General features: G+C 62.4%; 52 protein-coding genes (2 of these 52 only partly in view). 29 read left to right on the top strand and 23 right to left on the bottom strand.

Features of this window, described 5'->3' with window-relative positions; genetic code table 11:
* The 8 genes from SJI03_RS17135 to SJI03_RS17100 all read left to right on the top strand — a co-directional run.
* Positions 1–794, top strand: the 3' portion of a protein-coding gene (locus tag SJI03_RS17135; protein WP_369812242.1) for an ABC transporter permease. Its footprint begins 16 nt before the window's first position; the window shows 794 of its 810 coding nt (coding positions 17–810); its start codon lies off the left edge, out of view; the stop codon is at positions 792–794.
* A gap of 11 nt (positions 795–805) precedes the next feature.
* Positions 806–1597, top strand: a complete 792-nt coding sequence (locus SJI03_RS17130; protein WP_034786306.1) for an ABC transporter ATP-binding protein — start codon at positions 806–808, stop codon at positions 1595–1597.
* Between the two features lie 242 nt (positions 1598–1839).
* Positions 1840–3747, top strand: coding sequence for a sensor histidine kinase (locus tag SJI03_RS17125; RefSeq protein ID WP_099380441.1), 1908 nt, complete (start codon positions 1840–1842; stop codon positions 3745–3747).
* A complete protein-coding gene (locus SJI03_RS17120) occupies positions 3734–5080 on the top strand; it encodes a sigma-54-dependent transcriptional regulator (protein WP_070278602.1) in 1347 nt (448 codons plus the stop codon). Before SJI03_RS17125 ends, SJI03_RS17120 begins: the two co-directional genes overlap by 14 nt.
* A gap of 105 nt (positions 5081–5185) precedes the next feature.
* Entirely contained in the window at positions 5186–5476 is a 291-nt protein-coding gene (locus tag SJI03_RS17115; RefSeq protein WP_322427998.1) for a hypothetical protein, read from the top strand.
* Positions 5477–5545: 69 nt separating this feature from the next.
* Complete coding sequence (locus SJI03_RS17110) at positions 5546–6226, top strand: hypothetical protein (protein ID WP_322427997.1); 681 nt, start codon at positions 5546–5548, stop codon at positions 6224–6226.
* Positions 6227–6318: 92 nt separating this feature from the next.
* A complete protein-coding gene (locus tag SJI03_RS17105) occupies positions 6319–8634 on the top strand; it encodes an effector protein Tle3 domain-containing protein (protein ID WP_322427996.1) in 2316 nt (771 codons plus the stop codon).
* A gap of 113 nt (positions 8635–8747) precedes the next feature.
* Positions 8748–10370 carry a type VI lipase adapter Tla3 domain-containing protein gene (locus SJI03_RS17100; RefSeq protein WP_322427995.1) on the top strand — a complete coding sequence of 541 codons (1623 nt, stop codon included), beginning with the start codon at positions 8748–8750 and terminating at the stop codon, positions 10368–10370.
* Here SJI03_RS17100 and pbpC read toward each other — a convergent pair whose 3' ends face one another.
* A complete protein-coding gene (pbpC, locus tag SJI03_RS17095) occupies positions 10371–12467 on the bottom strand; it encodes a penicillin-binding protein 1C (protein WP_322427994.1) in 2097 nt (698 codons plus the stop codon).
* Between the two features lie 17 nt (positions 12468–12484).
* Positions 12485–18229 carry an alpha-2-macroglobulin family protein gene (locus SJI03_RS17090; RefSeq protein ID WP_322427993.1) on the bottom strand — a complete coding sequence of 1915 codons (5745 nt, stop codon included), beginning with the start codon at positions 18227–18229 and terminating at the stop codon, positions 12485–12487.
* 471 nt (positions 18230–18700) lie between these two features.
* On the opposite strand from SJI03_RS17090, the gene SJI03_RS17085 reads away from it, so the two are divergent.
* Together SJI03_RS17085 and SJI03_RS17080 are read left to right on the top strand one after the other, a co-directional pair.
* Complete coding sequence (locus SJI03_RS17085) at positions 18701–19726, top strand: OmpA family protein (RefSeq protein WP_099380448.1); 1026 nt, start codon at positions 18701–18703, stop codon at positions 19724–19726.
* Positions 19727–19796: 70 nt separating this feature from the next.
* Positions 19797–20744, top strand: a complete 948-nt coding sequence (locus SJI03_RS17080) for a YihY/virulence factor BrkB family protein (RefSeq protein ID WP_322427992.1) — start codon at positions 19797–19799, stop codon at positions 20742–20744.
* 62 nt (positions 20745–20806) lie between these two features.
* On the opposite strand, the gene SJI03_RS17075 is transcribed toward SJI03_RS17080, so the two are convergent.
* From SJI03_RS17075 to SJI03_RS17065, 3 genes are all read right to left on the bottom strand, one after another.
* Positions 20807–22003 carry an AI-2E family transporter gene (locus SJI03_RS17075; protein WP_416208759.1) on the bottom strand — a complete coding sequence of 399 codons (1197 nt, stop codon included), beginning with the start codon at positions 22001–22003 and terminating at the stop codon, positions 20807–20809.
* A 71-nt stretch (positions 22004–22074) separates the two neighbouring features.
* Positions 22075–22386, bottom strand: a complete 312-nt coding sequence (locus tag SJI03_RS17070; RefSeq protein ID WP_046682432.1) for a BON domain-containing protein — start codon at positions 22384–22386, stop codon at positions 22075–22077.
* Between the two features lie 82 nt (positions 22387–22468).
* Entirely contained in the window at positions 22469–23023 is a 555-nt protein-coding gene (locus tag SJI03_RS17065) for a hypothetical protein (RefSeq protein WP_034786326.1), read from the bottom strand.
* A 265-nt stretch (positions 23024–23288) separates the two neighbouring features.
* Here SJI03_RS17065 and SJI03_RS17060 point away from each other — a divergent pair, with 265 nt between their 5' ends.
* From SJI03_RS17060 to SJI03_RS17050, 3 genes are read left to right on the top strand one after another with little or no spacing between them, the layout of a single operon-like run.
* Entirely contained in the window at positions 23289–23735 is a 447-nt protein-coding gene (locus SJI03_RS17060) for a glycine zipper 2TM domain-containing protein (RefSeq protein WP_070278587.1), read from the top strand.
* Between the two features lie 59 nt (positions 23736–23794).
* The gene (locus tag SJI03_RS17055; protein WP_010396415.1) at positions 23795–23947 is read left to right on the top strand and encodes a DUF3309 family protein; all 153 of its coding nucleotides are present in this window, start codon (positions 23795–23797) and stop codon (positions 23945–23947) included.
* 44 nt (positions 23948–23991) lie between these two features.
* A complete protein-coding gene (locus tag SJI03_RS17050; RefSeq protein ID WP_322427991.1) occupies positions 23992–24294 on the top strand; it encodes a hypothetical protein in 303 nt (100 codons plus the stop codon).
* Between the two features lie 150 nt (positions 24295–24444).
* Here the strand turns inward: SJI03_RS17050 and SJI03_RS17045 are convergent, their stop codons facing one another.
* Positions 24445–25599: a patatin-like phospholipase family protein gene (locus SJI03_RS17045; RefSeq protein WP_322427990.1), complete on the bottom strand. Its 1155-nt coding sequence runs from the start codon at positions 25597–25599 to the stop codon at positions 24445–24447.
* Positions 25600–25784: 185 nt separating this feature from the next.
* On the opposite strand from SJI03_RS17045, the gene SJI03_RS17040 reads away from it, so the two are divergent.
* Positions 25785–26753 (top strand): IS1595 family transposase, encoded by a 969-nt coding sequence (locus SJI03_RS17040; protein ID WP_322427989.1) that lies wholly within the window; start codon positions 25785–25787, stop codon positions 26751–26753.
* Between the two features lie 49 nt (positions 26754–26802).
* Here the strand turns inward: SJI03_RS17040 and SJI03_RS17035 are convergent, their stop codons facing one another.
* The 6 genes from SJI03_RS17035 to SJI03_RS17010 form a co-directional block, all read right to left on the bottom strand.
* Complete coding sequence (locus SJI03_RS17035) at positions 26803–27141, bottom strand: hypothetical protein (protein ID WP_035826249.1); 339 nt, start codon at positions 27139–27141, stop codon at positions 26803–26805.
* A 21-nt stretch (positions 27142–27162) separates the two neighbouring features.
* The gene (locus SJI03_RS17030) at positions 27163–27549 is read right to left on the bottom strand and encodes a phage holin family protein (RefSeq protein WP_034758936.1); all 387 of its coding nucleotides are present in this window, start codon (positions 27547–27549) and stop codon (positions 27163–27165) included.
* Positions 27550–27567: 18 nt separating this feature from the next.
* Positions 27568–27870 carry a DUF883 family protein gene (locus tag SJI03_RS17025; RefSeq protein WP_035826246.1) on the bottom strand — a complete coding sequence of 101 codons (303 nt, stop codon included), beginning with the start codon at positions 27868–27870 and terminating at the stop codon, positions 27568–27570.
* Positions 27871–27928: 58 nt separating this feature from the next.
* Positions 27929–28489: a ferritin-like domain-containing protein gene (locus SJI03_RS17020; protein ID WP_374106441.1), complete on the bottom strand. Its 561-nt coding sequence runs from the start codon at positions 28487–28489 to the stop codon at positions 27929–27931.
* Between the two features lie 63 nt (positions 28490–28552).
* Positions 28553–29452, bottom strand: coding sequence for an OmpA family protein (locus tag SJI03_RS17015; RefSeq protein ID WP_099380101.1), 900 nt, complete (start codon positions 29450–29452; stop codon positions 28553–28555).
* 32 nt (positions 29453–29484) lie between these two features.
* Positions 29485–29889 carry a DUF4398 domain-containing protein gene (locus tag SJI03_RS17010; protein ID WP_322427988.1) on the bottom strand — a complete coding sequence of 135 codons (405 nt, stop codon included), beginning with the start codon at positions 29887–29889 and terminating at the stop codon, positions 29485–29487.
* A 255-nt stretch (positions 29890–30144) separates the two neighbouring features.
* Between SJI03_RS17010 and SJI03_RS17005 the strand changes: the two genes are divergently transcribed.
* Both SJI03_RS17005 and SJI03_RS17000 read left to right on the top strand, forming a co-directional pair.
* Positions 30145–32181, top strand: coding sequence for an AsmA family protein (locus SJI03_RS17005; protein WP_322427987.1), 2037 nt, complete (start codon positions 30145–30147; stop codon positions 32179–32181).
* Between the two features lie 192 nt (positions 32182–32373).
* A complete protein-coding gene (locus SJI03_RS17000; RefSeq protein ID WP_034758955.1) occupies positions 32374–32592 on the top strand; it encodes a glycine zipper 2TM domain-containing protein in 219 nt (72 codons plus the stop codon).
* A 95-nt stretch (positions 32593–32687) separates the two neighbouring features.
* Here SJI03_RS17000 and SJI03_RS16995 read toward each other — a convergent pair whose 3' ends face one another.
* Entirely contained in the window at positions 32688–33464 is a 777-nt protein-coding gene (locus SJI03_RS16995; protein ID WP_099380099.1) for a Crp/Fnr family transcriptional regulator, read from the bottom strand.
* A gap of 186 nt (positions 33465–33650) precedes the next feature.
* Here SJI03_RS16995 and SJI03_RS16990 point away from each other — a divergent pair, with 186 nt between their 5' ends.
* The 4 genes from SJI03_RS16990 (at position 33651) to SJI03_RS16975 (ending at position 35888) form a co-directional block, all read left to right on the top strand.
* A complete protein-coding gene (locus tag SJI03_RS16990; protein WP_322427986.1) occupies positions 33651–34304 on the top strand; it encodes a glycine zipper 2TM domain-containing protein in 654 nt (217 codons plus the stop codon).
* Positions 34305–34470: 166 nt separating this feature from the next.
* Positions 34471–34713 carry a hypothetical protein gene (locus SJI03_RS16985; RefSeq protein ID WP_099380097.1) on the top strand — a complete coding sequence of 81 codons (243 nt, stop codon included), beginning with the start codon at positions 34471–34473 and terminating at the stop codon, positions 34711–34713.
* 183 nt (positions 34714–34896) lie between these two features.
* Positions 34897–35043, top strand: coding sequence for a lmo0937 family membrane protein (locus tag SJI03_RS16980; protein WP_010396376.1), 147 nt, complete (start codon positions 34897–34899; stop codon positions 35041–35043).
* Positions 35044–35249: 206 nt separating this feature from the next.
* Positions 35250–35888, top strand: coding sequence for an OmpA family protein (locus tag SJI03_RS16975; RefSeq protein ID WP_099380108.1), 639 nt, complete (start codon positions 35250–35252; stop codon positions 35886–35888).
* 215 nt (positions 35889–36103) lie between these two features.
* Here the strand turns inward: SJI03_RS16975 and SJI03_RS16970 are convergent, their stop codons facing one another.
* A complete protein-coding gene (locus tag SJI03_RS16970; protein WP_322427985.1) occupies positions 36104–38950 on the bottom strand; it encodes a pitrilysin family protein in 2847 nt (948 codons plus the stop codon).
* A 293-nt stretch (positions 38951–39243) separates the two neighbouring features.
* On the opposite strand from SJI03_RS16970, the gene SJI03_RS16965 reads away from it, so the two are divergent.
* From SJI03_RS16965 to SJI03_RS16955, 3 genes are all read left to right on the top strand, one after another.
* Positions 39244–39519 (top strand): hypothetical protein, encoded by a 276-nt coding sequence (locus SJI03_RS16965; protein ID WP_099380095.1) that lies wholly within the window; start codon positions 39244–39246, stop codon positions 39517–39519.
* 82 nt (positions 39520–39601) lie between these two features.
* Positions 39602–41149, top strand: a complete 1548-nt coding sequence (locus SJI03_RS16960; protein WP_099380094.1) for a TerC family protein — start codon at positions 39602–39604, stop codon at positions 41147–41149.
* Positions 41150–41216: 67 nt separating this feature from the next.
* A complete protein-coding gene (locus tag SJI03_RS16955) occupies positions 41217–41783 on the top strand; it encodes a DUF3617 domain-containing protein (RefSeq protein WP_322427984.1) in 567 nt (188 codons plus the stop codon).
* Here SJI03_RS16955 and SJI03_RS16950 read toward each other — a convergent pair.
* Positions 41771–42880, bottom strand: coding sequence for a porin (locus SJI03_RS16950; RefSeq protein ID WP_322427983.1), 1110 nt, complete (start codon positions 42878–42880; stop codon positions 41771–41773). The genes SJI03_RS16955 and SJI03_RS16950 overlap by 13 nt on opposite strands.
* A gap of 318 nt (positions 42881–43198) precedes the next feature.
* Between SJI03_RS16950 and SJI03_RS16945 the strand changes: the two genes are divergently transcribed.
* The 3 genes from SJI03_RS16945 (at position 43199) to SJI03_RS16935 (ending at position 47030) form a co-directional block, all read left to right on the top strand.
* Positions 43199–45310, top strand: coding sequence for a site-specific recombinase (locus SJI03_RS16945; RefSeq protein WP_322427982.1), 2112 nt, complete (start codon positions 43199–43201; stop codon positions 45308–45310).
* A complete protein-coding gene (gene cls, locus SJI03_RS16940) occupies positions 45307–46698 on the top strand; it encodes a cardiolipin synthase (RefSeq protein WP_322427981.1) in 1392 nt (463 codons plus the stop codon). The genes SJI03_RS16945 and cls overlap by 4 nt, the downstream gene beginning before the upstream one ends.
* A 101-nt stretch (positions 46699–46799) precedes the next feature.
* Positions 46800–47030, top strand: coding sequence for a type II toxin-antitoxin system ParD family antitoxin (locus SJI03_RS16935; RefSeq protein ID WP_099380090.1), 231 nt, complete (start codon positions 46800–46802; stop codon positions 47028–47030).
* Positions 47031–47136: 106 nt separating this feature from the next.
* On the opposite strand, the gene SJI03_RS16930 is transcribed toward SJI03_RS16935, so the two are convergent.
* The 3 genes from SJI03_RS16930 to SJI03_RS16920 are packed head-to-tail and all read right to left on the bottom strand — an operon-like array spanning position 47137 to position 49631.
* Positions 47137–47955 carry a metallophosphoesterase family protein gene (locus SJI03_RS16930; RefSeq protein ID WP_322427980.1) on the bottom strand — a complete coding sequence of 273 codons (819 nt, stop codon included), beginning with the start codon at positions 47953–47955 and terminating at the stop codon, positions 47137–47139.
* A gap of 3 nt (positions 47956–47958) precedes the next feature.
* Positions 47959–48873 carry a diacylglycerol/lipid kinase family protein gene (locus SJI03_RS16925; RefSeq protein WP_099380088.1) on the bottom strand — a complete coding sequence of 305 codons (915 nt, stop codon included), beginning with the start codon at positions 48871–48873 and terminating at the stop codon, positions 47959–47961.
* 5 nt (positions 48874–48878) lie between these two features.
* Positions 48879–49631, bottom strand: a complete 753-nt coding sequence (locus tag SJI03_RS16920; protein WP_322427979.1) for a phosphatase PAP2 family protein — start codon at positions 49629–49631, stop codon at positions 48879–48881.
* 146 nt (positions 49632–49777) lie between these two features.
* On the opposite strand from SJI03_RS16920, the gene SJI03_RS16915 reads away from it, so the two are divergent.
* The gene (locus SJI03_RS16915; RefSeq protein WP_010396348.1) at positions 49778–50002 is read left to right on the top strand and encodes a hypothetical protein; all 225 of its coding nucleotides are present in this window, start codon (positions 49778–49780) and stop codon (positions 50000–50002) included.
* A gap of 92 nt (positions 50003–50094) precedes the next feature.
* Here SJI03_RS16915 and SJI03_RS16910 read toward each other — a convergent pair whose 3' ends face one another.
* From SJI03_RS16910 to SJI03_RS16900, 3 genes are all read right to left on the bottom strand, one after another.
* The gene (locus tag SJI03_RS16910) at positions 50095–51231 is read right to left on the bottom strand and encodes an AI-2E family transporter (RefSeq protein WP_099380086.1); all 1137 of its coding nucleotides are present in this window, start codon (positions 51229–51231) and stop codon (positions 50095–50097) included.
* Between the two features lie 89 nt (positions 51232–51320).
* Positions 51321–52505, bottom strand: coding sequence for a DUF1501 domain-containing protein (locus tag SJI03_RS16905; protein ID WP_322427978.1), 1185 nt, complete (start codon positions 52503–52505; stop codon positions 51321–51323).
* Between the two features lie 21 nt (positions 52506–52526).
* Positions 52527–54071, bottom strand: a complete 1545-nt coding sequence (locus SJI03_RS16900) for a DUF1800 domain-containing protein (RefSeq protein ID WP_322427977.1) — start codon at positions 54069–54071, stop codon at positions 52527–52529.
* A 248-nt stretch (positions 54072–54319) separates the two neighbouring features.
* On the opposite strand from SJI03_RS16900, the gene SJI03_RS16895 reads away from it, so the two are divergent.
* The gene (locus SJI03_RS16895) at positions 54320–54697 is read left to right on the top strand and encodes a c-type cytochrome (protein WP_099380083.1); all 378 of its coding nucleotides are present in this window, start codon (positions 54320–54322) and stop codon (positions 54695–54697) included.
* A 44-nt stretch (positions 54698–54741) separates the two neighbouring features.
* Here the strand turns inward: SJI03_RS16895 and SJI03_RS16890 are convergent, their stop codons facing one another.
* Positions 54742–55656, bottom strand: a complete 915-nt coding sequence (locus tag SJI03_RS16890; RefSeq protein ID WP_322427976.1) for a LysR family transcriptional regulator — start codon at positions 55654–55656, stop codon at positions 54742–54744.
* A 95-nt stretch (positions 55657–55751) separates the two neighbouring features.
* On the opposite strand from SJI03_RS16890, the gene SJI03_RS16885 reads away from it, so the two are divergent.
* A complete protein-coding gene (locus SJI03_RS16885) occupies positions 55752–56765 on the top strand; it encodes a zinc-binding alcohol dehydrogenase family protein (protein WP_322427975.1) in 1014 nt (337 codons plus the stop codon).
* Between the two features lie 2 nt (positions 56766–56767).
* On the opposite strand, the gene SJI03_RS16880 is transcribed toward SJI03_RS16885, so the two are convergent.
* Positions 56768–57671, bottom strand: partial view of a glycerate kinase gene (locus tag SJI03_RS16880; protein ID WP_322427974.1) — the 3' portion only. 365 nt of this gene lie beyond the right edge of the window; only the last 904 of its 1269 coding nucleotides appear in the window; its start codon lies off the right edge, out of view; its stop codon occupies positions 56768–56770.

Genomic DNA, 57671 nt, shown 5'->3' with positions numbered 1-57671 from the left:
CGCACGGTGCCGCCGTGCCCGTCGCCGTGCTGCTGCTGTGGCAAGCCATGTCGACATTCGGCTGGATCAACCCGCAAATCCTGCCCTCGCCCGTTGCCGTGCTGGTGAAGTGGTATGAATACCTGGTGCCGATGGAAGCCTACACGCCCGAAACGGGCAATTACCTGGTGTGGATGTTCTCCGGCGAATTGCCGCATGACGCCTGGGCCAGCCTGTCGCGCGTGCTGGGCGGCTTTGCCATCGGCGCCGGCCTGGCCTTGCCATTGGGCTTGCTGATGGGCACCAACAAGACCATCTATAAACTGTTCGACCCGCTGGTGCAGGTGCTGCGCCCGATTCCGCCGATCGCCTACATTCCGCTGGCAATCCTGTGGTTCGGCCTGGGCAATCCGCCCGCCTTCTTCCTGATCAGCATCGGCTCCTTCTTCCCCGTGCTGATGAATACCATCGCCGGCGTACGCCAGGTTGACGGCATCTACATCCGCGCCGCGCGCAACCTGGGCGCCAGCCAGATGACCATGTTCCGCCGCGTCATCCTGCCGGCCGCCACGCCGTACATCCTGGCCGGTGCGCGCATCGGCATGGGCACGGCCTTCATCGTCGTGATCGTGGCGGAAATGATCGCTGTCAACAGCGGCCTCGGCTTCCGCATCCTGGAAGCGCGCGAGTACTTCTGGTCCGACAAGATTATCGCTGGCATGTTTACCATCGGTCTGTTCGGCCTGGCCATCGATATGGCCATGAATGCCCTGAATAATCATTTGCTGCAGTGGCACCGCGGCCTGGAACACTAAGAGGAACGGCCATGACCACGATCAATATCAATGCAGTCAATAAAATCTTCACCACGGGCGGCGCGGACGTCATCGCCCTGAAGGATATCAACCTGGAAATCGCCAGCGGCGAGTTCATCTGCCTGCTGGGACCATCCGGCTGCGGCAAGTCGACCCTGCTCAACGCCATCGCCGGCTTTTCGCAGCCGACGTCGGGCCAGATCCTGGCCGGCGGCAAGCTGATCACCGAACCCGGTCCCGACCGCGGCATGGTGTTCCAGGAATACGCGCTGTTCCCCTGGATGACCATCGAGAGCAATATCGCTTTCGGCCTGGAAATCGCCGGCAAGACGCCGGCCGAGATCAAGGAACGGGTCGACATGCTGCTGAGCATGCTGGGCTTGACGGAATTCCGCGCACGCTACCCGAAAGACTTGTCGGGCGGCATGCGCCAGCGCGTGGCGATTGCCCGCGTGCTGGCCCTCGATTCGCCGATCATGCTGATGGATGAGCCGTTCGGCGCGCTGGACGCCTTGACGCGGCGCAACCTGCAAGATGAATTGCTGAAAATCTGGAAAGTCTTCGGCACCACCATCGTTTTTGTGACGCACTCGATCGAGGAATCGATCTACCTGGCCGACCGCACCATCGTCATGACCTACCGTCCCGGCACCATCAAGCGCGACGTGGCCATCGACCTGCCCCGCCCGCGCGATCCGAGCGACCCCGAGTTCAACCGCTTGAAACGCATGCTGGGCGAGATGGTGATGGAAGAGCAGCAGCGTCATCACAATGCGGAAACGATGGCAAGTACCGCCGATTAGTGGCTGGTAGCGTCTGACCAAACCTACTGCGCGGCGCGCTTTGCGGCCGGCGATGCTCACCGTACTAGAGTACGGTTGCGCTTCTCGGCCACAAATCATCGCCGCTCGCTACGGTTTTGTCAGACGCCGAATATTTGCATGTCATATATAGATCAGGATTCGCCGATTCAAGGCGAATCCCACCGTACACTACAATACCGCCTTGGCGGCCCTCGCGCGCTTAACCCGACACACGGAGCACCATGGCATTCGGCAAACGGACCCTGAGACCCGCGCTCGGCCCCCTGCTGGCCGTGGGGTCGCTGGTCGTGCTGACGTGGGCGTCGTACGCCTGGGTCAAGCAGCGCCAGCTCGATGAATTGCACCGCACGCTCGATTCGCGCGCGGAACTGTATGCGGCATCCATCGGCGGCGCCCTCAACAAGTACGAATTCCTGCCCCTGGCCGTGGCCCAGAGCGATGCCGTGGCGCAATTACTGGAACAACCCAGCGCCGACAAGGTCACGCAGATCAACGCCTACCTGGTCGACATGAACCGCCGCGCGGGCGCCTTTGCCGTCTACGTGCTCGATGACAAGGGCACGACCCTGGCGTCGAGCAACTGGCAAGACCGCAGCTCGTATGTCGGCGTCAACTACGGTTTCCGGCCCTATTTCAAGGATGCGTTCGCGGGCGGCATCGGCCGCTTCTACGGCATCGGCGCCTCGACCTTCGAGGCCGGCTATTTCATTTCGCAACCCGTGCAGCGCAACGGGCGCATCATCGGCATCGTCGCCGCCAAGGTCAACCTGGACTGGATCGAGCAATCGTGGCGCACACCGGGCGCGGGCGAACAGATCTGGGTCAAGGATGCGAATGGCGTGCTGATCCTGGCCACCACACCCGCCTTCAAGTTCAAGACCCTGGCCCCGCTGTCGGCGGACGCCAAGAACAACATCAGCGAACAGCGCCAGTTCCTGCAAGAAAACCTGCCCATCTTGCCGCACCGGCTGCGGCGCCAGTTCGCCGATGGCGCCAGCGTGATGACCCTGGAACGTCCGCAGACGGGCGATACGCCCGCCCTGTCCGGCAGCGCAGACTATCTGGCCGTGAACCGCGCCCTGGGCCCGCTGCAATGGCAAATCACCGTGCTGGCCGAACTCGACCAGGTCGACGAAGCGGCGCGCAACGCGGCCATCGCCGCCGCGCTGGGCTGGGCCTTGCTGCTGCTGGCCCTGATGTATGCTCGCCAGCGCCGACGCCGCATCGCCGACAAGCTCAATGCGCAGCAAACCCTGGCGCGCGCCTATGAACAGCTGGAAATCAAGGTCGAGCAGCGCACGGCCGACCTGGTGCACGCGAATGGCCGCCTGCAAGCCGAGGTGGCCGAGCGCGAGCGGGCCGAACAGACCCTGCGCTATGCCCAGGCGGAACTGGTGCAAAGCGGCAAACTGGCCGCCATCGGCCAGATGGCGGCCGGCGTGACGCACGAACTGAACCAGCCGCTGGCCGCCCTGCAAACGTTTTCCGACAATGCCAAGGTGTTTCTGGCACGCGGGCGCATCGACGATGCGCTCGATAACCTGTCGACCATTTCCGACCTCGTCAAGCGGCTCGGCTATGTGACGTCGCAATTGAAGGGCTTTGCGCGGCGCAGCGACGATGCGCGCAAGCCCGTCAGCGTGCGCCAGGCATTTGCGCAAACCATGCTGCAAATCCGCACGCGCAAGCATTCGCAGCGCCTGACCCTGCATGAAAGCTGGCTTGAGGACGACATCATCGTGCTGTGCAACGCCATCGGCCTGGAACAGGTGTTTACCAACCTGATCACCAATGCCATGGATGCCGTGCCGGAAAGCGAGCCCGTGCAGATCTGGTTCCAGGTGCGCCGCGAAGGCGACCTCGCCGTGCTGCATATCACCGATAATGGCCCCGGCATCCCGCTGGCCTCGCTCGACAAGATCTTCGACCCCTTCTATACCACCAAGGAACACGGGCTGGGCTTGGGATTGTCGATCAGCGCAGGCATACTGCGCGCGGCCGGCAGCGCCCTGGCCGTGCGCAACCGCAGCGCGCAGGAAGGGGGCGGCGCGCAATTTACCATCACCCTGAGCTGCGACCCGGGGGAAAAGAATAGAGAGACAGGGGAAACACCAAATGCACGAGAATAATTTTGAAGGCATGCAAGTGCTGCTGGTGGAAGACGATGCCGTCGTGCGCAAGGGCGCCCGGCAATCGCTGGAACTGGCCGGCCTGCAAGTGACGGCCGTCGCCACGGCCGAAGAAGCGCTGCCCTACCTAGTGCCCGAATTTGCGGGCATCTTATTGAGCGACATCAAGCTGCCCGGCATGGATGGCTTGAAACTGCTCGATATCGCCGTGGCGCAGGATGCCAGCCTGCCCGTCATCCTCGTCACCGGCCACGGCGACGTGTCGATGGCCGTGGGCGCCATGCGCCGTGGCGCCTACGATTTCATCGAAAAACCGTTTTCCGCCGACTTGCTGGTGGAAGTGTGCCGCCGCGCGCTGGATAAACGCCACTTGGTGCTGGAAAACATGAACTTGCGCCGCCAGCTCGAGCAGCGGGTCGGCATCGAAGCGCGCATCGTGGGCCGCAGCGCGGCCATGGCCAAGGTGCGCCAGCTGGTACTGAACCTGGCGCCCAAATCGGCCGACATCATCATCCTCGGTGAAACGGGCACAGGCAAGGAACTGATCGCCCGCTGCCTGCACGACTTCAGCGAACGGCGCGACCACCCGTTCGTGGCGATCAACTGCGGCGCCCTGCCCGAGTCGATCTTCGAATCGGAACTGTTCGGCCACGAGGAAGGCGCGTTTACGGGCGCGCAGCGCCAGCGCATCGGCAAGATCGAGTACGCGAACGGCGGCACCCTGTTTTTGGACGAAATCGAAAGCATGCCGCTGGCCCTGCAAGTCAAGCTGCTGCGCGTGCTGCAGGAACGGCAGGTGGAGCGGCTCGGCTCCAATAAATTGATTTCCGTCAATTTCCGCGTCATCGCCGCGGCCAAGGAAGACTTGAATGTGCTGGCGGAACAGGGCAAATTCCGGCCCGACCTGTATTACCGCCTGAACGTGGCCAGCCTGACCCTGCCTGCCCTGCGCAACCGGCGCGAGGATATCCCCTTGCTGTTCGAATTTTTCGTGCTGCAGGCGGCGCTGCGCTATGGCCAGCCGGCTGCCCTCGTCAGCGGCGAACTGATCTCCTCGCTGATGGCGCAGCGCTGGGCCGGCAATGTGCGCGAGCTGCACAACGTGGCCGACCGCTTCGTGCTGGGCTTGCTCGACGATACTCTGAGCCCGGCCGGCTGCCGCGAAGCCTCGCTGGCCGAGCAAGTCGACACTTTCGAGATTTCCATCATCGAGGAAGCCTTGCGCCGCCACAATGGCAACGTCATCGACGCGGCCGCCAGCCTGAATATTCCGAAGAAAACCCTGTACGACAAGCTCAAGCGATTTGATATCTCGACGGAGCAATTCCGATAATCAGTAGCAACCAGCCGACACAAGCATGAGGCCGCGTCCTACCCGTGCCGGCGGTATCCTGTGTGAGAATGCAAGCTCTTACTCATTTCTGCACAGGACACTGCCATGAAAACCGCCGCTCTCTTGTTGGCCGCCACCCTGATGACCGTCGGCGGCGCCTGGGTGCAAGCCCAATCGACGACGAATCTGAACCAGACGGGCAACCACACCAACAATACGAATGATCCGGGCCAGCAATCGGACCAGTCCGACAAACTGGACAACAAGGGCAAGCTGGTCCACGACGCCAAGCCCGCCAAGGCGCGCACGGACAAGCGCACGCGGCGCGGGAAGCCCACAGCGCCGCCAGCGTCCACACCGGCTGTGCCCAGCATCCCCGTCGCTCCCACGAAATAGTGTCAGCGCTGCGCCACGTTGCTTTCAGGCACGCTATCATCGCGCCTTTGCAAGATAGCCAGGAAAACAATGAAAGCAGCATGGTGTGGAATGATGGCGGCAGGCGTATTGGCCGCCGCGAGCGTACAGGCAGCGCCCACGGTGGGCGAGTGCATGGAACTGACGACGGGCATCAAGTTCAGCAAGAACAATGGCGACGCGCAAGTCAACGTCGAAGAAACCTTTGAAGGCAAGAAACAAAAGGGCACGCAGCTGATCCTCAACGGCGGCGTGCTGCTGGCCACGTCCTACCAGGACATCCGCGATGGCCAGGTATTTCTCACGGGCAACGTCCACTACAATGAAGACGGCACCGTGCGCAGCAAGAACGTCTACACGCCGCAGTCCGCCATCCCCGCCACCATGCGCCCCGGCCAGGAAGTGCGCGTGCAATTCACGGACAAGCAAACGAGCACGCACTACCCGCTGGCGGGCCTGTCCGACAAGATCACCACCTCCACGCGCACGGACGAGCGCAACTTTTCCATCACCTTCCTCGGCTGGGAACGCCTGGAACTGGGCGGCCGCCGCTTCCCCGACGCCTGCAAGTTCGAACTGCGCGACGTCGGTGGCAAGAGCAAAGGCAAGAGCGGCGAATACGTGTGGTACGCGCAAGGCTACGGCGTGATCATGACGGACAAGCTGGACAAGGATGGCGACGTGCAGCCCGCGTATCGCATCGCGCTGACGAAGATCATCAGTGCGCCGTAAGGCCGCCTTCTTTTCCGCAATGCTTGCGTAAACGCAATTAATCCGCCATCCCGCCCCTCTACACTGGCCTGTCTGGTCAGCATGGAGCGGCGATGGCCTATCCCAAACTTCCCTACACCAGCGGCAAGAACATCGCCCTGCTCCATTGCGGCCGCCTCAACGACGCCATCGTGCGCATCCGCCCTGAGCTGCCGGGCAACGTCATCGTCATCCATGGCGTGAACGACGTCGGCACCAGTTTTGGCGCCGTGGAAAAAGGACTCTGCCAGGGACTCGATGCGCGCATGTATGGCGGCGGCCACGTGCTCACCCCGGCCACCTACCGCCTGCCACAGGAGGCCGACAAGCGTGAAGTGATCGCCGATCCGGACGCGGTCTACTTCAAGCGCAAGCATGATGACACGACGTACAGTCCCGTCATCCCGTTCTACTGGGGCTTTCGCGAACAAGGCAACGCCAGCAAAATGGTCAACGGCCAGAATACGGACCGCTATGGCAACCGCCTGGACAAGGACATGTCGAAGAACGGCGGCCCGTTCGGCAATGCCACCAATACCTTGCCCGACATGTGGAACAAGGGATTATTCTCTCCGTACGACGTGGGCGGCGATCCCGTACGCCCTTTGAAGACGGCGCCGGGCCGCATGTACATGGTGCTGGCGGCCAAGCGCCTGGCCGCGCTCATCGCCATGATCCGCGATTACGACAGCAACGATGTCGTCTCCATCGTGGCGCACAGCCAGGGCTGTCTGATTTCGCTGCTGGCACAGGCCTTCCTGCTCGACGAGGGTAGGCGGCCCGCCGACACGCTGATCCTCACGCATCCGCCCTACAGCCTGGTGGAAGACACGACCATGTTCTTCGGCGCGGCGGAAACGAGCCGCATCTTTGGCGGCGGCCGGGATGCGGCGATGGAAAACCAGTACGACGCCATCAGCAATCGCCAGACCCTGCATGCGCGCCTGCAAACGCTGGTGCAGATCGTGCAGGGCGTGGTGGCAAAAAAGCACGCCACACCAGCCTTTGCGCAGATCAAGGATCACACCGTCTGCCATGGGATGGCGGGCGCGGCATGGCGCGCGGAAGCGGACCGAGACAACCGGGGCAAGGTCTACCTGTACTTCTGCCCCGAAGACATGACGGTGGCACTGGATAATATGCAGGGCATCGGCTGGCAAGGCATACCCGACCACATCGACGGTCATGGCCTGTCCAAAACCAAGGGCAAGACGGACAAAAGCATCTGGGGTGACGGTCCCACCTACTGGGACAAGGAATCCCAGCATCGCCAGCCGCTGGCGGAACTGGGCAAGGGATTTTACCAGCGCGTCTTCACCAACAAGCAACGCCTTGACGCCGCTGGCAAAAACAATGGGCCGGTGCTGGTGGGCCAACCGCCGCACGACTTCGCCCTGCGCCTGGATGGCGAGGACGACCATGCCCACGTGGCCGGCGCCAACCGGGGCCACCGCGGCAACCATGCCGAGTCACAGTGGCCGCCCGTCAAACCAAGTAAATGGAATATCTTTTCCACGGAAACGGGACGGCGCGAAGGCTTGCGTACGATCAATGGCGAAGCCTTGCGCGTACCCGGGAAAGCCGTGCTCGACGGCGGCGAGATCCGCCCTGGGCAATTCCCGAAGGAGTCCGACCAGGCCAGGCTGCCGCGCGACCAGCAAGGACCGTGCGAGGAGGTCGACCCGATCGATGCGGCCATCGCGGTAACCAGCAAGCAAGGTTTGCGCATGCGCAGGCAGGAAGTCATCGCCGATCCGCGTCCGAAGCAGCATCGCATTCCCGAATACGGCGTCGGCATGTTCGGCGCGGGCGAGCACGAGCAAGTGGAAAAGGCCCTGAACGTGGGCAAGGAAGCGGGCGACCAATGCAAACTCGACCGCGTCTCGCGCCATCCGGGCGGCGGCGACAAGCTGATTGTCGACCGCGAAGAAACGCCGAACGAGGCGCGCAAGCGCTGGCAGAACGAGGTCAGCCCAAAATCCTTCCACGGGGCCATCATCGGCAACGCGGAAAACCATCGCAACGTGACAGCATATGACGTGGCCATCGGCGGGGGCAAGGCGAGCAGCGATCCGAAGTTTTATCGGTATTTGTGTGCGGTGGCGGATTGGCGGCTGAAAACCGATGAAAAAATATCACGCCTATCGATATTGAAGTGGGATACCTTTGCAAAAAATTTCGCGGTTTACTTGTCTGCCGAGCCTGCGGCGCGTAAGGCAATTATCGTAGGTAATGCGCGCTATTACAGTTCGGGAGAACTTCCCGCTTGTATTCCCGCCCTACATGAGGGCCTGCCTTCCACCGTTGTATGTGAAATAGTCAACGGCAGGCGTACTGATTCAGTCGTCACGCCGGTCGTCCATAAAGCCAGCGACGAAATACCAAGATGAAAAGCTTATTCCTCCGCTTGCAATATCCGCTGTATGCAGTCGCCAGCGTACTGGCACTGCTATTGCTTTGGTCATTACTGATCAGCCCATCACCTTTCTTGCTGGAGTCCACGATGAGCAGCAAAGTCTTGAAGTACCTGCATGGGCTGTTGCTGATCCCGCCTCTCGTGGCAGCCACATTGCTAGGCTCACGCTGGCTGCACTCGTCCAAGCCTATGGTCGTCGCAAAGCCGCAAGTGCAGCAGATGGTGCCCAGCGAACAGGAAAAGCGGGAATATGTGCTGGAGGTTATCGGTCTCGGCGTCACCCTGGACAAATACCGACAAGGGAAATTGTGGGAAGCCCTGCAAAAGGGAAATGCCTATGCCAGCATCCGCGAACAAGATAAGAAGAAATATCCATGGAGCAGCCTGGACAAAGCAGGCACCAGTGGGGGACGCGCAGGCGACTCGCTCGAAAATGGCGCGCTGAATACCCCTATGTATTTTGCCGTGCCCATCTTTAACGCCGAAGGTCCCATTGCAGATCCTGCGCTGCAAGATACACCACACTCGCCCATTATGGGTCTGGCAGGTAGCACCGCCTCTTCCGGCATGCACTGGCATCTGTTTGTGGCGGGGCCACGACGCTTCGAGGAACATCCCGAGCATATTCTAGAAGATGTTTTCGCATTTTTTGACGCCCATCCTGACGTGCCATACATCATCTTGAATTCGCATGATGGCATGGAATCGCGCGATATCAATCGCAGTCCCAACACTCCCGAATTGCTCAAAGATGGCTACTATATACCCGAAATGCCCGACACCTCCGCCCTCTTCGTGCTGGCCCGGCGTGAACGCATCGATGCCGTGCGCAAGTTCGCCTACGATGACGCGCCGCCCGAGGACAGCGTCGATGACTTGAATACCTACGGTGTGGCGCGGCGCCTGTATCTGGCGTATGACGAATTGATGCGGGCCGTGCCGCACCCTGACAAAAAAGAAGACCCGAATGCCTTCACCCAGCGCCAGCCCAGCATCGCCGAATGGCTCCCCGTCGCCGCGCAATTCGCGCAGCGCCCCGACATCCGCGGCACAGGCAGCGTCAGCATGCTCGACAGGCTTCAGCACAAGACCTACCAGCCGCCGAAAGACTGGCAACCCACGCCCTGGTTTCCCTTGCCGTTCAACAAGGAGCAACTGGCGCAGCTGGACCGCCTGCCTACCTTCGGCTTCATCCACAGGCCCACGTTTGTCAAGATGACAGACAAGGATGGCAAGCCGCTCACGCGGCGCGATCAGCGCGAACAAGCCTTGCAGGCGGGCTGGCAGCAAACCTTGCGCAGCTTGCCGGAAGCCGAGCGCCCCGCCGCCCCGGCGCGCCTGGTCGCCGCCACCGGTGGCAATCAGGCGCAGCTGGTGGCGCTGCACAAGACCTTACTGAAACATGCGGAAGATGGCGGCACGGAACTCGACAGCGGCAACACCGCGCAGTGGATCGATACGGACCAGCGCCTGGGCAACACAGGAGCGGCCACCCTGTTCGTGCAAATGGCCATCGCCGTGATGGGCAGCTACCGCGATGGCGGCGTCAGCGCCGTGGTGAACCTGCGCAACCCGGATGAAGCGACCATCGTGCTGGTCAGCCCGCCGTCGGACGAAAAACGCCGCACGCAAAAGCATCCGCACGGCGGCGATGTGCTGCGGCACTACGTCACGCCAGCCATCGACCCGGCGAATTATCCATCAAACTGATTATTTACCCTGCACGGCAAGCTGTGCCAGCGCATTGCCCCGCACTTGGAACGCCACCTGCGCCACCGTCTTGCCGGCGCCGTCGACGAGCGCCAGCGCATGCTTGCCCGGCACGGGGCGCCAGCTGATGCTCTCAGCGGCCGCGCCCATGTCCTTGCCGTCGAGCATCCAGCGCAAGTCGCGGCTGCCCTGGGCCTGGAAGAAGACGCGCTGCAGGGCGGGCGGAATGTCGGGGTCGATGGCGAGGATGCTGTCTTCGGCCGGATACACGATGGCGGGCGGCTTCACGGTGTCGCCCAGCACGGCGATGACGGGGCTTTCCGTACCAAAGATAAACCATTCGCGGCGCGGCGCTTCCAGCGCGGGCTGGTACGCCACCATCTGCTGCAATACGCCTGGCGGCGCTTTCGGCGCATGGCTGGGCACGTTCCTGTGCAGATAGTCCATCACGTCGCGCCACACGGGCGCGGCGCCCGTCACGCCCGACACGTCCCACATGGGCTTGCCGTCGAAGTTGCCCACCCAGACGCCCACCGTGTAGCGCGCCGAGTAACCCATGCACCAGTTGTCGCGCATGTCCTTGCTCGTGCCCGTCTTGACGGCGCTCCAGAAATTCGTCCCCAGCTCGTTGCGCAAACCAAACGTCATGCTGCGCGCGGCGCGGTCGGCCAGGATGTCGCCCACGATGAAGGCGGCGCCTGCCTCCATCACGCGGCGCCTGTCCTTGCCCGCTTGCCCCGGCTGCAGGCTGGCGGTGCTGTACAGCCCGCCGTTGGCCAGCGCGCGGTAGGCGTTGGCCAGTTCCAGCAGGGTCACTTCGGACGAGCCCAGCGCCAGCGAGGGGCCGTAGTATTCGGCCGCTTCCGTCAGGCTGGACAGGCCCACGTCCTTCAGGCGATTGTAAAAGCCGTCCTGCCCCGTCAGCAGCACTGTACGCACGGCGGGAATGTTGAGCGAGCTGGCCAGGCTGGTGCGAGCGCTGACATAGCCCTTGAAGTTGCGGTCGTAGTTTTGCGGCGCGTACATGCCCGATGCCGTGGCGACATCGAGCGGCGAGTCGTCCATGACGGACGCGGCCGTCATCAGCCGGCGCTCGATGGCCAGTTCATACAAGAACGGTTTCAAGGTGGAACCGGCCTGGCGCAGGGCCGCCACGCCATCCACGTGGCTGCCGCCCGCATTGCCCACATAGGCGAGGATTTCTCCGCTGCGGTTGTCCAGCACGATGATGGCGCCATCGTTGACATTGCGCTCGCGCAATGACGCCAGCTGCTGGCGCAGATTTTCCTGTGCGAAGCGCTGCAAGGGGCCGTCCAGGGTGCTGGCGACTTGCGCACCCGGCTGTTTCAGCAACTGCTGCGCCACTTGCGGCGCGGGTGCCAGTTCCGCGTAGACCGCATTGCGCTGCAGGGCCGTCTGCACGCGCTGGCCGATCAGCTGGCAACTGCTGTCCATGCGCCACTCTTTCGCCAGCGCGCAGGCGCGGCGCGTGACGGTGGCCGGCGGCGCGTTCGGCGCCCGCACGAGGCTGGCCAGGATGATGGCGTCCGTCTGGTTCAGTCCCGACGGCGCCTTGCCGAACAGGCTGTACGAGGCGGACGCGATGCCTTGCAGCTCGCCGCGGAACGAGACCAGATTCAAATACGCTTCGAAAATCTGCGCCTTGCTCCAGCTGTCTTCGATAGCCTGGGCGGCACGCATCTGGTCCCATTTCTGGCGCAGGCTGCGTCCGCCCGAGGACGCCTGCAAATCCGCGTCCAGCTGGCCCGCCAGCTGCATGGTGATGGTCGAGGCCCCCCGGGGCTTTTTTGAAAACAGGTTGTCCCAGGCGGCCGTGGCCAGCGCGGACACATCCACGCCGCCATGACGCATGAAGCGCTGGTCTTCCGCCAGCAGCACGGCCTGTTGCACGGCCGGTGAAATATCAGCCAGTGGCACCCACGGCAAGCGCCGTACCTTCATATCCACGCGCAACGATTGCAGGGGCACGCCGCTGCGGTCCAGCAATTGCGCTTCCGAACTGCGGTACGCGGCCTGCACCTGGGCCGGCGTCAATATCGCTTCAGCGAAGACCGGGCCGGCCAACAGGCCGCCCATCAGTAAAACAAACCCTTTCACTGCGCCACCTTCACATTCGCGTTCGGCGACTCGCCAAACATTTCGGGCGAATACATGGCCTCGATGCGCGTGGCTGGCAGGCTGAAATCCCCGGCATTGTTCAGGCGCACCGTGTATTCCACGCTCCAGTTACCCTTCGGCACGAAGGCGTAATAGGCGCGGAAGGCGTCAAAGGCCCTTTCCTCGAACGTGGGCCAGACCCAGCCCGTGGATTTTTCGCCGGCCGTCAGCAGCTGCGAATCGCGGCCCAGGCCATTGCCCAGCACCGTGGCGCTGGCGGGGATCGGGTCGTCGACCACCACCCAGCTCATGTCCGCCTGCGCCGACAGGTCCAGGCGCACGCGGTAGACATCGCCGCGCGACCACTGGCCCGTGGTTTTCTGTTCCACAGGAGTAATGGTTTTCTTGATCGTATAACCGCTGGAGACGGGCGCCTTGAGCGGGATGGCCGCCAGGCTTTGCACGGTGGCCCAAGGTTTGCCGGTGCCGCTGTGCGCCAGGCCCAGGGTATCCATGCCTTTCGGCCACGCTTGCAGCACGGGCCCCACTTTCGCCGCGCCATTCCACACGAGGGCTTGCGTATCGCTGCCCAGCTTGACGGCGCTGGCGCCCGTCACGGGCGTGGACTCGAATTTGGCCGAGAATTTATTGATGGCCAGGGTGCCCCAGGCGTTGGCTACAGTCGTATCCCAGCGGCCCTTCTTCTGGCGGCCCATGCTGCCGCGCACCAGGCGGCCGATGTCATCCTTCCACGCCGGGTCGTCCATCACGGCCAGCAGCAGGCGGTTGGCGTTGACGTCGCCGGAGACCATCAGCCACCACCAGTTATCCTTGCGCTCGGTGGAGAAGCCCATGGTCGTGCCCTGGAAATTCAGGCGCGAACGCAATATCTGCTGCGCCTCGGCCAGCAGCGCATCGCGGCGCGCCAGGCTTGGCGTGCGTTGCAGCAACAAGCTCCAGTCGATGACAGCCGAGGTAGGCCACAGGTTCGGGTTGATGCTGATACTCTCCAGGGCATCGGGCGGCACCTTGTTCGAACGCGACAGCGCTTCCAGCGCAGCAAGTTTGCGCACGGCCAGGTCAGTCGTGTCCAGCGCGGAACGGCGCACGATGCGGCCCTGCACGAAGGCCGTCAAGGCTGCTTCCATGCGGTTTTTCGTCTGTTCCGGAATCGCGTAGCCCGCTTCGCGGGTTGCCGACAACACATACGCCGTCAAGCTGTCGCTGCCCTGTTCCATGATGGGGAAATATTTCAGCATGCCATCGCTGTCCAGGTAGGCGGGCAGGCTGGCAGCCAGCTTGTTCCACGCCTCCTGGTCTTGCAGGGCGATGGCTTTCGACGTGTTTTGTTCGAAGCACGTGTAGGGATAGGCGGCCATGTACTCGCGCACGCCGGGCAGCTCGCCACCGAGCTTGGCGACAAAGCTGGTCTGGATACCGCCCCGGCCCGGCAAGGCGCCGGCCGGCATTTGCACGGACATATTGACGGGTTTGTCGATCTGCTGCAAGGTTGCCTGATACGTGCGCACGGGCGTCGCCTGGCCCACTTTTTGCGTGATTTTCAGTTTATCCGTGTGGCTTCCCGCTTTCGCGCTGATATCCCACACGACCGTTTGCGCACCGAGCGGTACCTGGTAATCCCAGCCCGTTTCACGCGCTTCGCCGGCCGCCAGGGTCAAGCTCTGGCGCGGCAAGGCCTTGCCAGCCGCCGTGGCGTTGAGTTCCACGTTCAAGGCGGCGGCCGAGGTGTTACGTACCGTAAATCCTGCGCGCAACTGGTCGCCTTCGCGCACGAGGGTCGGCAAGCCCGACATCAAAATCAAGTCTTGCGAACTGCGGATGTCCGTGCTGCCCGTACCGAACAATTCCTTGCCCGCGCTGGCGATGGCCACGATGCGGAATGCCGTCAGCGAGTCGTTCAGCGGCACTTGCACGGTCGCTTCGCCCTTCGCGTCGAGCTTGACGGTGCCCTTCCAGAACAGCAGGGTATCGAACAATTCGCGGCTCGCGCCCTTGCCGCCGCCACCGCCGGCCGGGAAGGCCTTGCGGCCGAAGTGGCGCTTGCCGATCACCTGCATCTGCGCCGTCGCCGTTTCCACCTGGAGGCTGCGCTGCGCCATCATGGTATCGAGCAATTTCCAGCTATCGTTGGGCATCAGTTCCAGCAAGCCCGTGTCGACGGCCGCCAGCGCCACTTCGGCGCCTGCCGGCAACGGCTTGCCATCGGCGCGGCGCACGCGCACGGACACTTCCGCCTTGTCGCGCGTTTTATACACTTCCTTGTCGGACACGACCATGACGTTCAGTTCATGCGCCTGCCACCCCACGTTCAGCGGTGCGATACCCATCTTGTAGGCGGGCTTGCCCAGGTCGACCAGCGCCGTCGGCTGCACGCCATCGACCCTGCCCCGCACGACAAACACGGACACATACACATTCGGTGCGTAGTTCGGTTTGACCGGGATATTCACCACCGGTTCCCGGCCATTGAGCTGGCGCACATAGGTGTCGAGGATGCCTTCGCGCTCGACCGTGATCAGGGCCGTGCCCGCCCGGAACGGCATGCGCACCTGCAAGCTTGCTTCCTGGCCCGGTTCATAGCGTTTCTTTTCCGGCAGCACATCGATGCGGTCATTGTCGCTGGCGTTGAACCACCAGTCGCCGCTGCCGGCCACCCAGGTTTCGCGGTTGGCGACGGCCGCATTGCCGGCGGCATCCTGCGTGCGGGCGCGCAAGACCAGATTGCCGCTGGCCGGTGCCTTCACGTCGCAAATCAAGAGGCCCTTGTTGTCCGTCTTGCCCGAACACGCAGGGCCCAGCTTGACCACTTCGCTGCTGTTTTCATACGCATAGAAGCCGCCGATCAGCCGCCGGCGGTGCGAATAGCTGTTGCGCTGGAAGAAATCGACGGCGACCGGGGCATTCGCCACGGGCTTGCCATTGGTGCCGAGCACGGCCACCGTGAACTTGAAGGCATCCTTGCTCAAGGCCCAGGCATCGGGCTTGATGCCGATCACATAGTTTGACGGCCACAGCGGTACGCGCGTGGCGACCGAGGCCGTCTCGCCATTCGCATCCTGGAACGCCATTTCCGCCACCAGGTCGCGCGGCGTGGACAGTTGCGGCAGCTGGTCAATGACGATGCGCGCGCCGCCCGCCTTGTCCAGGGTCAAGCTTTGCGTGCGCGCGGCAGCTGCACCGGCGCCGGCTCGCCCGCCATGGCCTTCATCCTGCCACTCGCCCTCATCGTCGTCGTAGCCCGTGCCCTGTTTCACAAGACCTTCCTTCACGTCGCCATTGCTGAAGCTATAGTCGGGATAGTCGGCAAACGTCACGCTCTTGTCTTGCAGCACCGTGCGCAGCTTGACGGGCGCATTCGTGGCGGCGCCGCCGGCCAGATACGTGATTTGTGCATCGAGGGCCAGCTGCTTCGCCTGCACGGCGGGCGCTTTCGGTCCCTGCAGCACGGCTTTCATGGTGGGCACGCGGAACGCTTCCACGCGGAAACTGCCGGACGGGCGTCCCGCCATGGTGACGCTGTATTCTCCCTGCTTGGCGTCGGCGGGGATGACCCAGTCGCTTTCCGCCGTGCCGCTGGCGGACCAGCGCAGGGGCAATTGATAGTTCTGGTCGCTGCCCTGGTGCGTGATGACGACGGAGGTGGCGCTGCCGGGGCCGTTATTCTTGTCAACCAGGCTCATGCCCTCGCCCGTGTGCTTGCGGATGAAATGCTTCATGTGCACGGTTTCGCCGGCGCGCAGCAAGGTACGGTCGAATACCGTTGCCAGCAGGGTGTTGTCGGCGCGCGTGTCGTCCGTGGGCAAATTGAAACGCCAGGCTTCGATGCCGCCGACCCAGTCCGACAGGGTGAACGTCATGTCGCCGCCGCTGCGCGCACTGATAAAGTAGCGGCCATTGTTCTTGCAGCTGGAATTGGCCAGCTCGCCGGGGATGTGCGCCACGCCGTCCGCGCCCGTGGCGCCTTGCCACAGCAGCTTGCCGGCGCAGTCGCGCACGGCCACTTGCGCTTTCGCAACTGGCGCGCCCTTGTCGAGCGACGTCACCCACACGAGCGACGATTGCGCGCCATGCTTGAAGTGGGCCGCCAGGTTGGTCACCAGCGCGGCTGTGCGGATGTAGGCCGTCGTCGGTTTGCCCAGCAACGCCTTGCCGAGGATGGGACTGGCCAGCTCGACCACATAAAAGCCCGGCTTCTGCAAAGGGATGCCGATCACTTCAAAGGTTTTCTTGCCATCGGGACGCGGCAGGCTGATGGGACGCGTGCCGGCCGCGCCCGCCAGCACGGATTTGCTCATGTTGCCCGCATACTGGGCGTAGGGCTGCCAGTATTCGCCGCCGTCGCCATTGCCGGTCAGGCGCTGCATCCACTCGATGATGAATTTGTCGTCATTGTCGGGCACGCGCAAGGTGGCGCCCGTGGCGGCAGCGGATGGCTGCGCGACCTCCTTGCCCGACAGCACGGGCTCGGTATTGCGCACGGTAACGGGCAGCAAGCCGTCGCCCTTCGCTTCGATGATGCCGAACGGGGCCGGGAATTTCAGCAGCGGCGGCTGTTCGCCCGTGCGCACCGTCATGGGGAAGCGCGCGCGGTTGAGCAAGGCGCGGCCAGCGTCATCCGTCAGCTTCGGCGGCAAGTTCAGCACGAAACTGGCTTGCACGGGGAAGGGGCCATTGAACGTGGCGCCGTACAGGAATTCCGTCTTTTCTTCGTCTTTTGAAATCGTCGGCGCATACGTCTTGCCGCCGCCCTTCAGGGTCATGGCGCGCACCTGCGCCGCGCTCACGGGGGCGGAAAACTGTACGCGCATGGGCAGGAAGGGTATGCACTGTTCCTTCGGATTGCTGCGCTCGCAGCTGAACTTGGCCGTGAAATCGGGCCGCGTCTTGAACTGCAGGGTTTGCGCCTTGTCCGTGGCGATGCCGCTGGCGCTGGCGATGCCCTCGCCCCACACCAGCGACACCTTGGCGTTGGCGGGGAAGCTGCGCTTGCATTGCAGCACGGTCACGGGCAGCGGCGGCGCGCCCTTGCTGGCGACGGGCATGCCCACTTTCCATAAAGTGCCCCGCTTCTTGAAATATACGGTCAGGTAGCGATCGAGAAAACTCTTGCGCAGGGTCAATACCTGCTCCAGTTCCTTGCCTTTGAGCAGGCGCACGGGAATCTTTTCATTGATGCCATCGGCGCGGCAATACGCGTTCGCGGCCACGCTGGCGTCGTTCGGCGCGGCGTCCAGGCCCAGCACGAAGATCTGGTTTTCATCGATATACGGCTGGCCGTCATACGGTACGGCCTCGACGATGGCCGGCCCGCCCGTGGTGAAACGGTAGGATGTGCTTCCCTGCAAGGGCTTGCCGGCCAGGTCCTTCAGCCCTGCTTTCAAGCTAAAACTGCACGCCACGCCGGCCGGCAAGTCGCGCTCGAAATCGTAGTTCCAGTTGCGCTCGTCGGCCCAGCGCCCCGCGCCCGCCACGACGGCCGGCTCGGCCTTGCCGCAATCGATGGCGAACGGCGCGGGCAAGCCCATGTCGCCGAAAGGTACCATCGGCGTGGCGAACTGGGCACGCACCTGGCGCACGGCCTTGACCGTGCCGCTCGGTGAAAACAGGGACACGCCGCTATCGGCCCAGGCTGGCATGGCCAGGCCCAGCGACAGCAGCAGACCCAGCGGGCCCAGTTTGCCGGACAGCGGGGAAGAAACAACATGGGGCAGGTCAGACACGGGTGACTCCTTGATGAAAAGTGGCGGAGCTGGCTGCGGCGCGCAAAAGTTGCCCGGAAGAAGCCCCGCAAGGCAACAGAACGCGGCAGGAATACAACATCAATGTAATATTAGTTATCAAGCTCATCATTGTTGCTAATATACAGTGGCACGCTGGTAACAAGTCGTACGATTGCCTCTGGACGCGGCGCCAGGAAGTGGCCGTGATTGCAAAAATTTCCCGAGACCAATTAGTTTTTTTCAACACGGAAGTCTTTGTCGTGAATCTGCAACACCATTGATATACAACAATGCTTTGTGCGCCAACGCACCGACCGCTTGAACCTGCAACCGTATTCTCTAGTCCAACAGCAGTGCATTTATCGCAAGAAAGCGCACCTGGAATTGTTGTCTACCTCTAGCAATAGCATGTCTGGCAGTTGTCGCATTGATGCAGTAGAGAAAATCTCTTATCAACGTTGGGAGTTACTTGTGAATAATCTAAAAAAAATCGCCGTTGCCGCCGCAGTTCTGTGCTCCGCCCTCGGCGCACAGGCCCAGGAAATCAATCCCTCCTGGTACATTCAACCTAGCCTCAACGCACTCAAGCCAGATTCCGACTTCGCCACGGATAAAACCGGCTATGGCGCAGGCTTGCGTTTCGGTAAACCCGTTTCGCCGGACTGGGATATCCAGCTGGGCACCACGTATGCCCGTTCCAAGGATGGCGGTCAGCGCTACCAGCAAAATACGCTGGGCGTAGACGGCTTGTACATGTTCTCGCGCAAAGCCTTCCGCCCCTTCCTGCTCGTTGGTGCCGGCATGCAGCGCGACAAGGACACCAGCTTCGCTTTTGGCGAACGCAGCAAGAGCTCGCCTTACGCCAGCGTGGGTCTGGGCTTCCAGTCCACGATCAACGATCAATTGTCGTTCCAGGCTGACGTGCGCAATGTGCACGGCTTCCTGCGCGGCAATACCTTCGATCCGAGCAGCAAGTCCAACAACTACTATGTCACCGTGGGCCTGAACTTCGCGTTCGACAAACCACCTGCACCGCCGCCGCCACCGCCACCGCCGCCAGTGCGTGAAGAAGTCGTCGTGGTCGTGCCGCCACCACCGCCACCACCGCCGCCACGCTTTGAAAAAGTGACGATGGCGGCTACGGAACTGTTCGCGTTCGACAGCGCCAAGCTGGGTCCGACACAGACCAAGCTCGACGAGATCGCCCGCGTGCTGAACGCGTCGCCGGACGTCAACAACGTTGTCATCAGTGGTTATGCCGACCGCATCGGTTCGCCCAAGTACAACCTGAAACTGTCACAGCAGCGCGCTGATGCAGTCAAGGAATACCTGGTCGGTCACGGTGTCGCCGCCAACCGCCTGACGGCCGAAGGCAAGGGCTCCACCAATCCTGTCGTCACCTGCGATAACAAGAAGCGTGCCGACCTGATCAAGTGCCTGGAACCAAACCGCCGCGTTGAAGTGGAACAGATCACCATCGAACGCCGCGTGCAGTAAGCTCGACAGTGGTACGCCACTTATGAATAGAAAAAGGGGCTCGCGCCCCTTTTTTGCATTGAAAGCCATCATGAATATTTCTACCCGCTATCCCAAGCTGGCCGGCCTGGCGCCGTTCAGCAAGCAGATGCGCAGTGTCCTCGTCTGTTCCGTCACCGAATGGCTGGAACACCGCGCCTCGAGCAAGGGCGCGGCCCTCGCCTATTACACCCTGTTTTCCATCGCCCCCATCCTCGTGCTGGTGATCGCCATCGCCGGTTTTTTCTATGGCCCGGCCGCCGCGCGCGGCGAGCTGATGGGACAACTGCAGGGCTTGCTGGGCACACAGGGCGCCGAAGCCATCCAGTTGGTGCTGGCCGGCGCGAAAAACCATGAACAGGGGCGCATCGCCACCCTCATCGCCAGCGCCCTGCTGCTGTTTGGCGCCACCAGCGTGTTTGCCGAGCTGAAAGCCAGTCTCGATGAAATCTGGCAAGTGCCGCCGCTGAAGGAAGCGGGCGCCTGGGACATGCTGCGCACGCGCCTGCTGTCCTTCGGCCTGGTGCTGGTACTGGCCTTCCTGCTGATGGTGTCGCTGGTGGTGAACGCGGCCATGGCGATCCTCGCCAACTTCTGGGAAGGCGTGTGGAAAGACACGGCCGTGCTGTTTACCATCCTGTCGAACCTGATCGGCTTTGCCGTCATCGCCAGCCTGTTTGCCGTCATCTATAAAATGCTGCCGCGCGTGCGGCTGTCCTGGCGCGACGTGCTGATCGGCGCCATCGGCACGGCCTTCATGTTTTCATTGGGAAAATACGCGATTGGCGTGTACATCGGCAATAGCGGCGTGGCCAGCAGCTATGGCGCGGCCGGGTCCCTGGTGGCCCTGCTGCTGTGGGTATATTACTCGGCGCAAATCTTCTTTCTCGGTGCCGAGTTTACGCGCCAGTTCGCCCTGCAACTGGGCAGCATGAAGGATATGCCGAAGACGGACGATGGCGATGTACAAGTCAAGATATTGAAGCGCCACCAGTCCTGATTCCCTCGCTCCACATGCGGAAACGGCACCCGCGGGTGCCGTTTTTCTTGCGTGATAGCAAACTACTCGCCCAGCAATTCCGCCACCACTTCCATGCCCTGCACGCGCTCGGCCACGACCTTCACGATGACGATGATGGGCACGCCCAGCAGCAAGCCCCAGACGCCCCACAGCCAGCCCCAGAACAGCAGGCTGATGAACACGGCCGTGGGATTCATGCGCGCGATGCGCCCCGTCATCCAGGTGGTGACAAAGGTGCCCACCAGGGTGGCGATGGCCATCGACGTGCCCGTCACCAGCAAGACCATTTCCAGCGATTCGAACTGCAAAAAGGCGACCAGGCCCGTGGCGATGGTGATGAGCAAGGGGCCGAAATACGGCATGATGTGCAGCAAGCCGGCCACGATGGCCCAGGCGCCCGCATTTTCCAGGCCGATCACGCGCAGGGCGATCCACATCAGGACGGCCAGCAAGCCATTCGTGACGAGCAGCATGAACATATAGTTCTGGATCGACGTATTGATGTCTTCCAGGATGTGCACGGTGACCTTCTTGCGGCTCAGTGACGGCCCCGTCAGCTTGACAAGCTTGCGCTTGAAGGTGTCGCCCGATAGCAGCAGGAAAAACACAAGGAAGATGACCATGGTGGCCTGGCTGAGGAAGCCCACCAGGCCCAGCGAACCGGCCCAGACCCAGTCCATGATCTTGAAGTTGGGCGCCTCGGCCGCGGCGGCGCGGCGGTTGTTGCGGCGCGCTTCGGCGCCGGCGGCCACTTGCTCGATTTCATTGGCCACGGCCTGCATCTTCTGGAAGGTGCTGTTCTTGCCGCCCGTACTGGCGGCGATCAGGCGCGACAGTTTATGCGTGGCGGCCGGCAGTTCTTCCACGATCGATTCGAATTCGCCCTGCACGCGCTCGACCACGACAAGGGAACCGAACAGGATCAGGGCCGTCACGGCCGTGGCGCCGATGGCGCGCGGCAGGCGCAGCTTTTCCAGCCAGGCAACGACGGGATTGAGGGTATAGGCAATGAAAATGCCGAAAATGACGGGAATGAGGAATTTCTGTGCCCACTGCAGCGCATAAATGAAGCTGACGGTGGCGATGATGCCCAGCGCCATGCCGCGCGCATTGACATGCAGCGGCAAACGCAGGGATGCGTCTGGCTGCTCCACGGGTGCGCCGGGAGGTGGCCCGGCAGGCTCGGTGGAGGCAGCCGCCACCGGCTCGGGCGGGGTATCTGTAGGCTGGATATGCATGCGATTCCCGCGACGGTCGGTGGAGGCCGCAGGGCCAGCCATGGGGCTGGCCGCTGCGGCAGGTCAGGCAATTACTTGACGCGGATGTCGTTTTTCACCGACTTCACGCCCTTGACGCCACGGGCGACTTCGCCTGCCTTGGCGGCATCCGAAGGCTGGGCCACGAAGCCGCTCAGCTGAACCACGCCCTTGAAGGTCTCAACGTTGATTTCCGTCGATTTCAGGGTAGGCTCATTGAAGATGCTGGCTTTCACTTTGGTGGTGATGGCCGCGTCGTCGATGTACTCGCCCGTGCCTTCCTTGGTTGGGGTCGAAGCGCAACCTGCAACAGCGAACAGGGAAGCGACGAAAAGGCCAGTAGCGATAGATTTAGTGAATTTCATGGTTTTTTCCTTAGGAGTGGTCAATCAATGTGCTCACAATGAGCTTCTTATACCAGTGTGGTGACTGCGCGCCGGAGGGAGCTCAGTAGCCAAACTGGGTTTTTGCAGCCTTGATACAGTCATCCTTGGCTGCGCCGGCTAATGCATCGCATTTTTCTGTCGCGACCTTGTACTCGGCTTTTCTTTTTGCTTCACGCGCATCGCTGCGCGCTTCGATGACTTTCTTGTCCGCCTTGGCGTCGGCCAGGGCCGCCACCTTGGTGGACTTGGCCAGCTTGACGCAGACATCCTTGTCGTTGCCAGTCAGCGCATTGCAGCGCGTCAGGTCGACGTCGTAGTTGGCATCGGCAATCTTGATGCGCGCCTTGGTGTAGGCACGCAGGGTATTCGTGTATTGCGCCTGAGCAACTGCTTCATCGTAGGTGCGCACGGCCTTCGCTTCGGCGATGCAGACATCCTTCGGGTTGCCCGTGATTTTTTCGCATTCGGCATGTGCCAGCTTGTAATTCAGGCCCGCCTGCTCATTGGCCGCCTTGTAGGCTGCTTTTGCTTCCGGCGTGGCAGCCACTGCCTGGCCGCCCCAGGCGGCGCACGCCAGGCTGACGACGATGGCGGTGAAGAGCTTATTCTTGTTCATGTATTTCTCCCTGGTGGTAGCAAGCATGTCTGCTTGGCATGACTACCGTTTTACGTGGATCGCCGCCGCTCTTCTGTACGCTGCCGTACACAAGTAATTTATTTTGAAAGCGGAAGGCAGACAGGGAGAAATAACAACGTTTTGCCGGATCACCGTGAAGAAAAATATCATTTCGACACGAAATAAGTACGTGCGGCAGCGTACAGACTGACGACAGGGGCATGACTAAGATGGCACTACACCCTCACCTCGTCAGGAGAATAAAATGAAAACCAACGCCACTTTGGCTGCACTGATGCTCGCCGCCACCGCCGTACTGAGCGGTTGCGCAACAGGCCCGTCCCAGTCACAACAGTATTACCCGGCCAACCAGCCTGAATCGGCCATGTACGGCACCGTCGACTCCATCCAGATCGTGCAGGGTGGCGGACAAACCAGCGGCGCCGGCGCCGTGGTCGGCGGCATCGCCGGCGCCCTGCTGGGCAATACCATCGGTTCGGGCGGCGGACGCACGGCCGCCACCGTGGCGGGCGCCGTCGCCGGCGGCGTCGTGGGCAACCAGGTGGAAGGCCGCAGGCAGCAGGCGCAGGCTTACCAGATCAGCGTACGCCTCGACAACGGCGAATACCGCACCGTGGTGCAGGACAACGCGAATGATTTGCGCCCGGGCAACCGCGTGCGCGTCGTTGACGGCCGCGTCTACCGCTATTAATCCCCTGGCCGGGCTTGTCCGCAAGCCTGCGCCGGACCATGCACCAACAAGGAGATACCATGGGCACCATCATTCTGATCATCTTGATCCTGGCCCTGGTCGGCGTCCTGCCCACCTGGCCGCATAGCCGCAACTGGGGTTACGGCCCCAGCGGCATCGCCGGCCTGGTCGTAGTGATACTGATCCTGCTATTACTGACGGGCAGGTTGTAAAAAAAGGCGCTACGGCGCCTTTTTTATTTCAAGGAGGAAATATCATGACTATCCACAACACACTCTTGGCCACCCTGCTCGCCTGCAGCCTGGCGCCATTCGCGCTGGCGCAGACGGCCACGCCGCAGCCGGGCGACCCGCAACGCTGGTACCAGGAAGACAGCACGGCGCAAGCCCAGCTGCGCACCCTGCGCAAGGAAATCGCCGCCGCCCTGGCGGAAGCCAAGAAAGCCTGCCGCTCGGAACCATCCTCCGCGCGCGCCAGCTGCCTGAAGGACGCGCAAGACACGTATCGGCAAGACATGGCGAACGCGGAAAAACTGCGCGAGGCAGCCCATCCGCAGTGATAAGCCGCTCCCGGCAACACCTGATAAAACCGTCGCGAGCGGAAGGGAGAGGTGGCTAAGAAGCGCAACCGTACAAAGGTACGGGGGCACCGAGCCGGTGAGCATCGCAGGCCGCCTATACCGACGCGCAGCAGGTTTTGACAGGCGTCACTAAGCGGCGTCGCGCTCGTAAGGCGGCAACTCGTGCACAACCAGCGGTGTGTCTTCCGTCACAAAAGCCAGCCAGCCGGCCGCCTTGATCGCGCGCAAGCCATCCTGGTAGCCCTGCTCCCAGCGCCACTCGATGGAGCCCTTGGAAAAATTGATGTCCTTGGCCGCCATATGCCAGTCGCGCCCCGCGTATGGCAGGCGCACGATGTGCATGGTGCTGTCGCAGCCCAGCGCAACGAGCTCTTCTGTCTGCTGCCGGTTATGCTTTGTGTCGGGCAGGCCGGCGTACAGTTCGCGCAATTTGCGCTGCAAGGTGTGCGTATTGACGTAATCGGCGATATGCCGCTTCGAGCGCGACGCGAAGGTGACGTCCTTTTGCCGCGTCTGCACTTCGTCGAGGGTGCTCGGTTCCGGCCCTTCCGAGCTCCACAGGTCCACCATGAAGACCAGGGTGTCGACGTGGGGCGTATCGTCGAGCACGGTTTCCAGCGGGGTGTTCGAGTACAAACCGCCATCCCAGTATAAATCGCCATCGACGCGCACGCCGGCAAAACCGGGCGGCAAGGCACCGCTGGCGCGGATGTGATCGGCCGTCAGGGACTGCTGCTGGCTGTCAAAACTGGTGAGGCTGCCGCATTTGACGCGCAGGGCGTTGACCGTCAGGCGCATGCCGCCAGGCTGGTTCAGGTAATCAAAATCGACCAGTTCCTCGAGGGTGCTGGCCAGCTCGCTGGTGTCATAAAAACTGGCCTCTTCCGGCTTGACGGCGATTCCGGCGGAAAACAGGCTGAAGGTGCGCGGTTTGAAGAAGCCAGGCACGCCGCGCAGCACCGTATCGAGCGTGGCCAGCCAGATGTTCGAGCGGCGCTGCTGGTCGGAAATCATATTCATGTCGACGCTGTCGCGGTGCGCCACGCGCTGCCAGAACTGTTTCAGCCGCACGAGCCGGTCTTCGTGCTTGTTGCCCGCCAGAATGGCGGCATTGATGGCGCCAATCGAGGTCCCCACCACCCAGTCGGGCGCCAGGCCATGTTCGTGCAGCGCTTGGTAGACGCCCGCCTGATAGGCGCCCAGTGCGCCGCCGCCTTGCAGCACCAGCACGATGCGCAGGCGCGAGGGATTTAACTGATTGATCGGTGTCTTCGAATTCGTCATCAAGATGGCCCTCTGTCCGCCGCGCGGATGCGGCGTGAATCATTGTAAGGGATTGCGTCGGTCTGCGCCGGACGTTGGGTACGGGCAAAAAAAAAGGCTCTGTCATCGACAAATAGGGGAAATGCCGGAATCTTCCTATGGCATTGCTGTCTGACTCTGCATACTTACCACACAGGGAGCAGATCATGCAGCCAGCCGAATGGATGCGTTTTATCGCCCAGTTTGCTCACCTGAACCGACGCCAGCGGCAGACAGGCATGGCCCTGCTGTGTGGCAACGCACCGCACGACGCGACCATCGCGTTGCTGGAAAGCGTGGCGCAGCCGCGCTTGGCCTGTCCCGCCTGCCGCTCGCCTCACCTGCACCGGCATGGCCATGCGCACAGCTTGCAGCGCTACCGCTGCGTGCCTTGCGGGCGCACTTTCAATGCCTTGACGGGCACGCCGCTCGCCCGCTTGCGTCACAAGGCGCTATGGATCGCGTATGCCGATTGCCTGCTCGATTCCGCCTCGGTGCGCCAGGCCGCTCAGCAGCTGGGATTACACCGCAACACCACGTTTCGCTGGCGCCACCGCTTTCTCAGCGTGGCGAAGACGGACCGGCCGCATGGCCTGCATGGCATCGCCGAGGCCGATGAACTCTACGTGCTGGAATCGGAAAAGGGATCGAGGCAGATGACGCGTCCGGCCCGTCGCCGGGGCGGCCATGCCTTTAAACGCGGTATATCGAATGAGCAAGTTTGCATCCTGGTGGCGCGCGACCGCACGGGCCAGACCCTCGATTTCGTCACGGGCAAAGGCGCGTTGACGAAGGCGCAGCTGCACCGATGTTTGTTGCCCGTTATCGACAAGGATGTTCTGCTGGTAACGGATGGTCATGCGGCCTACCGGGCGTTTGCGAGAGAAGCGGGTATCAGCCACGAGGCCGTCAACTTGCGCGCCGGCATCCGTGTGCAGGGCGCCGCGCATGTGCAGAACGTCAATGCGTATCACAGCCGCCTGAGACAATGGCTCGGTCCGTTTCATGGCGTGGCCACGCGCTACCTGCCAAATTACCTGGGCTGGCGCTGGATACTCGACGCCAGACGCATCCGTTCACCAGAAACGTTATTGAAAGCAACCCTGGGCGCATTCCCACATTTGATGGTGACATAGCCAAAAAAACGCCGTCAATGACGGCGTTCCTGTGCAACACGGCTGGCGTTCAGCGCTTGCGGCGCAGCCAGCTGGCGGCGACGGCGGCCACGGCCACGAGGACCAGGGCCGGCTTGACCAGCTTCTTGCGTCCGATAAAGGACAGCGCCGTCAGCACGTAAGGCATGGCGCCTTGCAAACGCATGCCGCCCGGCGCCAGCAGCGATTCGACCCGGTGGCCGGCAAAGCCGACCGCCGTCTCGACCACACCCTGCAGCATCGACTCGGGACGCAATGCGTAGCCCACGTTGGCGCGCGCATGCACGATGCCCACGCGGTACATTTCGCCCTGGGCGATCAGCAGGCGCTTGCGGGCGGCTTGCGCCGCCAGTTTGTCGTTTTCCGACATGAATTCTCCTCGTGAGGCCGCTTACATCAGCATGTCGCGGTCAGCCTTCAATTCCGCCATGGTGGCCGGCATGGACAGCTTTCCTTGACGCAGCATGGCGCGCGCATACATGACCAGCGCAATGGCCAGCAGTACGAACACGACCGTCATGATCGCCAGGATCTTCCAGCCCAGGCTATCCCAGGCCAGGAAGACGATCAGCACGCTGCCGTAAGCGATGGCAAACAAGCCCGCCACGGTCGCCAACGCGAAAATGACAATCAGCTGCAGCATGTGATTGCGCACTTCCGACAGTTCGATGGTGGCCAGTTCCAGCCGCGACAACATCAGTCCGACGGCGTTTTTGGCCAGGCCGGCAACCGAGCCGATCAATCCCGGCCCCTGGTGAGACGAAGCAGACTTGTCCATATCGCTCCTGACAGTGGATTACTTGCGGCCCAGGATGAAGCCGACCAGCACGCCGACGCCAGCGGCGACAGCCACGGTACGCCATGGGTTTTCCTTGACATAACCGTCAGCTTGGGCAGCCATCTGCTTGGTGGCAACGATGGCCGACGCTTGCGCTTCATGCGCCTTGGCCAGCGCGGCGTCGAGGGTTTTCATGCCCTTGACGCGCACTTCATCGGCTTTTTCGCCCGTCAGGGCGGCAGCGGCGCTGAACAGGGCTTGCGCATCCTTGACCAGGGTTTTGACATCGTTATTAACGGTGGTGATATTGTTTTCCAACATGGTTTAGCTCCTTAGCTGTGGATGAATGTAGTTACTATACCTACTTTACTCAAAAACACTATTCCATTAGATCGCGCATATCATCGGCGTGCTCTTCCTCGACAGCCATGATTTTGATCAACAAATGGCGTGTGGTCGGGTCTTTGTCGCCGATTTTCACGATCATCTGGCGATATGACTCGATCGCTACCCGTTCCGCGATCAGATTGGCACGCACCATGCTCTGCACGTCTTCAGAGTCATCATACTCGGCATGGCTACGCGCAAGCAATGTTGCAGGATTAAAATCTGGCTTGCCATTCAATTGCACGATGCGTTCGGCCAGCCAGTCGGCGTGTTCCTGCTCCTGCTGCGCATGTTCCAGGAACTCGGCCTTGATGCTGCCGTTGTCGCGTCCGCTCACCGTGTAGTAATGGCGTTTATAGCGCGCAATACACACCAGTTCGGTGGCCAGCGCCCCATTCAACAGGGTGATCAACTCCTGACGGTCGCCCTGGTAGCCGGCCGTCACGGCGCCGTCGTCCAGGTTTTTGGCGGCGGCGCGGATGGCGGCCGTATCGATGCCAGCTGGAATCTCAACAGATGTTTGGGTCATGATGTTTCCTTTCAAGTCTTGCATGGGTATCCACCGGTCAAGCTTCGGCCGGTGCTGCCTTTCTACTGCCGCGTCAACTGACGCAGCTTAACGGCGGGCGGGAATGGCCGTGTTGTCCTCGGACAAGACGATTTCCACCCGGCGATTCAGCTGGCGGTTCGCCGCGCTGTCATTGCCGGCGGCCGGATAGGCGGCGCCATAGCCTTTCGTGGCGATGCGGTCGCGGCTGATGCCTTGCTCCAGCAGCGCATTGCGCACGGATTCGGCGCGGCGTTGCGACAATTCCAGGTTGTGCGCGGAACCGCCCGTGCTATCCGTAAAGCCTTCGATCAGCACGGTGCGCTGCGGGTTGTTTTTCAGCACGTCGGCCAGCTTGCGCGCCGTATTCGCGCCATCGGCCGTCAGGTTCGCCTTGTCCGTGCCAAACAGCACGTCACCCAGGGTGATCACCATGCCGCGTTCGGTTTTCTTGGCGGCCAGGTCGGCCAGCTGCGCTTCGAGTCCGGCGGCGCGGGCTTGCGCATCGCGGGCCGACGCTTCGGCCGCTTGCGCCTGGGCCTTGGCCGCTTCCGCATCCGCTTGCGCCGACTGGGCGCGGGCCGTGGCCTGGTCAGCCTGCTGCGTGCGCGCATCGAGGCGCAACTGGTCGCGCTGCTTGCCGGCGTTGGCGATATCGGCTTCCGCCGCTTTCTGCTTGGCAACTTCTTGCGCCGTGGCTATCTTTTGCTTGGCCAGGTAGGCCAGCTTGTCGACCTTTTCGCTATCTTCCTGGCGCGTGGCGGCCGCGTTTGCCGCTTCCAGGGCAGCGCTCGCTTCGCGGAATTCGCGTGGCGCATAGGTCGACACGATCGGGTTCGATTGCGCCGCCATGTAGTCGCCGCGCGTCTGGTCGAGCAGGCTGGTGGTGGTCGGTGCGGAGCTGCAGGCGGCGACAAAAGCGGCCATGGCCAGCAGGCCGGGAATGGTGGTGTAAGTAGCTTTTTTCATGATGGGGTCCTGTTATTAGTTATTGTTGTTAGTTATTGTTTTGGAGCTTGCTGATTGGCACGGTCGAGCTCTTCGCGCATGACGCGGATGTTCTCGTTGATTTCATCGGCGGCGCTGGTGGCCTTGGCCGAGTTGGCCTTGCTTTGCGCCAGCTTGGCGTCTGCTTGCGCCTGGTCGGCCAGGTCGCGTGCCGTCTTGTAGTCGCGGTCTTTCAGGGCCTGGTTGGCCATGCGCATTTTTTCGCGTGCCGAGCGCATTTCATCTGGAGCCAGGTCGGCGGCGCCGGCGCTGGCGGCGTTATCGACGGCGGCGCGCGACACGGCGACGTCGGCCGTGGCTGGCGTTTTCAGGCTGGAGCAGCCCGACATCAGGACGACGGCGGTGGCGCAGGCGGCCAAGGCGGCCAATGGGGACATCTTGAAATCTCGGTTTGTCATTTTTCTTCTCCTGGAGAATGTGAAGCATGGGGTAGATATCGGTACATCTGGAATCAGGAACTGCGTTTGATGTATGACGTTATAGGCTCCGGTTCCCCGCATATCCGTTCGGTGCCGCACATAGAGTAAGAAATCGACAATACTTGCATGGGCAACGTGCGCCAGCGCACGTGTCCGCCAGCAAACCCTGAAACAGGCCCGGCTTTGAAGCGATTCCTGTAGCATCGCAACTACTTGTCCAGAAAGAATCAGCTTATGCCGCTCTCCCGTCGTCAGAAAATCACCCTCGTCAGCACCGCCGTGCTGATCGCCCTGCCCGTCACCGCCTCGCTCATCCTGCTGAACATGGACTGGAACCGCGCCAAGCCCTGGCTCAATGCGCGCGCCAGCGAAGCGATGGGAAGGCCGTTCGCCATCGAGGGCGACCTGGCGCTGACGTGGCAGCAGCCAACTAACGCGGGGCAAAAAACCTGGCGCGACTATCTGCCCTGGCCGCACCTGCAAGCCAAGGACGTGCGCCTGGGCAACCCGCACACCATGGCGGACACGGATGGCCAGGCGCAACTGGCCAGCGTGAGCCAGCTGGCGTTCTCGCTCAATCCGCTGGCCTTGCTGGACAAGAAAATCATCATTCCTCAATTGCGCTTCGACAAGCCGCAGGTGCGCTTGCTGCGCAGCAAGGACGGCAAGAACAACTGGACCTTCGACAAGCAGGACCAGCCGTCGCCATGGCAGCTGGAACTGCAAAGCGTGGTCTTCAGCAAGGGCACCGTGACCCTGGACGATGGCGTCAGCAAAACGGCGATGCGCGCCGATGTCGACACCATCGCGGACGATGCGCGCTACGGCATCGCGTGGACACTGTCCGGCACCTACCGCGGCGAAACCGTCAAGGGCGGCGGCAAGGCGGGCAGCGTGCTGTCGCTGCAGCGGCAAGGCACGCCCTTCCCCATCCAGGCCGACATGCGCGCGAGCGGCATCAGCGTGGCCATCGAAGGCACATTGACCCGCCCGACCAACCTGGCCGCGCTCGACGTGCGCCTGAAGCTATCCGGCCCCAGCATGGCGCGCCTGTATCCCTTGACGGGCGTGCTGCTGCCGGAAACGCCGCACTTCAGCACGGAAGGCCATTTGACGGGCACCCTGGCGCCGCGCGGCGGCGAGTGGGTCTACGACAAGTTCAGCGGCAAGGTGGGCTCCAGCGACATCAGTGGCAAGCTGGCTTTTTCCGCCAGCACGCCGCGCAAGCGCCTGACGGGCGAAGTCCATTCGCGCCTGCTGCAATTTTCAGACCTCGGTCCGCTGGTGGGCGCCGATTCCAGCGCCAGCAAGAAGGAACGGGGCGTACCGTCGACGCAGCCGGCCGGCCGCGTGTTGCCGGTGGAAACCTTCAAGACGGAGCGCTGGACCAGCCTGGACGCCGACGTGCGCTACACGGCGGACAAGATCACGCGCGATGCCGAGCTGCCGATCAGCAAGCTCGACACGCATGTGGTGCTGACAGATGGCGTGCTCTCGCTCACGCCCCTGAATTTCAACGTGGCGGGCGGCACCCTGACGTCGCAGATCAAGCTCGACGGCAGCGGCAAGGTCATCGCCAACGGCATCGCGGCCGAACTCAAGGCCAGCGCCCGCCATCTGCACATCCAGCAACTGTTTCCCCGCCTGCCGGCCCTGCAAGCGAGCGTGGGCGAAATCAATGGCGACGCGTCGCTGTCGGCCACCGGCAATTCCGTCGCCACCCTGCTGGGCAGCTCGAACGGCGAAGTGCGCGCGCTGATCAACCGGGGCAGCATCAGCAAGCTGTTATTGGAAGAAATGGGCTTGAATATCGGCAGTGTCGTGCTGGCCAAACTGTCTGGCGACAAGCAGGTCAGGCTGAACTGCATGGCCGCCGATTTCGTTGTCACCAAGGGGCTGATGCGCACGCGCCAGTTCATCGTCGACACGGATGATGCCGTCCTGAATATCGACGGCACGGTGAACCTGGCCGATGAACGGCTGGACCTGACCCTGCGACCGGACAGCAAGGGCTTGCGCATCTTTTCGCTGCGCTCGCCCCTGTATGTGCATGGCACCTTCAGCAAGCCCGACGTGAGCGTCGACAAGGGCGTGCTGGCCCTGCGCGCCGGTGGTGCACTGGCGCTGGCCGTGGTGGCGCCTGTGGCGGCCCTGCTGCCGCTGGTGAATACCGGCCCCGTCGAGGATAGCGAATGCGCGGCACTGCTGGCCCAGGCGCGCGTGAAGCCGGTGGCGCCGAAACCGGGCAAGGCGCCGCGCAAAAGCCGTTGAAGGAGATGAGCAGATACGGCAGCCGTGCGCGATTACAATTGTTACACCCCTATGTGCGTTGCCGAACAGACCCTGCCTTGCCAGAATCCTATTCTGTGATCGTGCCTGAAACACCCAAGACGTGGCGATACGAAGTCCTACCGGCCCATACCATGCCGGCGCCACGAGGTCCGAATTCATAGGAGAACTATCATGCAAATCATTAAAAAAATCGCCGCTACCACTTCCGTTGCCGCTTTGCTGCTGAGCTTGACTGCTTGCGCCAACATGTCCGGCCAGGATAAAAACACCGCCATCGGCGCTGGCGTCGGCGCCGTTGCCGGCTCCGTGCTGACGGGCGGCAGCGCAGTCGGCGCAGTCGGCGGCGCCGCAGTCGGCGGCGTGATCGGTAACCAGGTCAAGCCGAAGTAATCGTTGTCTCAAAAGCGGGGTGGGCGCGCAGGCGTCCGCCCCGCTTTTTTGCGTCCGGCTTCCGTTGATGAAATTGAAAATTTATTCTGAGGAAATTAGACGAAGACGTTGGCCATGCCGATGGCGCCGCTGTCCTTGACCAGCTCGTAACAGCGGCAGGAAACGGCTTCCAGGCCGGCAGAATCGAGGATCTCGATATTGCCGCGGCTGTAGGTGATGAGTTTTTGCTGTTGCAGCGCGCTGGCCGCCTTGGTCACGCCGACCCGCCGCACGCCGAGGGTGTGGGCGAGAAATTCATGCGTGAGGTGAAATTTTTCGGACTGCAGGCGGTCGCGCGTGATCAGCAGCGAACGGGCCAGGCGCGCTTCGAGCACGTGGAAGCGGCTGCACACGGCAATCTGGATGGCTTGCGCCAGCAGGGTGTCCGTGTAGCGGTACAGCAAGCGCTGCAGGGACTCGAGCTGGGCGAACTCGGCGCAGAACTCGGCCCGCGCGATACGGCTGGCCGTACCGGAACGTTGCACCACGGCACGCACTTGCGCCAGGTCATGACCGAGCGCGACGGACGCGCCCAGTACGCCTTCGCGGCCGACGGAGCCCACTTCCAGCGTCATGCGGCCCTCCGCCACGGCCAGCAGCGAAATCAGGCAATCGCCGGGAAAATAGATGTGGCCGATAGGCTGGCCCGGTTCGTACAGCACCTCGCCCACCTCGACCGTGACGGTATCGAACAGCGCCGTCAGGTGCCGCAAGTCGTGCTCGGGCAGGCTGGCCAGCAAGCGGTTGCCGGCGTCAAGCGCGCCCACGGGCGAACCCAGGCCGGATCGGCCTGCATCGCGGGACAGGGTCATGCTGGCAGTCGTTGGTGGCATTGCTTTTCCTTGGTGTCGTTACAACTCGACATAATTTTTACCTAGCCTACGGTGCAGTACCGGCCCTGTATGTACGGTGACGCACGGAAGCGGAGCAAGCGGCACAGCACACTGGCAACAGACGCAAATAACACGCAGAACACGCATGACCCTTTTTATTATTTTAAAAAAACCAAGGAGCCTTCCATGACTACCACCACCAAATCCCTTCATCCGCTGGTACTTGCCGCCGCCGTCGCTGTCCTGCTGTTTTGCGGCGTCGGCACGGCTGCCCTGATGGGCTGGCTGCCTTCCTCCCAGGGCGATAGCCAGCCGCTGGCGGCCAGCACCTCGGCCGAGCAAATGGCCAACCTGCAGGCAAACCAGCCGCAAGCGAACTTGCAACCGTCCGTAACGCAGCCGCTGGCCGCCCTGCCACAGCAGCAGCAACAGCAACCACAGCAGCAGCCGGTGCGCCAGCCGCAGCCGCAGCCACAATACGCGGCCGCCCCGGCGCCGCAGGTGTGCAGCAATTGCGGCGTGATCGAAGCCATCCATGAAGTCAATACGCGCGCCGAAGGCAGCGGCGTGGGCGCGGCCGGCGGCGCCGTCGTCGGCGGCTTGCTGGGCAACCAGGTCGGTGGCGGCCACGGCAAGCAACTGGCCACCGTGCTGGGCGCCGTCGGCGGCGCCGTGGCCGGCAACCAGATCGAAGGCAGCGTGCGCGCCACGCGCAGCTACAACATCGTCGTGCGCCTCGATAACGGCAAGACGCGCACCGTGCACCAGAGCGCCGCGCCAAACTGGCGCCAGGGCGACCGCGTACGCGTCGTCAACGGCGGCTTGCGCGCCATGGGCTAAGCAAACCGCGGCGGTGCCGCTGCCGCGATTAGTTGCAAATAAAACACACGCCCGGCCTGTCCGGGCGTTTTCTTTTTGGCAATGTTCGTTGGCGTACAGATGAGCTTGCCGTCGCGCGAGATGATGCATTCAGGAAAGTTCAACGAAACGTCATCAAGGAGTAGCCATGCAAGACGACAAGACAGGCAGCAACAGGATCTGGCTGGGCTTTATTGGCGGTGGTTTGCTGGCCACCGCGCTGGGCTTCTGCGCGCTGGACCTGGCGCCGCAAGCGGGCGGGCCCGTGTTCGGCGTCATGCTGCTGCTGACCGGCGGCATGGTCAGTTGCCTGGCAGGCGCCGTCGGCATGGCCGGCATGCTGGCGTGGGTGCCGGGCATGGCCGATGAACAGGCCGACCGCTCACGATAGTTGAGACTTGTGTACGACAGCGTACAGAACGCAAGGGAAACAAAGTAGACACTTAGTCATGGCATCAGCGTTCAGCGACCCAGTCGCCGCGCAATGACAAGAACCGATGACGGCGCCACGCGCCAGCGCCTGCAAGGCCACGGCAGTCGCCGTCATCCACACATTACTCTCGGAGGACACATCATGCTGTATACAATCGCCGTCGTACTCATCATTCTTTGGCTGCTGGGCCTGGTAACTTCCTATACCATTGGCGGCTTCATTCACATCCTGCTGGTGGTCGCCGTGATCATGGTGCTGCTGCGCCTGATCAGCGGGCGCGGTTTATAGCCCAGGCCGTTAGTCTGGCCTGACAAGAGCGGCGCGCGTGCAAACGGGCGCCGCCTTTTTGCCTGCAGTGTGCGTGCACTGGCACGCCGCGCCATTTTGCAGTAACGTGTGCAGGTAATTCCTGGGTATGTCCCAATAACAAAACAAGGAGAAAATCCATGAAAGAAACATTCAAAAAAGGCCCTGGCGCCAAATCCCTGATCGGCATGCTGGTGATCGCATTGGCCGCCACCGGCTGCGCGGACATGTCCTCGACGCAACGTGGCACGGCCACGGGCGCCGGCATCGGCGCGGGCCTGGGCGCCTTGATCGGCGGCACCACCGGTGGCGGCAGCAGCGGCCGCACGGCCGGCGGCGCCCTGCTGGGTGCGGCAGCTGGCGCCGTGGTCGGCAATATCTGGTCGAACCGCATGGAAAACCAGAAGCGCGCGATGGAACAAGCGACACAGGGTACTGGTGTGCAAGTGTCGCAGACGGCCGATAACCGCCTGAAAATGGAAATTCCAAGCGATATTTCCTTCGACACCAACCGCGCCGACATCAAGGGCAACTTCCGCCCCATCCTCGACCGCTTTGCCGCCACCCTGAACGAAAACCCGAACACCACGGTCAGCATCATCGGCCATACGGACAGCACGGGCAGCGATTCCATCAACGAACCGCTGTCGGTGGAACGCGCCGCCCACACGCGCGACTACCTGTCCATGCGCGGCGTCTCGCCGACCCGCGTCGTCACGGAAGGCCGCGGCGCCCGCGAGCCGATCGCCTCGAATGCGGATGCCTCGGGACGCGCACGCAATCGCCGCGTGGAAATCTACGTAGCAGAATTAGCCCCACGGGGGTAACACCGAACCAAACCTACTGCGCGTCGGTATAGGCGGCTTGCGATGCTCACCGTACTTTAGTACGGTTGCGCTTCTCGGCCACCTCTCCCTTCCGCTCGCTACGGTTTTGTCCGGTGTCGGGACGTTGACATCAAAATCAAGATCGTAAAAAAACCCGCTGGCAAGGTCACTTGCCAACGGGTTTTTCTATTTAAAACAGCTTATTTTGAAGTAGCTTATTTCGACGTCGTTGCCTTGGCGCCGCTTTCGCCCTCTTTCGCCACCTTGGCGAAGTCGCCCGCCACCACCACCGACACGGCCGAGGGCTTCAGGTATTCGCGCAGGCCCTGGTTCACTTGCGCCAGGGTCAAGCCGGCCACTTTCGCTTCCAGGTCCTTGTCGTACGCCATGGTGCGGTCTTCGGCAAGGTAGCCGGCCAGATCGCGCGCCAGGCCAGCGTCTTGCGTGCGGCCCACTTCTTGCGATTGCAGCCAGCCTTTCTTCGCCTCGGCCAATTCCTCTTGCGTAAAGCCGTCGGCCAGCACCTTGGCGATTTCCTCGCGCAGCGCCGCTTCCACCTTGACGGTGTTTTGCGGCGCGCTGATGGCGTACGCCATCCAGTAGCCGGCCGGTTCGCGCGACGGCACGCTCACTTGCGAGCCGACGCCGTACGACAGGCCTTCCTTCTGGCGGATGCGGTCGGCCAGGCGGCTGCGCAAGGCGCCGCCACCGAGCATGTGATTGGCGATCAGCAAGGCCGGATAGCTGGCGGCGTCATCCTTGAGGGGAATCGGCTGGATGGCGAACAGCACGCTGTTCGCCTTGTCCGGCGTTTCCAGGGTGACTTTCTCGCCGCTGACGGGCTTGACGGCGTCGGGAATGCGCACATACGGCTGCTGCGCCTTCCAGCTGCCGTACAGGCTGGCTACCTGCGCCTTCAGCGCGGCCGGGTCGAAGTCGCCCACGGCAGCAAAAGTCGCGTTGGCGGCGCCATAATAGGCGCCATGGAAGGCTTTCACGTCGGTCACCTGGATGGCTTTCCATTGTGCCAGCTCGGTAGGCAGGGTGGCCACGTGGCGCACATGGCCTTCCGGCGTGGCGTCGAGCAGGCGGCGGAAGGCGTTCACGGCCAGCGGTTGCGGTTCAGGCAGCTCCTGCTCCGCGCGTCCCACGCGCTCGCGCTGCAATTCCAGGAATTCCGTTTCGTTCAGGGCCGGCTTTTGCAGCACTTGCGCCAGCAAGTCCATGGCGGCCGGCAAGTTCTCGCGCTTGCCTGTCAGCATAGCGGTGACACCCTCAGCGCCGCCCGAAATCGCCACTTGCATGCCCAGCTGGTCAAACTTGTCCTTCACTTCCTGGCGCGACAGTTTATCCGTGCCGCGCGACAACAGATTGGCCGTGTAGACGCCTACTTGCGCTTTGCCGCGCAGGTTTTCTTCGCTGCCAATCTGCAATTTCAACACGACGCTGACGGTGCTGCCCTTGGTTTTCTTCGGCAACAAGGCGCCCTTCAAGCCGTTCGGCAAGGTGAAGCGCGTGGTGCGCGCTTCGATATTGTCGGGGCTCGGGTCGAACGCTTCGCCCTGCGCCACCACGGCGCGGCCCGTGTAGCCGGCCAGTTGCGGCGCCACGTCAGCGTAGGCCGGCACGACGGTGCGGTCCGGCGCATCGGTCGGGATGAAGCGGCCCAGGGTACGGTTCGAGCTCTTCAGGTATTTCTCGGCCGCCGCCTGCACCTGCGCTGTCGTCAGCTTGTCGAGCTGGTCGCGCTGCAGGAAGAACAGGCGCCAGTCGCCTGCCGCCAGCGACTCCGTCAGGGCGATCGTCAGGCGTGCCGTATTCGAGGTGGCCAGTTCGATCTGTTTGGTCAATTGCTGTTTCACGCGCGCCACTTCCGCATCTGTGATGGGCTGCGATTTCAGCTCTTCCAGTACTTTCAGCATGGCCGCTTGCGCCGCATCAAGGTTGCCATCGACGGGCACCAGCGCGCCGAACAGGTTGTAGCCCGGCTCCAGGTTGCTCACGGAGTTGTATTCGATCTTGCTGGCCAGCTTGGTTTCCACCAGCGCCTTGTGCAGGCGGCCGGCCGGGGCGTCCGTCAGCACGTGGCCAAGCACTTCGATGGCGACGGCGTCCGGGTTGCCGGACGGCGCCACGTGGTAGCCGGCGCCGACGAACTGCGTGCCGCCGCTGCGGCGCACCGTCACGGCGCGCTCGCCATCCTGCACCGGTTCGGCCGTGTAGGTCGGCTCGATCACGCGCGTCGGTTTCGGGATCTTGCCGAACAGCTCATTGATCTGCTTCAAGACCTTGGCTTCGTCGAAGCGGCCCGCCACCATCAGCACGGCGTTATCCGGCTGATAATATTTATGGTAAAACGCGCGCAAACGGGGAATATTCACCTGCTCGATGTCGGAACGGGCGCCGATGGTCGACTTGCCGTAGTTGTGCCAGTCGTAGGCGATGGCCTGGATGCGTTCGCTCGTCACGCCGATCGGGTCGCTCTCGCCCATCTCGAACTCGTTGCGCACGACGGTCATTTCGCCCTTTTGCGTCTTCGGATTCCACAGGTCGTTCTGGTCGATGGCCGCGTTGACCATGCGGTCCGCTTCCATGGCCAGCATCTGGCGCAGGTTGTCGTCGTTGGCGGGGAAGGTGGCGTAGTAATTGGTGCGGTCATACCAGGTGGTGCCGTTGAACTGAGCACCCGTCGAATTCAGGATCTCGACCGGGGTCTTGGTGCCCTTCTTGACGCCGAAGTTGGCGCTAGGCTTGAACAGCAAGTGTTCGAGCAAGTGGGCCATGCCCGTTTCGCCATAGTTTTCATGGCGCGAACCGACCAGGTAGACGATATTCGTCGTCAGGGTCGGCTTGCTGGCATCGGGGAACAGCAGCACGCGCAAGCCATTGGCCAGGCGGTATTCGGTGATGCCTTCGACGGACGTGACTTTGACGGCGGCGGCGCGGTTGGGCGCAGCCTTGCCGGCTTTCTGGGTCGGCGCCGCTTCCACCGGGGTGGCGGCAAGGATGAATGAAGGCGAGAGGATGCCGGCGGCAAGCAGGAGGGCGGTAATGGGTTTCAAGGCAGAGTCCTGGTAACACTACGTTATAGACGTGCGCAAGCAATCGGCGCAGGCGCGATGTGATACGAACGCAAGAATAGTCACGGGGCCCGCGCTGCGTCTTCGCCGCCACGTGAAATTATTGCTATTTCGTAATTTACGGCATACGTATCACTTATGCAAGTCCTGTCATCGAGCGGTTATGCGCCCGTGTTATACTCCACGGTTCCAGAACTATCTGCCTGTATATGAGACGAGCTCTCGTCCTGCTCTGCCTTTTTGTTTTCATCGCGTTACCCCAGGCGTTCGCCAGCATGGCCTACGCCAGCCCTTCCCCATTCCAGCATGCAATTGCGGCCGGCACTACCGCCACGCCCGCCTTCAGCATCGATTGTGCCGACGCCAGCCTCCATGCGGACCTGCCTGGCGACAGCTGCGATAGCGAAGAATGCGACAACGACCCCATCACGCTGTACCCGACCTCGCGCCAGGGGGCGCCGTTTTGCGCCATCATTTGGCAAGCGGGACCGGGCGCACTTGCCGAAGCGGACGTGCGGCTGGCCACCCGGCCGCCGCGCGTCCGCCCCTGAAGACATGCATGCAGCACCCACACGCCCGGGGCTTTAGCCGCCAGGCACGCTTTACACTGATCGACTTTACAAGGTTACACACATGGAATGGTTATTTGACCCGACAATCTGGGTCGGCCTGCTGACGCTGGTCGTACTGGAAATCGTACTGGGTATCGACAACCTGATTTTCATCGCCATCCTGGCCGAGAAACTGCCGCCGCACCAGCGCGACAAGGCGCGCGTGCTGGGCCTGACCCTGGCCCTCGTCATGCGCCTGGGCCTGCTTTCGCTGATTTCCTGGCTGGTGACATTGACCACGCCGCTGTTTTTTGTCTGGCAATTCTCGTTCTCGGGACGCGACCTGATCCTGCTCGTCGGCGGCCTGTTCCTGCTGTTCAAGGCTACCACCGAGCTGCACGAACGCCTCGAAGGCGTCACGCACGCCCAGACGGGTCCGAAAGTCTATGCCGGCTTCGGCCTCGTGGTGGCGCAGATCGTCGTGCTTGACGCCGTGTTTTCGCTCGACGCCGTCATCACGGCCGTCGGCATGGTGGAAAACCTGTACGTGATGATGGCGGCCGTCGTCATTTCCATCGTCGTCATGATGCTGGCCTCGAAGGTGCTGACGCGCTTCGTCAACGCCCACCCCACCGTCGTCGTGCTGTGCCTGAGCTTCCTGCTGATGATCGGTCTGTCGCTGGTGGCCGAAGGCCTGGGCTTCCACATTCCGAAAGGCTATCTCTACGCCGCCATCGGATTCTCGATCGTCATCGAATTCTTCAACCAGCTGGCGCGCCGCAACTTCCTCAAATTGCAGTCGAACGCCCCGCTGCGCGACCGCACGGCACAAGCCGTGCTGAGCCTGCTGGGCGGGCGCAAGGGCCGCGAAGCCGTGGAAGAACATGAAGTCAAGGAAATACCCGATGTCTCCGCCTTCGGCGTGGAAGAGCGCAACATGGTCAGCGGCGTGCTGACCCTGGCCGAACGCTCGATCCGCTCCGTCATGACGCCGCGCGGCGACGTCTCGTGGGTCAACCTGAATGACAGCAGCGACAAAATGCTGCAATTGCTGCGCGAAACGCCGCACAGCATGATTCCTGTCTGCAATGATGACCTCGACAACGTGGTCGGCATCGCGCGCAGCAAGGACCTGATCGAAGACCTCGTATCGCGCGGCAAGATCGACCCGGACAGCATGCGCGAAGCCGTCGTCGTGCCGGAAGCGGCCGGCGTGCTGAAAGCCATGGAAACGCTGAAGCGCTCGCGCGGCCAGCTGGTGCTGGTGGTCGACGAGTTCGGCACCGTGCAAGGCGTGCTGACGCCGATCGACATCCTGGAAGCCATCGCCGGCGAATTCCCCGACGAGGACGAGCAACCCGACGTGGAAGTGCTGGGCCCCGGCCACTGGCGCATCGACGGCGCGACGGACCTGCATTACCTGGAGCAAGTGTTCGAGACGGAAACCCTGGTCAGCGAAGACGGCGAATACAATTCGCTGGCCGGCTTCCTGCTGGCGCACTTCGAAAACATGCCGGCCGTGGGCGAAGTGCTGGAACTCGATGATCTGCGTTATGAAATCGTTGAGGCCGACGAGCGCCGCATCGCCTGCGTGGACGTGCGCCGCATCGAGCCAGATCACAGTTTGTAACACAATGGCAAGCGTGCCCCGCTTGCCATGCCGTATGCTGGGGTCTGCCTTTTCTGGAGACGCCAACATGAAACACTCTTTGCTACGCCTGTCCCTGCTGGCCTGCGCCGCCTTGGGCGGCCAGGCCGGTGCCCACGCCGCCACCATCAAGCCGGGCCTGTGGCAAGTCGACAGCAAGATGGCGTCGCCGGACGCCGCCACCGACAATGCCATGTCCATGGTGCTGCAACAACTGGGCAACCTTCCCCCCGATCAACGCAAGCAGCTGGAAAACATGGCGGCCAGCCGCGGCATGGCCATGCCCACCGTGGGCGCCGACGGCGCCGTCCGCGTGACGGCATGCGTGACGCCGGACATGGCGGCGCGCAAGCAGATTCCCACGGGCCAGCCCGGCGATTGCAAATCAAAAAATACGGATATCGCGGGCGGCATGCAGGTGTCGTTCACTTGCGCCAATCCGAAATCGAGCGGCGAAGGCAAGGTGATGTTTACAGGCGACCAGGCGTTCAACATGCAGCTGGCGGTGACGACCAGCGCGCGCGGCACGCCGGAACAGGTAAATGTAACGAGCAACGGCAAGTGGCTGGGCGCCAGCTGCCCGGCCCCGGCTACGACAACAGCTCAGAAGCCGTGACGGAAACCCATGTTAAAAGCGGCGTCGCCGCGGCCCGCATCGCTGGCATTGCCCACCGTGTAGCGGGCGCCGTTCCTGTTGTGGATCTTCGCGTAGGACGCGTAGAAATCGCTGCGTTTTGACAGGGAATACGTGAGGCCGACGGCCACCTGGCTGGCGTCGCGGTTGGCCAGGTCGCGGTCATCCTTGCGCACCCAGGACGCCAGCAGCTTGAAGCCGCCCACGGGCACGGACACGCCCAGCAAGGTGTCGCGGCTGTCCGACGACGACATCGACAGGGCCAGCGCACTGTAGGCGTTGTTCGGGTCCCACGGCGAACTGCCATAGCCCTTGTTCATGCCGATGGCGGCAAACGCGGTGGCCACTTTCAGGTCGATATTCGCCGCGATCAGGGTGTTGCGGGCCGACATGTCGATGGCGGGCAAGGTGCCGGAAGCGAGGATGAGGTTATTCTTGCGCTGGTGCGACACGCTGACATTCACGGCGCCGGCCGAATAGCCGAGGGTGGCGCCATACGCGCGGTTGTTGGCATTGCTGTACGGCGACTCGCCAAAGCTGTAGATGGCGCTGGCGGTCACGCCGCGCAAGGCGGGCGTCACGTATTTGACGGTATTGTCATAGCGTTTCATGCTGTAGCCGGCCAGGTTGCCGGCGCTGCCGGCCATGCCGCCCTTGAACGGGTCGGCCACATCGGTCAGGGCCAGGTAGTGGGGATTGTACTGGCGCCCCAGGGTCAGCGCACCCAGGCGGCTGTCGAGGCCCACGTAGGCCTGGCGGCCGAACAAGCGGCCTTCTTCCGACTGGCCCGTGTCGTTCTGCACGCCAGCTTCCAGGGTAAATACGGCGGACACGTCATTGCCCAGGGCTTCGCGGCCCTGCACGCCCAGGCGCGAGCCGGACGCGACGCCGCCGGACACCTTGGTGCCGGCGCAATTGGCGGCGCAGCCGCGCTCGGCCACGATGCCCGCGTCGAGCACGCCGTACACGGCAACGTTACTGGATGCGGCACTGCCTGCGCCATCGGCAGCCTGGGCCGGTGCAAAGAGCAGCCACGGCCCCATCCCTATCACAGCAAGCGCAAAATACGAGGTCTGCATGATAAATATCTCGGTAACGTGGGTGAAACTTCCCGGTATTGATCAGGACATGCGCTGTGTGTCTGATCTTAGTGTTACCTTATCCTCGCTTTTTGTCCAGCCATCCGTGCGTTGTACAACAGAAACTTCAGCTTAGTCCCTGACTACGCGTCGCGTACTGACAACACGCAAGATTGACCATGATTCAGCTAATTTGCGGCAAAATGGCGTGAAATGCAGGCCCTGCCGTAAAGCAATGTTCGGTGGCGAACGTTGCGCGATTTGACGCAGGCGGTACACTACTGGTTTTACCGACAGCGGCTCGCCCGTTTTTTCTGCATGCTAGCTATCCTCGAACGCATTGACCCCAACTCCAGCAATATCGACTTGCTGGTGGAATTATTCAACTCACTGCGTCCCAAGCGCTCGCACGACAGCGCTACCGCGATTGCCAACGTGCGCACCCTGCGCCAGCTTCTCAAAGGTAACCCCGCGCAAGCGCGCGCCCTGCACGAATACGTGCTGCGCGTGCTGGCCGCGCGCCGCCACGCCAGCCTGTACACCGATATCGGCGTACTGTCGAACAGCGGTTTCTTCACGGAATTGAAACGCCGCATCGCCTACCGCATGCTGCCGCCCGCCCTCGGCGACGAATACCTGAACGACGCACTCGACCAGGTGCTGTACCTGAAAACCGATTATTTGTGGATCAGCAACGTGCCCGCCACGGACTGGCTGGAACTGTTCGACGTGCTCACCAGCGACGACATCGAACTGGCCGTCGGCGATGGCAACATCATGCTGCCAGGCATGCTCGACGCCATCCGCACCCTGTCCTACCGCGTCTGCGCCATGGGCCTGGAACCGGAACTGACGCGTTTCCACAATGAAATTGAAGTGTTCCAGTCGCCGTTCATGGTGCAGAACACGGAAGTGAACGCCTACCTGGACGCCTACACGAATTTGCTGCAAGGCGACATCGAGCACATCGAGGATGCGCGTCATTTGCTGGTGATGCTGGACCAGTGCGACGCCGTCATCGCCAAGATCCGCAAGAAGGCGCTGTACCAGGGCACCAGCATTCCCCTGACGTATTTATTGGTGGCCTTGGCGCAAAGCATCGAGCGCCTGCGCAAGCTGCTGTTCCTGGTCGACACGAGCGGCGAGCTGCCGGCATCGAACAACGTGGACATCGCCGCCATCACGGTGGACGCCACGCAGGACTTGCTGCACCCGCAACCGGTCAGCCGCCGCCGCGCGGGCGCCGTCGGGCTGGCGCTGGAACTGATACGCGCGCATAACCACAAGTACAAGGTCAGCGACCTGTTTTCCGACAATATCAACTTGTTGGCGCGCAATGTGACGGAAAACGCCAGCCGCACGGGCGAACATTACATCGCGGAAAACCGCCGCGAGATGGGCGCCATGTTCCTCTCGTCGGCCGGCGCGGGCGTGATCATCGGCTTCATGGCCCTGTTCAAGATATTGATGTCGTATTTGCGCTCGGCGCCGCTGGTCGAAGCCTTCATGTTCAGCATGAATTACTCTATCGGCTTCATGTTCATCCACTTGCTGCACTTCACAGTGGCCACCAAGCAGCCGGCCATGACGGCCTCGCGCATCGCCGCCGGCCTGCACAGCAAGGATGGACGGAATATCGACCTCGACAGCATGGCGGAACTGATCAACAAGGTCTTCCGCACGCAAAACATGGCCGTGCTGGGCAACCTGGCAACCGCCATGCCCACGGCCTGGCTGATCGCGCTCGGCTACAAGGCGATCACGGGACACAATCTGGTGACGCCGGAAAAAGCCATGCACTTGCTGCACGATATCGACCCCATCGGCAGCCCCGCCATCTTCTACGCCATGATCGCCGGCGTGTGCCTGTTCGTGGCCGGCCTGATTTCGGGCTACTATGACAACCAGGCCCTGTACACGCGCTGGGCGCAGCGCATCGCGCAATTGCGCGGCCTGGGCCGGGTGATCGGCCAGGAACGCCTGCAACGGCTGGGCATGTACCTGGAAAACAACCTGGGCGGGCTGATGGGTAACTTCTATTTCGGTATCCTGCTCGGTTCCATCGGCACCCTCGGTTTCCTGATCGGCTTGCCGATCGATATCCGCCACATCACCTTCTCGGCCGCCAACTTTGCGACGGCCCTGGTGGGCCTGGACCACAACATGAGCTGGCAACTGGCCGTCAAGTCGCTGTCGGGCATCTTCGCCATCGGCACGGCCAACCTGCTGGTCAGCTTCGGCCTGGCCCTGTGGGTCGCCCTGCGTTCGCGCCAGGTACGCTTCAAGCACGGCATGCAATTACTGAAGATTCTGGGCAAGCGCTTCCTGCGCTCGCCCATCGTCTTCTTCTTCGGCTCGAAAAACCCGCCACCTTTGGCACTGGTCGACGAGTCGGCAAACCTGTCACCCACGACCAAGGCTCAAAAATGACCGCTAGTCGCATGCAACCCTGCCTCACCGCCCTACTGCTGTGCTGGACCCTGGCTGCATGCGCCTCGCTGCCCAATGTCAAGAATCTCAATACCACCCTCGAACCGGTGGCCAAGCCCAATGTGATCACGAGCAAGGGCGCCTTGCTGAACGTCAACAGCCGGGCCGCCCTGCTCAACAAGCGGTGGGCCAGATCCGGCATGGATCTGAAAACCCAGGCCGCGCTGGAAGAGGCGGCCACGGGCGTGCCTTTGATCAAGGGCAACAAGGTGACCCTGCTGTTTGACGGCCCGCAAACCATGGCCGCCATGTTCCAGGCCATCAGCGAAGCGAAAAACAGCATTAACCTGGAAACCTATATCTTCGACCAGGACCCGTTGGGCCTGAAGTTTGCCGACATGCTCATCGAAAAGCAGCAGGCGGGCGTGACGGTCAACGTCATCTACGACAGCGTGGGCACCCTCGGCGTGCCACAGGCGTTCTTTGAGCGCATGCGCGCGGCCGGCATCCACCTGGTCGCCTTCAACCCCGTCAATCCCGCCAAGCTCAAGGGCGATGACTGGAAGATCAACAACCGCGACCACCGCAAGGTGCTGATCGTCGACGGCAAGATGGCATTTACGGGCGGCATCAATATCAGCGATACCTACGCGAAAAGCTCGCTGTTCCGCTCGAAATCGAAAGCCACCGACAAGAAGGACGTGGGCTGGCGCGACACCCACGTGAAAGTGGAAGGCCCGGCCGTGGCCGCCTTCCAGTGGCTGTTCATCCGCACCTGGGCCCAGCAAGACCAGGCCGACTTGCCGGACGCCAATTATTTCCCTGTACTTTCCGAAGTGGGCGACAAGCTGGTGCGCGTCGTGGCCAGCGAGCCGGACGGCGGCTTTGAAATCTACAAGGCGTACATCCTGGCCATCCAGGAAGCCAAGAAATCCATCCACATCACATCCGCCTATTTCGTGCCCGACCAGCAGACGGTCGACGCGCTGGTCGCGGCCGCCAAACGGGGCGTGGACGTGACCGTGGTGCTGCCCGGCGTGTCCGACAGCGGCCTCGTGTTCCACGCGGGACACGCGCTGTACGACCAGTTGCTGGCTGGCGGCGTCCGCATCTTTCACTTGAAACTGGCCGTGCTGCACGCCAAGACAGCCGTCATCGACGGCGCCTGGTCGACCGTGGGTTCGACCAACATCGACATGCGCAGCTTCCTGCACAACAGCGAGCTGAACGTGATCGTGCTCGGCGACAGCTTCGGGCGCGAAATGGAAAACGCTTTCCAGGAAGACTTGCGCGATTCGGAAGAAATCACCAAAGCAAAATGGGAAACGCGGCCCATCTCGGACCGCATGAAGGAGTGGGCGGCGCGTTTCATGAACTACTGGCTGTAAATGTAGGCGTAGTTCAACGGCTGGATATTCGCACTGATATGCACTATATTGCACCAATAGTATGACGATCGTCGTATTGCTCATTTCTGGAGTTGACCATCATGGGAACCGTGCGCAAGACCATTACCTTGACGGACCAGCAAGACGACTGGATCAAGGCGCAAATTGACGCCGGACGCTATACCAACGACAGCGAATACATCCGCGATCTGATCCGGCGTGAGCAGGAGCGCAGCGCCGAACTCGACGCGATCCGCGCGGCGCTGCTGGAAGGAGAGGCCAGCGGCGAACCCCAGCCTTTCGACGCCAGGGCATTCAAGCAGCCAGCGTAGGTCGGATTAGCGGAGCGTAATCCGACATCACCACAACCATTACCAAAGCCAACAATATTGTCGGATTACGCCCGGCTTCGCCGCGCTAATCCGACCTACAGGAAACCTACAGCGGCCGCAAGCTGGCCCACACGCCGCCCTGGCGCTCGAACGCTTCCGTGCTGACCTTTTCAAAGTCGGCGCTGTCTTCATTCCAGCTGTAGCGCTCGACCCGGATGCAACTGTTTTCCACGCGCAGCACATTGAACGAGTTCGACTCGCCCCTGCCCCGCGTGGATGTGGCCGTGCCCGCCTGCACCATCAGGGCAGCGTAGCCGGCGATCTTGTAGCGCTCGGCCGTGTTGCCCGCCACGCTGGCATGCAAATGTCCCGCCAGCAATAAGTCCACGCCGCACTCGGAAAATATTTGCAACGCCTGCGGGGCGCGGTCGACCAGATCATCCTTGTCGAAGTTTTCCGGCAAGTCAAACGGATGATGCGTGACGATGATGCGCGTCAAACCGGGTGGCAAACGGCCCAGGCGTTCGCGCAGGAAATCAATCTGTTCGTGACTGATGCGCCCATCCTTGAAGGTCAGGGAGCGGGCAGTATTGATGCCCAGCACGGCGATTTCCTCATCCACATATTCGGGCGACAAATCGTCCGTCACATGGCGCCGGTATTTCACCAGCGGCGTCAGGAAGCGGGAAAAGACGTTGTACAGCGGCACGTCATGGTTGCCCGGCACCACGATTTGCGGCCCCGGCAAGCTGTCGAGAAAGTGCCGCGCCTGTTGGAACTGGGCGCTGCGGGCACGTTGCGTCAAATCGCCCGAGACCACGACCACGTCCGGTTCCAGGCGCTCGACGAGTGCGCGCAAGGGCGCCAGCAGGTCCGCGTCGACCCTGCCAAAATGCAAGTCGGACAAATGCACGATGGTACGCATGCCTTACTCCCCAGTCGGTGCCGGCGCTGGCACCAGCACCGCCAGCGCGGCCGGGCGGATGCGGTACTGCAGCGGCGTATTCATGATCGTCACCTCGCCATCGGTGGCCACGCGCAGACGGCGGTGATGCGTCGCGATTTCCAGGTCGGTGGCCGTCAGCACGTCAAAATCCTTGGCTTGCGACAACTTGCCGAACAGCGCGTGCAAGGCCAGCTTCAGCAAGCCCAGGCGGCCCGGACGCTGCGCCACGTACAGGCTCAGCTGGCCGCCATCGAGCCGCTCGCGCTCGCCGATATTCAAGCCTTCCATCAGGTATTCATTATTGCCGATGAAAACAAAGGGCGTGCGCCGCGCATGCACGGCGTCCTTGAGTTTCAATTGCACGCTGAGGAAGGGATAGCGGCGCAAGGCCGCCAGCAGCGCCCAGCTGAAGGCCAACCACTTGCCCCGTCCCAGCCGGCGCTGCTGCTTTTCGCGGTCGCGCACGATGTCCGGATACAGGCCCAGGCTGGAATTGTTCAGGAAGATGCGGCCATTGACTTCGCCCACGTCGACCTGGTGCGGCACGCCCTGCGCCACGTTGGCAATCGCCGCATCGAGCTCGAGCGGAATATTCAAATCCTTGGCGAAATGGTTCAAGGTACCCAGCGGCAAGACGCCAAACGGCGTGCCGCTGCCGACCACGACGGAAGCGACGGCGTTGATGGTGCCGTCGCCACCACCGGCCACGACGATGGGCGCGCCATCGCGCAAGGCTTGTTCGGCCGTGGCGATCATGTCTGCGCCGCTGGCGGCCAGGGTGATGGCAGCGTCGAGCCCCACGGCGGCGAATTTCGCTTCGAGCTGCTGCGCCCAGTCAGGCGCATAGCCGCAACCGGCACCCGCATTGATGATGACTGCAATCTTGCTCAGGATCACTCCCCTTATTTGGTTTGCCGGATATGCCGGCGGCGGCGCAGGGTCGACACGCCGGCGATGCAGATGGCCAGCCAACCATAGCTTTCCGCCATGGCCGCCAGTACATCGCTCAGGTAATGCGCGCCCAGGTAAATGCGGCTGAAACCCACAAGTGACGCCATCAGGAAGGCGCCCAGCGCGATGGTGATGCGCTTGCCCCACGCGCCCGGCGCCGTCTGGCAAATCAGGTAAGCGGCCAGCAAGCCGTACAGGGCTGTCGAGGTGGCCGTATGGCCGCTGGGGAAACTGTACGTGCTCAAGGCCGTCTGCAGAATGGGTTCGTCAAAACTGGGCCGCGCGCGAACAAAAATGTACTTTAGCAGCAGGTTCAAAAACATGACGCCCGGCATGGTGATGAGCAGGGTAAACAGCCAGTAATCGGCGCCCTTGCGGTGCAGATACCAGCCCAGCAAGACGGCCAGGGTGATGGCGCCGATCACGCCATGCATGTGCGTGACGACCAGCAGGCAGCTGGTGATCCACGGCACGGCATGCTGATTGAACCACTGCGCCACCTGCAAGTCGATTACCGTGATCTGGGCCATGCCCATCACGGCTTCGGCGATCTCGTGAAAGACCACGATGGCCACCAGCATCAAGGCCACGCCCACCGTCATATGCAGGCCCAGCTCGCCTTCGGGCGACAGGCGCGCCTCGACAAAGCGGCGCAGTTTCGTGGTCCAGCCCGTGGTCATGCCCATGTCATTCTTCTCTTGCAAACTACTTACTCCTCAAATCAAGCGGGATGATCAAAAAAACCACACCAATAAAAAAATACTGTTTATTCATACAGTAGCTGTGTATTCATACAGTAGTTATGCTATTCTGATGACTCGTTCAACACATCTCCCTCAAAGGAATTGTCATGGCAACATTGAATAGCGGTTTTGGCTCACGGTTCGGCCTGGAATACGCCCCAAGCTCTTTCCTCGTCCGCATGGGCAAGCGCGAAATCCTCGTCTGCCGCGACTTCCGCAAGCGCTACTACACCGTCAATCCCTTGATCGAGTGCGGTACGGGCATCGAGCCGGGCTATGTTGAAGTGCTGCTGATGCGCCGTTGGTTGTTGATCTTATCTAAAGCGCATTAAGTTCACCTTAACCGCGTAGCGGTCCAGGTGCTCCGTCCGGCCACGCCGGGAACGCCTCAGTACCGGCCAGCGGCACGCTGGCCGACCCCTCACTACTGTGTGCGTTCCGGCGCGGCCGGGCTGGCAGGTGTTTCAGCAGCTGCGCCGGCAAGCGCGTTGGCAGCTACGTTGGCAGACGGTACGCGGTCAGACACATTCGCTTCGTACCACAAGGTCACGAACAGCACCATCACGACGGGGCCGATGAACAGGCCCACGAGGCCCAGGGTTTCCACGCCGCCCAGAATGCCGAACAGCACGGCCAGGAAGGGCAAGCGGGTGGCGTTGCCGATCATGCCGGGCCGCACGAAGTGGTCAGCCACGAACAGCACCACGGTGCCCCACGCGGCCACGCCGATGGCGGCGCCCACATTGCCCTGGAAGATCAGCAAGGCAGCCGCGCACAGGTAAGCGAGCGGCGCACCGAACGGGATGATGGCCAGGATGCCAGTGGCAAACGCCCACAGGGCCGGTGAAGGCAAGCCGGCGATGGCGTAGGCGATGCCGATCAGCACGCCTTCGGCCAGGCCCACCAGCACCAGGCCGTTGACGGTCGCGCGGATGGCGGTAGGAATCTTTTGCGCATAGCGACCCCACCGTTCGGGGCGCAGGAAATGGCTGCCGACGGCCGTGATCTGGCGCGTCAGCGCTTCGCCATCCTTGTAAAAGAAAAACAGGCATAAAAACGCCAGTCCGAAGTCGACCAGGCGGTGGAACACGTCCGCGCCCAGCACCTTGAGCATGTCGCGCGCGGAATGAAAGCCGCCCACGGCGCTGCCCGCAAAGAAGTGGCCGAGGCCATGGGGCTGGCTCAGGGTGGCTTGCCACCAGTCGGCGATGGCGCTGCCGGCCAGCGGAATATGCGACACCCAGTCCGGCACGGGCAAGCCGTCGGTGTTCGCATGGACGACGAAATTGGCCAGCACGGGCACTTCGCGCGCCGCCTGCGCCACGCCGAACAGCACGGGTATGATGAAGATGCAGGCGAACGCCAGGGTCAGCACGGCTGCCGCAATGATGGTGCGCTGCCCCAGCGCCGCGCGCACGCGCAGGTACAGGGGCCAGGTGGCCACGCACAGGATGCCGGCCCACACGAGCGGCAAAAAGAAACGCTGCATGACGAAGGCCGTCACGGCGATCAAGGCCAGGGAAAAGCCTGCGCTGACAATGTCGCGCTGGGTATCGTTCATGCCACTCCATTCGTGCCCGGCGCCACAGGCCACCAGTATCCGCTACGCGCCAGTTGCGCAGGCGTAGCGTAACACGGAGGTTCGCAGCATCACACCAGCCCCAGCTCCACCGGTTTCACGCCGGCGAACACATGGTCGAGCTGCGCCGGGGTCAAGCCGAAGGTGCGGCGCAGCAAGCCGCCCAGCACGGCCCGGTATTCATTCAGCACGGGCATGTCGCGGTTCTGGAACAAATTCGCCTGCGCAATCGCCACCTGCTCGCCCGCCACCTGTTTGCCTTTGATTCCGCCGCCCAGCACCCAGAACACGCTGCCGTGGCCGTGATCCGTGCCGCGGTTGCCGTTTTCGCGAAAGGTGCGGCCAAATTCGCTGACCACGACCACCACCGTATTGCGCCAGGCGCTGCCCATTTCCTGCGAAAACGCGGCCAGGCCCCGCCCCAGCTCCTCGAAGCGCCCCGCCAGGTAGCCGCTGGCGCCGCCCTGCCCCACGTGCGTATCCCAGCCGCCCACGTCGACGAAGCCGAGCTTGTATTTGTCCTTCATCAAGCGGGCGATACGCTGCGCTTCCAGTTCAAAGCCCTTGGTACTGATGGCGTTGCGGTTGGCCGCCTGCATCTCGCCCGTCAATTCCTTGGTCACATCGTCGCGCACGGCAAAGCCCGCGCTGACCGGTTGCTGCAGGGGCGTGCCCTTGTACATGGCGGCGATGACCTGGCTTTGACGCGCATCAATGCCCGCCTTGCCCACGGAGCGCAGCCCCATGTTCGGCACTTGCACGCCGCCTTGGAAAATCAGGGGTAACTGGTCGGTGAAAGAAATGGCGTGATTGCTGCTATTGAGGCTTTGCGCCAGACGGTTCAGGAAACCCGAGCGGAAGTCGCGGCGCCCGCCGATCTCCTGTCCCAGTTCAATGCTGTCCTGCGTCTCGAAATGGCTGCGCGTCAAATCCGTCGTGCCAGCGAACGGGATGAATGCCGCCTCGCCGCCCGTGAACATGGGATAGATGGTTTCGCGCAAGGCCGGATGCAGGGCCCAGTCCGCGTTCAAGGCCAGCGCGCCGTTGTCCTCGCCCGGTTTCGCGATGGCGATATTCGGCCGCGAGGCATAATAAAAATCGCTGCCGACCGGCACCAGCAGGTTGTTCGCGTCATAGCCACCACGCAGGAAGACGAACAGCAGCCTGGCATCCGTGGCGGGTGCGGCCAGCAGACTGCCCGCGTGAGTGAACAAGGGCGCGGCGGCCAGGGCTTTCAGCAAGTCACGACGATTCATGGCGATTCCTTCAGTTTCAACTTAGCGGTGCATCATTTCAGGGGATGACAGCAAAAAGGTATTCCACTCCTGCGGCGAAGCGGCCTGCTCCAGGGCCTGGCGCGTGGCCGGACTCAGGCCTGGCTGCAGCGACTGGTAATACAGGGCGCTGGCCAGTTGCGGGAACGCGACCTTTTCCTGCGGCTGCGGGCCATCCGTCTTGAACAGGCCGGCGCTGCCCGAACCGATGGTGCGGGCAATATCGAAGCGCGTCGTCATTTGCCCTGGGCTGGCCCAGGAGGCCTCCGTCAATGGATAACCGTCCGGGGTCTGGCGGCCGTACAGGGGCTGCCCCATGCGCGAAAGCCAGCTCAGCATGGGGCCCGCGTTCAGGATGGGCTTGTCGTCATAGCTGAGGCGCACGGCCGACACCACGTAATGCATGGGGTCCTTGAATTTCTTGCCCAGCGATTGCCGGAACTCTGGGCTGTCGAACATGGTTTGCAGCACGTCGGCGATCATGCCGTCGCTGTGCTGGAAGGTGGCCGCCATGCGCGCCACCAGCGCTTCGGGCGGATTGTCGCCGACGAAATACTGGGCCAGCTTGCCGCTGATAAAGTGCGCCGTGGCGGGACTGCGGCTCAGGCGATCCAGCGCTTCATCAAGCTCGGCCAGCCCCCGGCCCTTCACCGTTTGCCCGAGGAATTGTTTATCGCCGTAATCGTGGCGGTTCGGGTTGAACTCGAACAAGCCCTTGCGCACATATTGCGACTGCAGCGCCGGTTTCACCTTCGGCGTGTCCGTTCCCAGGTTCACGCCCACCCCGGTCAGGATGCGCGCCAGCTCCTGCACGTCAGCCTGGCTGTAGCCGCCGTTCACCCCCAGGGTATGCAGCTCCATCAGCTCGCGCGCATAGTTTTCATTGATGCGCTTGGCGGCGTTGGCTTCATTGTCCAGGTAGCGCAGCATGGCCGGATGGTGGACGGTCGCGCCCAGCAAGTCACGAAATTTCCCCAGTGCATGTGGTGCGATGGCGTTCGCCTCGTAATCGCCCACCATGGCGCGCAAGTTGTGCTTGCCCTGGTGCACGCTGAAATGGTTGAGCCAAAACCAGCTCAGTTGCTGCTGCAACTGGTTAGGCGAATACACGTCCAGCAACAGCGAGCGCGTGGCCGCCTCGCGTGCCAGGCGATTCAGTTCCTGCTGGTAATCCTTTTGCGCCTGCTGCTTTGCCATGTCATCCATCACGCCGGCCGCATCCTTGCGCTTTTGCTCCATAGAAACCACCAATTGATCGAGCGGCACCTGGCTGATGGTCATGGCGTCGATTTGCGCCTGCACGGCGGGCGGCAAGCTGGCTTTGCCTGGGTGCAACTGGGCCTGCAGCCAGGCGTTCCAGCCCTTGTCCTGCACCTGGCGCACGCTGCCCCCGTTCACGCCCCAGCTGACCCGTTCCAGCATGGCAACGTCCTGTGTGGAACTAGTCTGCGCGCGGTGATCGGACTGGACGGCAGGTCCGGTCGCGGCGCAGCCGGCCAGCAAGAGCAGGGAAATCAAGGTCGTCGGCAAGAATCGGTGTGGGGTCATGGCAGTCCTTCAAGCGGTTTCATGCAGAATGCTTGAGGGTACGCCCAGGTTGACCTGCGCATGATTGCCATTTGCAACGAGTTGTAATCAAGCAGGATTGTTCACCAGCCCAGCGCTCGCGGGTACGGGCGCATTATGATGAATAATCTCGGATAAAATGTTATCGGGAGAATTGCGTATTGCAATGGCAGCGCCGTATTTTCTCTCGAACCAGACATTATCCATACAATACGTCCACATTAAAAGAAATGAAAATATTATTTATCGCTGCATTAGGAACGCTATCGCTGATTCAAACGCCGTCAGCCCTGGCGGAGAATCTGAATGGGAAAACGCTGTATGTCCAACGCTGTGCCGTGTGCCATGGCGCGGAGATCAAGGGCACCGGGCCATTGGCGAATAAAAGCACGCCTCCCACGCCTGACCTGACAAGCGCCGCGTTCAAAAAACGCCTGAAGGATTATCCGGGCGTAATCGTATCGTCGGTCATACTGCGTCCGAATGGCGATTTGATTCCAAAGACCTTGAAAGAGAATGGCGTCAAGATCGCGCCATATGCCTGGCGGGTGAAGGATTTTCGCGATTTGAATCAATACATGAGTGAGGTGATTTTAAAGAATCGATGATATTCAGATGCGGGGCGGGCACCCCGCGAAGGAATAATCTCCGCTCAATCTTGCTGTTTCAATAGCTGCGCACATTTGTCGCGCAGGAAATCGCGCAATTGCAGCACCAGCGGCGTCACCTGCGCCCGGTGCGTGCAGACCAGGTGCAAGGGCGTCGCTTCGCCCGCCACCTCGGGCAACAGCGCTTGCAAACGGCCGGCGACCAGGTCGCCAGTCACGTCGAGCCGCGATTTGTAAGCGATGCCCAGGCCCGCCACGGCCCAGCGGCGCACCAGGTCGGCGTCGTCTGCGCTGCGGTTGCCGCTCACGGACACCGTCACTTGCTCGCGCTGGGGCAGGCGGTAAAAGGTCCAGCGGTCATGCAAGCCGTCTTCCAGCGCGAAGCGCAGGCAATTGCGCTGCGACAAGTCTTCCAGCGCCAGCAGGGGGCCGTATTCGCGCAGGTAGGCGGGAGACGCCACCAGCACCCGGTCGTTGGCGGGCGCGATCGGCATGGCGATCAGGCTCGAATCGTCTTGCTGGCCATAGCGGATGGCCACGTCGACTTGCTGGCGCACCATGTCGGCCACCCGGTCGCTGACGCTGAGCTGGTACTGCAGTTTCGGATGGCGCAGCTGGAACTCGTCCAGCCAGCCCAGCATCAGGTTGCGGCCCAGGTCCGATGGCATGGCAATTTTCAAGGTTCCGCCGAAACTGTCCTTGCCGGCCAGCAGCGCATCGTGGCCTGCGCGCAGCAGGCGCAAGGCTTCGCGCGCGTGCTCCAGGTATTGCGTGCCTTCCGGCGTCAGGCTCAGCGAGCGCGTCGTGCGAGCCAGCAGGCGCATGCCCAGTTCCCCTTCCAGACGCTTGACGGCGGCGCTGGCCAGCGCGGGCGAAATGCCGAGTTCGCGCGCGGCCGCCGACAAACTGCCGCGGTCGGCCGTGCGCACAAATACCTGCAAGTCATCGAGTCGCAGCAATTTTCAGCATTCCTTTGAAAGTGTTTCGGTACGCCCCCCCTGTTTCCAGGCCGGCATTGCCACCATCATACGGTATCCACTCAACGAGGAAGAACATGAAAGCCATCGCCTACCACCACAGCCTGCCCATCACGGATGCCAACGCCCTGCTCGACATCGAGCTGCCCGTGCCCGCCGCCACGGGACGCGACCTGCTCGTCGCCGTGCACGCCATTTCCGTCAATCCCGTCGACACCAAGGTGCGCAAGAACCGCGCCCCGAAAGACGGCCAGCCGGAAGTGCTGGGCTGGGATGCGGCCGGCGTCGTCACCGCCGTCGGCCCCGACGCGACCCTGTTCCAGGTGGGAGATAAAGTCTGGTACGCGGGCGCCATCAACCGCCCCGGCAGCAACAGCGAATTCCAGCTGGTCGACGAGCGCATCGTCGGCCACATGCCAGCCAGCCTGGACTTTGCTCCGGCTGCCGCCCTGCCGCTGACGGCCATTACGGCCTGGGAATTGCTGTTCGATCGCCTGCAGCTCAGCCGCGACAAGAGCCTGACGGGCAAGTCCCTGCTGGTGATCGGCGCGGCCGGCGGCGTCGGTTCCGTGCTGGTGCAACTGGCCCGGCAATTGACAGGTGTCACCATCATCGGCACGGCGTCGCGCGCGGAAACGGCCGACTGGGTGAAGGAACTGGGCGCCCACCACGTGATCGACCACAGCCTGCCGCTGGCGGGGGAAATCACGCGCCTGGGTTTGCCGCTCGTCGATTATGTGATCAGCCTGAACCAGACCGACAAGCATTTCGAGCAAATCGTGGAACTCATCGCGCCGCAAGGCAAGTTCGCCCTGATCGACGACCCCGAGCACATCGATGTGCGCAAGTTCAAGGGCAAGAGCGTGTCGCTGCACTGGGAACTGATGTTTACCCGTTCGCTGTTCCAGACGGCCGACATGGTCAAGCAGCATGAATTGCTCGATGAACTGGCGCAGCTGGTCGACGCGGGTGTCATCAAGACCACCCTGGCCGAGCGCTTCGGCACGATCAATGCCGCGAATTTGAAACGCGCGCATGCCCTGCTGGAAAGCAATACGGCGAAGGGAAAAATCGTACTCGAGGGCTTCTAAACTCAGCTGATCAGGATGGCCCGGAAATCATTGACATTCGTCAAGGTCGGGCCCGTGATCACGCTATCGTCCAGCGCCTGGAAGAAGCCGTGGCCATCGTTGTTGTCGAGGCTGTCGCGGGGCTTGATGCCCAGCGCCCAGGCCCGTTGCAGGGTGTCGGGCGCCAGAACCGCGCCGGCGATGTCTTCCTGGCCGTCGACGCCATCCGTGTCGCCGGCAAGCGCGTGGATGCCCTCGTGTCCATCGAGCGCGATGCCCAGCGCCAGCAGGAATTCCACATTGCGCCCGCCGCGGCCATTGCCGCGCACGGTGACCGTCGTTTCACCGCCCGACAGCAGCACGCACGGAGCGGGAAACGGCTGGCCCCGCAAGGCTGTTTGCAGCGCGATGCCGGCCATCACCTTGCCCACGTCGCGCGCCTCGCCTTCCAGGCTGTCGCCCAATATATACGGCGTGACGCCGGCCGCGCGCGCCACCTCTGCCGCCGCTTCCAGGGCCATCTGCGGCGTGGCGATCAGGGTCGTCTGCGTGCGCGCCAGGCGTGGGTCATCGGGTTTCACGGATTCGCCGCGCCCGCTTTCCAACACGGCGCGCAGGCTGTCCGGCAATGTGATCCCATAGCGGCGCACGATGGCCAGCGCATCCTCGCACGTCGTGGCGTCGCCCACCGTGGGGCCGGAAGCGATGTCGCCCAGCTTGTCGCCAGGCACGTCGGAAATGGCCAAAGTGATGACTTGCGCCGGATGGCAGGCGGCCGCCAGACGCCCGCCCTTGATGGCGGACAAATGGCGGCGCACGCAATTCATTTCGCCGATGCTGGCGCCCGACGCCAGCAATGCGCGGTTCAAGGCTTGCTTGTCTTCCAGGCTGATGCCCTCCAGGGGCAAGGCCAGCAGGGACGAGCCG

The organism is Janthinobacterium sp. GMG1 (assembly GCF_034427795.1).
Taxonomy (GTDB): Bacteria; Pseudomonadota; Gammaproteobacteria; order Burkholderiales; family Burkholderiaceae_D; genus Janthinobacterium.
Note: the sequence above shows the minus strand (reverse complement) of the source record. Positions and strands in the feature narration are given on the sequence as shown.

Coding starts and splice junctions, on each gene's coding strand:
- SJI03_RS17000 (WP_034758955.1), top strand. CDS start 32,374: ATGCAAATCATTAAAAAAATCGCCGCTACCACTTCCGTTGCCGCTTTG.
- SJI03_RS16900 (WP_322427977.1), bottom strand. CDS start 54,071: ATGACCCCACACCGATTCTTGCCGACGACCTTGATTTCCCTGCTCTTG.
- SJI03_RS16895 (WP_099380083.1), top strand. CDS start 54,320: ATGAAAATATTATTTATCGCTGCATTAGGAACGCTATCGCTGATTCAA.
- SJI03_RS16915 (WP_010396348.1), top strand. CDS start 49,778: ATGGCAACATTGAATAGCGGTTTTGGCTCACGGTTCGGCCTGGAATAC.
- SJI03_RS16985 (WP_099380097.1), top strand. CDS start 34,471: ATGCAAGACGACAAGACAGGCAGCAACAGGATCTGGCTGGGCTTTATT.
- SJI03_RS17100 (WP_322427995.1), top strand. CDS start 8,748: ATGAGCAGCAAAGTCTTGAAGTACCTGCATGGGCTGTTGCTGATCCCG.
- SJI03_RS17130 (WP_034786306.1), top strand. CDS start 806: ATGACCACGATCAATATCAATGCAGTCAATAAAATCTTCACCACGGGC.
- SJI03_RS16965 (WP_099380095.1), top strand. CDS start 39,244: ATGGCCTACGCCAGCCCTTCCCCATTCCAGCATGCAATTGCGGCCGGC.
- SJI03_RS17045 (WP_322427990.1), bottom strand. CDS start 25,599: ATGACGAATTCGAAGACACCGATCAATCAGTTAAATCCCTCGCGCCTG.
- SJI03_RS17105 (WP_322427996.1), top strand. CDS start 6,319: ATGGCCTATCCCAAACTTCCCTACACCAGCGGCAAGAACATCGCCCTG.
- SJI03_RS16950 (WP_322427983.1), bottom strand. CDS start 42,880: ATGCAGACCTCGTATTTTGCGCTTGCTGTGATAGGGATGGGGCCGTGG.
- SJI03_RS17055 (WP_010396415.1), top strand. CDS start 23,795: ATGGGCACCATCATTCTGATCATCTTGATCCTGGCCCTGGTCGGCGTC.
- SJI03_RS17020 (WP_374106441.1), bottom strand. CDS start 28,489: ATGCAAGACTTGAAAGGAAACATCATGACCCAAACATCTGTTGAGATT.
- SJI03_RS17050 (WP_322427991.1), top strand. CDS start 23,992: ATGACTATCCACAACACACTCTTGGCCACCCTGCTCGCCTGCAGCCTG.
- SJI03_RS16980 (WP_010396376.1), top strand. CDS start 34,897: ATGCTGTATACAATCGCCGTCGTACTCATCATTCTTTGGCTGCTGGGC.
- SJI03_RS17070 (WP_046682432.1), bottom strand. CDS start 22,386: ATGAAATTCACTAAATCTATCGCTACTGGCCTTTTCGTCGCTTCCCTG.
- SJI03_RS16990 (WP_322427986.1), top strand. CDS start 33,651: ATGACTACCACCACCAAATCCCTTCATCCGCTGGTACTTGCCGCCGCC.
- SJI03_RS16935 (WP_099380090.1), top strand. CDS start 46,800: ATGGGAACCGTGCGCAAGACCATTACCTTGACGGACCAGCAAGACGAC.
- SJI03_RS17080 (WP_322427992.1), top strand. CDS start 19,797: ATGAATATTTCTACCCGCTATCCCAAGCTGGCCGGCCTGGCGCCGTTC.
- SJI03_RS16995 (WP_099380099.1), bottom strand. CDS start 33,464: ATGCCACCAACGACTGCCAGCATGACCCTGTCCCGCGATGCAGGCCGA.
- pbpC (WP_322427994.1), bottom strand. CDS start 12,467: ATGGGCGGCCTGTTGGCCGGCCCGGTCTTCGCTGAAGCGATATTGACG.
- SJI03_RS17060 (WP_070278587.1), top strand. CDS start 23,289: ATGAAAACCAACGCCACTTTGGCTGCACTGATGCTCGCCGCCACCGCC.
- SJI03_RS17040 (WP_322427989.1), top strand. CDS start 25,785: ATGCAGCCAGCCGAATGGATGCGTTTTATCGCCCAGTTTGCTCACCTG.
- SJI03_RS17015 (WP_099380101.1), bottom strand. CDS start 29,452: ATGAAAAAAGCTACTTACACCACCATTCCCGGCCTGCTGGCCATGGCC.
- SJI03_RS17065 (WP_034786326.1), bottom strand. CDS start 23,023: ATGAACAAGAATAAGCTCTTCACCGCCATCGTCGTCAGCCTGGCGTGC.
- SJI03_RS17125 (WP_099380441.1), top strand. CDS start 1,840: ATGGCATTCGGCAAACGGACCCTGAGACCCGCGCTCGGCCCCCTGCTG.
- SJI03_RS17030 (WP_034758936.1), bottom strand. CDS start 27,549: ATGGACAAGTCTGCTTCGTCTCACCAGGGGCCGGGATTGATCGGCTCG.
- SJI03_RS16955 (WP_322427984.1), top strand. CDS start 41,217: ATGAAACACTCTTTGCTACGCCTGTCCCTGCTGGCCTGCGCCGCCTTG.
- cls (WP_322427981.1), top strand. CDS start 45,307: ATGACCGCTAGTCGCATGCAACCCTGCCTCACCGCCCTACTGCTGTGC.
- SJI03_RS16910 (WP_099380086.1), bottom strand. CDS start 51,231: ATGAACGATACCCAGCGCGACATTGTCAGCGCAGGCTTTTCCCTGGCC.
- SJI03_RS16945 (WP_322427982.1), top strand. CDS start 43,199: ATGCTAGCTATCCTCGAACGCATTGACCCCAACTCCAGCAATATCGAC.
- SJI03_RS16960 (WP_099380094.1), top strand. CDS start 39,602: ATGGAATGGTTATTTGACCCGACAATCTGGGTCGGCCTGCTGACGCTG.
- SJI03_RS16975 (WP_099380108.1), top strand. CDS start 35,250: ATGCTGGTGATCGCATTGGCCGCCACCGGCTGCGCGGACATGTCCTCG.
- SJI03_RS17120 (WP_070278602.1), top strand. CDS start 3,734: ATGCACGAGAATAATTTTGAAGGCATGCAAGTGCTGCTGGTGGAAGAC.
- SJI03_RS16930 (WP_322427980.1), bottom strand. CDS start 47,955: ATGCGTACCATCGTGCATTTGTCCGACTTGCATTTTGGCAGGGTCGAC.
- SJI03_RS17025 (WP_035826246.1), bottom strand. CDS start 27,870: ATGTTGGAAAACAATATCACCACCGTTAATAACGATGTCAAAACCCTG.
- SJI03_RS16905 (WP_322427978.1), bottom strand. CDS start 52,505: ATGAATCGTCGTGACTTGCTGAAAGCCCTGGCCGCCGCGCCCTTGTTC.
- SJI03_RS17010 (WP_322427988.1), bottom strand. CDS start 29,889: ATGACAAACCGAGATTTCAAGATGTCCCCATTGGCCGCCTTGGCCGCC.
- SJI03_RS17005 (WP_322427987.1), top strand. CDS start 30,145: ATGCCGCTCTCCCGTCGTCAGAAAATCACCCTCGTCAGCACCGCCGTG.
- SJI03_RS16885 (WP_322427975.1), top strand. CDS start 55,752: ATGAAAGCCATCGCCTACCACCACAGCCTGCCCATCACGGATGCCAAC.
- SJI03_RS17075 (WP_416208759.1), bottom strand. CDS start 22,003: ATGCATATCCAGCCTACAGATACCCCGCCCGAGCCGGTGGCGGCTGCC.
- SJI03_RS17035 (WP_035826249.1), bottom strand. CDS start 27,141: ATGTCGGAAAACGACAAACTGGCGGCGCAAGCCGCCCGCAAGCGCCTG.
- SJI03_RS17110 (WP_322427997.1), top strand. CDS start 5,546: ATGAAAGCAGCATGGTGTGGAATGATGGCGGCAGGCGTATTGGCCGCC.
- SJI03_RS17115 (WP_322427998.1), top strand. CDS start 5,186: ATGAAAACCGCCGCTCTCTTGTTGGCCGCCACCCTGATGACCGTCGGC.